The 55,981-nt window shown below is 65.5% G+C and carries 52 protein-coding genes and 5 tRNA genes (2 of these 57 running past the window's edge); 26 read left to right on the top strand and 31 right to left on the bottom strand.

Features of this window, described 5'->3' with window-relative positions; all coding sequences use genetic code 11:
• The 6 genes from tmk to ACFY5D_RS14310 form a co-directional block, all read left to right on the top strand.
• Positions 1–667, top strand: partial view of a dTMP kinase gene (tmk, locus tag ACFY5D_RS14335; RefSeq protein ID WP_387530968.1) — the 3' portion only. 14 nt of this gene lie to the left of the window's left edge; only the last 667 of its 681 coding nucleotides appear in the window; its start codon lies off the left edge, out of view; the stop codon is at positions 665–667.
• Positions 664–1,812 carry a DNA polymerase III subunit delta' gene (locus tag ACFY5D_RS14330; RefSeq protein ID WP_387530966.1) on the top strand — a complete coding sequence of 383 codons (1,149 nt, stop codon included), beginning with the start codon at positions 664–666 and terminating at the stop codon, positions 1,810–1,812. The genes tmk and ACFY5D_RS14330 overlap by 4 nt, the downstream gene beginning before the upstream one ends.
• A 35-nt stretch (positions 1,813–1,847) precedes the next feature.
• Positions 1,848–3,404 (top strand): alpha/beta hydrolase, encoded by a 1,557-nt coding sequence (locus ACFY5D_RS14325; protein ID WP_387530963.1) that lies wholly within the window; start codon positions 1,848–1,850, stop codon positions 3,402–3,404.
• 101 nt (positions 3,405–3,505) lie between these two features.
• A tRNA-Thr gene (locus ACFY5D_RS14320) sits at positions 3,506–3,578 on the top strand.
• Positions 3,579–3,679: 101 nt separating this feature from the next.
• Positions 3,680–4,183 carry a MepB family protein gene (locus ACFY5D_RS14315; protein ID WP_387530960.1) on the top strand — a complete coding sequence of 168 codons (504 nt, stop codon included), beginning with the start codon at positions 3,680–3,682 and terminating at the stop codon, positions 4,181–4,183.
• A 9-nt stretch (positions 4,184–4,192) separates the two neighbouring features.
• Complete coding sequence (locus ACFY5D_RS14310) at positions 4,193–4,762, top strand: GNAT family N-acetyltransferase (protein WP_387530957.1); 570 nt, start codon at positions 4,193–4,195, stop codon at positions 4,760–4,762.
• A 101-nt stretch (positions 4,763–4,863) separates the two neighbouring features.
• Here ACFY5D_RS14310 and ACFY5D_RS14305 read toward each other — a convergent pair whose 3' ends face one another.
• The gene (locus ACFY5D_RS14305; protein WP_387530955.1) at positions 4,864–5,709 is read right to left on the bottom strand and encodes an aldo/keto reductase; all 846 of its coding nucleotides are present in this window, start codon (positions 5,707–5,709) and stop codon (positions 4,864–4,866) included.
• A gap of 161 nt (positions 5,710–5,870) precedes the next feature.
• On the opposite strand from ACFY5D_RS14305, the gene ACFY5D_RS14300 reads away from it, so the two are divergent.
• Positions 5,871–6,407 (top strand): RNA polymerase sigma factor, encoded by a 537-nt coding sequence (locus ACFY5D_RS14300; protein WP_387530953.1) that lies wholly within the window; start codon positions 5,871–5,873, stop codon positions 6,405–6,407.
• Positions 6,404–7,627, top strand: coding sequence for a hypothetical protein (locus ACFY5D_RS14295; protein ID WP_387530950.1), 1,224 nt, complete (start codon positions 6,404–6,406; stop codon positions 7,625–7,627). Before ACFY5D_RS14300 ends, ACFY5D_RS14295 begins: the two co-directional genes overlap by 4 nt.
• A gap of 79 nt (positions 7,628–7,706) precedes the next feature.
• Here ACFY5D_RS14295 and ACFY5D_RS14290 read toward each other — a convergent pair whose 3' ends face one another.
• The 5 genes from ACFY5D_RS14290 to ACFY5D_RS14270 all read right to left on the bottom strand — a co-directional run bounded on the left by ACFY5D_RS14290 (position 7,707) and on the right by ACFY5D_RS14270 (position 12,718).
• Complete coding sequence (locus ACFY5D_RS14290; protein WP_387530947.1) at positions 7,707–8,195, bottom strand: hypothetical protein; 489 nt, start codon at positions 8,193–8,195, stop codon at positions 7,707–7,709.
• A gap of 49 nt (positions 8,196–8,244) precedes the next feature.
• Entirely contained in the window at positions 8,245–8,976 is a 732-nt protein-coding gene (locus ACFY5D_RS14285; protein ID WP_387530944.1) for a proteasome activator, read from the bottom strand.
• Between the two features lie 148 nt (positions 8,977–9,124).
• Positions 9,125–9,373 carry a YbdD/YjiX family protein gene (locus ACFY5D_RS14280; protein ID WP_387530941.1) on the bottom strand — a complete coding sequence of 83 codons (249 nt, stop codon included), beginning with the start codon at positions 9,371–9,373 and terminating at the stop codon, positions 9,125–9,127.
• 2 nt (positions 9,374–9,375) lie between these two features.
• Complete coding sequence (locus tag ACFY5D_RS14275; protein WP_387530938.1) at positions 9,376–11,622, bottom strand: carbon starvation CstA family protein; 2,247 nt, start codon at positions 11,620–11,622, stop codon at positions 9,376–9,378.
• Between the two features lie 118 nt (positions 11,623–11,740).
• A complete protein-coding gene (locus ACFY5D_RS14270) occupies positions 11,741–12,718 on the bottom strand; it encodes an NAD(P)H-quinone oxidoreductase (protein WP_387530935.1) in 978 nt (325 codons plus the stop codon).
• 149 nt (positions 12,719–12,867) lie between these two features.
• Here ACFY5D_RS14270 and ACFY5D_RS14265 point away from each other — a divergent pair.
• Positions 12,868–12,955: transfer RNA gene (locus tag ACFY5D_RS14265), tRNA-Ser, on the top strand.
• An 87-nt stretch (positions 12,956–13,042) separates the two neighbouring features.
• Here the strand turns inward: ACFY5D_RS14265 and ACFY5D_RS14260 are convergent.
• The gene (locus ACFY5D_RS14260) at positions 13,043–15,064 is read right to left on the bottom strand and encodes an FAD/NAD(P)-binding protein (RefSeq protein WP_387530933.1); all 2,022 of its coding nucleotides are present in this window, start codon (positions 15,062–15,064) and stop codon (positions 13,043–13,045) included.
• A gap of 81 nt (positions 15,065–15,145) precedes the next feature.
• On the opposite strand from ACFY5D_RS14260, the gene ACFY5D_RS14255 reads away from it, so the two are divergent.
• Together ACFY5D_RS14255 and ACFY5D_RS14250 are read left to right on the top strand one after the other, a co-directional pair.
• A complete protein-coding gene (locus ACFY5D_RS14255) occupies positions 15,146–17,359 on the top strand; it encodes a prolyl oligopeptidase family protein (protein WP_387530930.1) in 2,214 nt (737 codons plus the stop codon).
• A gap of 105 nt (positions 17,360–17,464) precedes the next feature.
• Positions 17,465–17,553, top strand: a tRNA-Ser gene (locus tag ACFY5D_RS14250).
• Positions 17,554–17,702: 149 nt separating this feature from the next.
• On the opposite strand, the gene ACFY5D_RS14245 is transcribed toward ACFY5D_RS14250, so the two are convergent.
• Positions 17,703–18,707, bottom strand: a complete 1,005-nt coding sequence (locus ACFY5D_RS14245; protein ID WP_387530929.1) for a hypothetical protein — start codon at positions 18,705–18,707, stop codon at positions 17,703–17,705.
• 137 nt (positions 18,708–18,844) lie between these two features.
• On the opposite strand from ACFY5D_RS14245, the gene ACFY5D_RS14240 reads away from it, so the two are divergent.
• A complete protein-coding gene (locus ACFY5D_RS14240) occupies positions 18,845–19,522 on the top strand; it encodes a FadR/GntR family transcriptional regulator (protein ID WP_387530927.1) in 678 nt (225 codons plus the stop codon).
• A gap of 167 nt (positions 19,523–19,689) precedes the next feature.
• Here the strand turns inward: ACFY5D_RS14240 and ACFY5D_RS14235 are convergent, their stop codons facing one another.
• From ACFY5D_RS14235 to ACFY5D_RS14205, 7 genes are all read right to left on the bottom strand, one after another.
• Complete coding sequence (locus tag ACFY5D_RS14235; protein ID WP_387530924.1) at positions 19,690–20,676, bottom strand: ABC transporter substrate-binding protein; 987 nt, start codon at positions 20,674–20,676, stop codon at positions 19,690–19,692.
• A gap of 147 nt (positions 20,677–20,823) precedes the next feature.
• Complete coding sequence (locus ACFY5D_RS14230; RefSeq protein WP_387530921.1) at positions 20,824–21,864, bottom strand: ABC transporter permease; 1,041 nt, start codon at positions 21,862–21,864, stop codon at positions 20,824–20,826.
• Positions 21,861–23,369: a sugar ABC transporter ATP-binding protein gene (locus tag ACFY5D_RS14225; protein ID WP_387530918.1), complete on the bottom strand. Its 1,509-nt coding sequence runs from the start codon at positions 23,367–23,369 to the stop codon at positions 21,861–21,863. Before ACFY5D_RS14225 ends, ACFY5D_RS14230 begins: the two co-directional genes overlap by 4 nt.
• Positions 23,370–23,491: 122 nt before the next feature.
• Positions 23,492–24,340 carry an amidohydrolase family protein gene (locus ACFY5D_RS14220; RefSeq protein ID WP_387530916.1) on the bottom strand — a complete coding sequence of 283 codons (849 nt, stop codon included), beginning with the start codon at positions 24,338–24,340 and terminating at the stop codon, positions 23,492–23,494.
• A 60-nt stretch (positions 24,341–24,400) separates the two neighbouring features.
• Positions 24,401–25,402 (bottom strand): aldo/keto reductase, encoded by a 1,002-nt coding sequence (locus ACFY5D_RS14215; RefSeq protein ID WP_387530913.1) that lies wholly within the window; start codon positions 25,400–25,402, stop codon positions 24,401–24,403.
• The gene (locus ACFY5D_RS14210; protein ID WP_387530910.1) at positions 25,402–25,737 is read right to left on the bottom strand and encodes an L-rhamnose mutarotase; all 336 of its coding nucleotides are present in this window, start codon (positions 25,735–25,737) and stop codon (positions 25,402–25,404) included. Before ACFY5D_RS14210 ends, ACFY5D_RS14215 begins: the two co-directional genes overlap by 1 nt.
• 6 nt (positions 25,738–25,743) lie before the next feature.
• Positions 25,744–27,099 (bottom strand): L-fuconate dehydratase, encoded by a 1,356-nt coding sequence (locus ACFY5D_RS14205; RefSeq protein WP_387530907.1) that lies wholly within the window; start codon positions 27,097–27,099, stop codon positions 25,744–25,746.
• 192 nt (positions 27,100–27,291) lie between these two features.
• Between ACFY5D_RS14205 and ACFY5D_RS14200 the strand changes: the two genes are divergently transcribed.
• The 4 genes from ACFY5D_RS14200 to ACFY5D_RS14185 all read left to right on the top strand — a co-directional run bounded on the left by ACFY5D_RS14200 (position 27,292) and on the right by ACFY5D_RS14185 (position 30,030).
• Positions 27,292–28,188, top strand: a complete 897-nt coding sequence (locus ACFY5D_RS14200) for a fumarylacetoacetate hydrolase family protein (RefSeq protein ID WP_387530904.1) — start codon at positions 27,292–27,294, stop codon at positions 28,186–28,188.
• The gene (locus tag ACFY5D_RS14195) at positions 28,185–28,967 is read left to right on the top strand and encodes an SDR family NAD(P)-dependent oxidoreductase (protein ID WP_387530901.1); all 783 of its coding nucleotides are present in this window, start codon (positions 28,185–28,187) and stop codon (positions 28,965–28,967) included. Before ACFY5D_RS14200 ends, ACFY5D_RS14195 begins: the two co-directional genes overlap by 4 nt.
• 245 nt (positions 28,968–29,212) lie before the next feature.
• Positions 29,213–29,722 (top strand): hypothetical protein, encoded by a 510-nt coding sequence (locus ACFY5D_RS14190; RefSeq protein ID WP_387530898.1) that lies wholly within the window; start codon positions 29,213–29,215, stop codon positions 29,720–29,722.
• A 14-nt stretch (positions 29,723–29,736) separates the two neighbouring features.
• On the top strand, positions 29,737–30,030 hold the full coding sequence (locus ACFY5D_RS14185) for a hypothetical protein (protein ID WP_387530895.1): 294 nt from the start codon (positions 29,737–29,739) through the stop codon (positions 30,028–30,030).
• Between the two features lie 95 nt (positions 30,031–30,125).
• On the opposite strand, the gene ACFY5D_RS14180 is transcribed toward ACFY5D_RS14185, so the two are convergent.
• On the bottom strand, positions 30,126–30,374 hold the full coding sequence (locus ACFY5D_RS14180) for an SCO4226 family nickel-binding protein (protein WP_387530892.1): 249 nt from the start codon (positions 30,372–30,374) through the stop codon (positions 30,126–30,128).
• A 91-nt stretch (positions 30,375–30,465) separates the two neighbouring features.
• On the bottom strand, positions 30,466–32,601 hold the full coding sequence (locus ACFY5D_RS14175) for a RecQ family ATP-dependent DNA helicase (protein ID WP_387530889.1): 2,136 nt from the start codon (positions 32,599–32,601) through the stop codon (positions 30,466–30,468).
• Between the two features lie 134 nt (positions 32,602–32,735).
• Between ACFY5D_RS14175 and ACFY5D_RS14170 the strand changes: the two genes are divergently transcribed.
• Together ACFY5D_RS14170 and ACFY5D_RS14165 are read left to right on the top strand one after the other, a co-directional pair.
• A complete protein-coding gene (locus ACFY5D_RS14170) occupies positions 32,736–34,151 on the top strand; it encodes a phosphomannomutase/phosphoglucomutase (RefSeq protein WP_387530887.1) in 1,416 nt (471 codons plus the stop codon).
• Positions 34,148–34,627 carry a hypothetical protein gene (locus ACFY5D_RS14165; RefSeq protein ID WP_387530884.1) on the top strand — a complete coding sequence of 160 codons (480 nt, stop codon included), beginning with the start codon at positions 34,148–34,150 and terminating at the stop codon, positions 34,625–34,627. The genes ACFY5D_RS14170 and ACFY5D_RS14165 overlap by 4 nt, the downstream gene beginning before the upstream one ends.
• 79 nt (positions 34,628–34,706) lie before the next feature.
• On the opposite strand, the gene ACFY5D_RS14160 is transcribed toward ACFY5D_RS14165, so the two are convergent.
• On the bottom strand, positions 34,707–36,035 hold the full coding sequence (locus ACFY5D_RS14160) for a hypothetical protein (RefSeq protein ID WP_387530881.1): 1,329 nt from the start codon (positions 36,033–36,035) through the stop codon (positions 34,707–34,709).
• Between the two features lie 182 nt (positions 36,036–36,217).
• Between ACFY5D_RS14160 and ACFY5D_RS14155 the strand changes: the two genes are divergently transcribed.
• Both ACFY5D_RS14155 and ACFY5D_RS14150 read left to right on the top strand, forming a co-directional pair.
• Entirely contained in the window at positions 36,218–36,655 is a 438-nt protein-coding gene (locus tag ACFY5D_RS14155) for an RrF2 family transcriptional regulator (RefSeq protein ID WP_387530879.1), read from the top strand.
• 176 nt (positions 36,656–36,831) lie between these two features.
• The gene (locus tag ACFY5D_RS14150; protein WP_387530876.1) at positions 36,832–38,013 is read left to right on the top strand and encodes a globin domain-containing protein; all 1,182 of its coding nucleotides are present in this window, start codon (positions 36,832–36,834) and stop codon (positions 38,011–38,013) included.
• Positions 38,014–38,156: 143 nt separating this feature from the next.
• Here ACFY5D_RS14150 and ACFY5D_RS14145 read toward each other — a convergent pair whose 3' ends face one another.
• From ACFY5D_RS14145 to ACFY5D_RS14130, 4 genes are all read right to left on the bottom strand, one after another.
• The gene (locus ACFY5D_RS14145) at positions 38,157–39,323 is read right to left on the bottom strand and encodes an alpha/beta fold hydrolase (protein ID WP_387530873.1); all 1,167 of its coding nucleotides are present in this window, start codon (positions 39,321–39,323) and stop codon (positions 38,157–38,159) included.
• The gene (locus ACFY5D_RS14140; RefSeq protein ID WP_387530870.1) at positions 39,320–39,847 is read right to left on the bottom strand and encodes a PadR family transcriptional regulator; all 528 of its coding nucleotides are present in this window, start codon (positions 39,845–39,847) and stop codon (positions 39,320–39,322) included. The genes ACFY5D_RS14145 and ACFY5D_RS14140 overlap by 4 nt, the downstream gene beginning before the upstream one ends.
• A 103-nt stretch (positions 39,848–39,950) precedes the next feature.
• Positions 39,951–41,753 (bottom strand): SLC13 family permease, encoded by a 1,803-nt coding sequence (locus ACFY5D_RS14135; protein WP_387530867.1) that lies wholly within the window; start codon positions 41,751–41,753, stop codon positions 39,951–39,953.
• A 127-nt stretch (positions 41,754–41,880) separates the two neighbouring features.
• Complete coding sequence (locus ACFY5D_RS14130; protein WP_387530865.1) at positions 41,881–43,710, bottom strand: phosphoenolpyruvate carboxykinase (GTP); 1,830 nt, start codon at positions 43,708–43,710, stop codon at positions 41,881–41,883.
• A gap of 305 nt (positions 43,711–44,015) precedes the next feature.
• On the opposite strand from ACFY5D_RS14130, the gene ACFY5D_RS14125 reads away from it, so the two are divergent.
• Positions 44,016–44,092: transfer RNA gene (locus tag ACFY5D_RS14125), tRNA-Arg, on the top strand.
• A 116-nt stretch (positions 44,093–44,208) separates the two neighbouring features.
• Here the strand turns inward: ACFY5D_RS14125 and lepB are convergent.
• From lepB to ACFY5D_RS14100, 5 genes are all read right to left on the bottom strand, one after another.
• Positions 44,209–44,736: a signal peptidase I gene (gene lepB / locus ACFY5D_RS14120; protein WP_387530862.1), complete on the bottom strand. Its 528-nt coding sequence runs from the start codon at positions 44,734–44,736 to the stop codon at positions 44,209–44,211.
• Positions 44,733–46,232, bottom strand: coding sequence for a multicopper oxidase family protein (locus ACFY5D_RS14115; protein WP_387530859.1), 1,500 nt, complete (start codon positions 46,230–46,232; stop codon positions 44,733–44,735). Before ACFY5D_RS14115 ends, lepB begins: the two co-directional genes overlap by 4 nt.
• A 172-nt stretch (positions 46,233–46,404) precedes the next feature.
• Positions 46,405–47,007 (bottom strand): hypothetical protein, encoded by a 603-nt coding sequence (locus ACFY5D_RS14110; RefSeq protein WP_387530857.1) that lies wholly within the window; start codon positions 47,005–47,007, stop codon positions 46,405–46,407.
• A gap of 264 nt (positions 47,008–47,271) precedes the next feature.
• The gene (locus tag ACFY5D_RS14105) at positions 47,272–47,889 is read right to left on the bottom strand and encodes a methyltransferase family protein (protein ID WP_387530854.1); all 618 of its coding nucleotides are present in this window, start codon (positions 47,887–47,889) and stop codon (positions 47,272–47,274) included.
• Complete coding sequence (locus tag ACFY5D_RS14100) at positions 47,886–48,182, bottom strand: hypothetical protein (protein WP_387530845.1); 297 nt, start codon at positions 48,180–48,182, stop codon at positions 47,886–47,888. The genes ACFY5D_RS14105 and ACFY5D_RS14100 overlap by 4 nt, the downstream gene beginning before the upstream one ends.
• 86 nt (positions 48,183–48,268) lie before the next feature.
• Between ACFY5D_RS14100 and ACFY5D_RS14095 the strand changes: the two genes are divergently transcribed.
• Positions 48,269–48,345 (top strand) — tRNA-Arg (locus ACFY5D_RS14095).
• A gap of 127 nt (positions 48,346–48,472) precedes the next feature.
• Here the strand turns inward: ACFY5D_RS14095 and ACFY5D_RS14090 are convergent.
• The 3 genes from ACFY5D_RS14090 to ACFY5D_RS14080 all read right to left on the bottom strand — a co-directional run bounded on the left by ACFY5D_RS14090 (position 48,473) and on the right by ACFY5D_RS14080 (position 51,102).
• Positions 48,473–49,225, bottom strand: coding sequence for an esterase/lipase family protein (locus ACFY5D_RS14090; RefSeq protein ID WP_387530842.1), 753 nt, complete (start codon positions 49,223–49,225; stop codon positions 48,473–48,475).
• On the bottom strand, positions 49,222–49,980 hold the full coding sequence (locus ACFY5D_RS14085; RefSeq protein WP_387530839.1) for an alpha/beta fold hydrolase: 759 nt from the start codon (positions 49,978–49,980) through the stop codon (positions 49,222–49,224). Before ACFY5D_RS14085 ends, ACFY5D_RS14090 begins: the two co-directional genes overlap by 4 nt.
• Before the next feature lie 93 nt (positions 49,981–50,073).
• Positions 50,074–51,102, bottom strand: coding sequence for a lactonase family protein (locus ACFY5D_RS14080; protein WP_387530836.1), 1,029 nt, complete (start codon positions 51,100–51,102; stop codon positions 50,074–50,076).
• Between the two features lie 153 nt (positions 51,103–51,255).
• Between ACFY5D_RS14080 and ACFY5D_RS14075 the strand changes: the two genes are divergently transcribed.
• From ACFY5D_RS14075 to ACFY5D_RS14065, 3 genes are read left to right on the top strand one after another with little or no spacing between them, the layout of a single operon-like run.
• Positions 51,256–52,023, top strand: a complete 768-nt coding sequence (locus ACFY5D_RS14075) for an ABC transporter ATP-binding protein (protein WP_387530834.1) — start codon at positions 51,256–51,258, stop codon at positions 52,021–52,023.
• Positions 52,020–54,338 (top strand): YhgE/Pip family protein, encoded by a 2,319-nt coding sequence (locus tag ACFY5D_RS14070; RefSeq protein WP_387530831.1) that lies wholly within the window; start codon positions 52,020–52,022, stop codon positions 54,336–54,338. The genes ACFY5D_RS14075 and ACFY5D_RS14070 overlap by 4 nt, the downstream gene beginning before the upstream one ends.
• Positions 54,335–54,943, top strand: coding sequence for a TetR/AcrR family transcriptional regulator (locus ACFY5D_RS14065; protein WP_387530828.1), 609 nt, complete (start codon positions 54,335–54,337; stop codon positions 54,941–54,943). The genes ACFY5D_RS14070 and ACFY5D_RS14065 overlap by 4 nt, the downstream gene beginning before the upstream one ends.
• Here the strand turns inward: ACFY5D_RS14065 and ACFY5D_RS14060 are convergent.
• Positions 54,924–55,856 (bottom strand): EamA family transporter, encoded by a 933-nt coding sequence (locus ACFY5D_RS14060; protein WP_387530825.1) that lies wholly within the window; start codon positions 55,854–55,856, stop codon positions 54,924–54,926. The two genes, ACFY5D_RS14065 and ACFY5D_RS14060, sit on opposite strands and share 20 nt — an antisense overlap.
• A 73-nt stretch (positions 55,857–55,929) precedes the next feature.
• Between ACFY5D_RS14060 and ACFY5D_RS14055 the strand changes: the two genes are divergently transcribed.
• Positions 55,930–55,981 carry the 5' end (the start) of a LysR family transcriptional regulator gene (locus ACFY5D_RS14055; RefSeq protein WP_387530823.1) on the top strand. 911 nt of this gene lie beyond the right edge of the window, so only the first 52 of its 963 coding nucleotides appear in the window; it begins with the start codon at positions 55,930–55,932; its stop codon lies beyond the right edge, outside the window.

Here is a 55,981-nt window from a genome sequence, read left to right as displayed (position 1 = left end):
GCAGAATCCTAGATCAGCAGGCCGCTTCATCGTCTTCGAAGGCGGGGACGGCGCCGGGAAATCGACGCAGGCTGCCCTGTTGAGCGCCGAGCTGCGCAAAAACGGCCACGCCGTCCTGCAAACCCGCGAACCCGGGGGCACCCAGATCGGCGAAAAGCTGCGTTCACTGGTGCTTGACCACGGGCAGGGCACCGTCGACGCGCGCACCGAGGCCCTGATGTACGCGGCGGCACGCGCCGCCCACGTCGAACAGGTGATCCGCCCGGCGCTGGCCGCCGGCACCATGGTGGTCTGCGACAGGTTCATCGACTCTTCCCTGGCCTACCAGGGCATCGGCCGCGCACTGGGCGAGGACGCCGTGCGTTCCATCAACGAATTCGCCACCGGCGGTCTGGCCCCGGACCTGACGGTGCTGCTGGACGTCGCACCGGCCGCCGGCCGTTCGCGCCGCACCACCGGCGTCGACGGGGCACCCGTGGCCGAGGACCGGCTGGAATCCGAACCCGACGAGTTCCATGCCCGCATCCGCGAGGCCTTCCTCCACTTTGCCGGGCGCGCCCCGCAGCGCTACCTGGTGCTCGATGCGACCAACAGCGTCGACGAGCTTGCCGCGGCCATCAGCGGCGCCGTCGCCGCCCTTCCGGAAGCCGCCGGGTACCAGTCGTGAGTGTCTGGGACGACCTGCCGGGCCAGGGGAAGACCATCACGGCGCTTTCCCGCGCCGTGGCCGAGGGCAGCCCGTCGCACGCCTGGCTGTTCACGGGCCCTCCCGGTTCCGGGCGCTCGAACGCGGCGCGGGCCTTTGCCGCCGCCCTGCAATGCACGGTCCCCGATGTGGCAAGCCGCGGTTGCGGGCAGTGCAAGGCCTGCGTGACGGTGTTGGCCGGCACCCACCCCGATGTCGCGCTGATCGCCACCGAGAAGGTCAACTACCAGATCGAGGACGTCCGCGAGCTGATCACCAAGGCCCAGGACCGTCCCTCCACCGCCCCGTGGCGCGTGATCATCGTCGAGGACGCCGACCGGATGACCGAGCGCACCACCAACGTGCTGCTCAAGTCGATCGAGGAGCCGCCCCCGCACACCATCTGGATCCTGTGCGCCCCGTCCCCCGCCGACGTGCTGGTGACGATCCGTTCGCGCTGCCGTTCGGTGTCGCTTTCGGTGCCCACCCGGGCCGCCGTTGCCGAACTGCTGGTCCGCCGCGACGGGCTTTCCGAGGCACAAGCCGACTTCGCGGCCCGCATCTCCCAATCGCACATCGGCATTGCCCGGCGCCTTGCCCGCGACGAGGAAGCCCGCCGCCGCCGGGACCGCACCGTGCGCCTGCCGCTGCGCGTTCGCGGGGTCGCCGATGCGGTAATGGCAGCCGCGGAGCTGGTGGACCTTTCCACTGCGGAGGCCACCGCCGCGGCAACCGAACGCGCGGAGGCAGAGGCCACCGCACTGCGCACGGCGCTCGGGCTGGAAGCGGACGCCCCGGTTCCGCCCCAGCAGCGCAGCCAGTTCAAGGCCCTGGAGGAAAACGCAAAGCGCCGGGCGCGCCGTTCCACGCACGATGCGCTGGATCGCTCGCTGATCGACCTGACCACGTTTTTCCGCGACGTCCTGATGCTGCAGATGAGTTCCGGCACCGAACTCGTCAACGACTACCTGTCCGATGACTTGCGGTCCTACGCCGCTGCGTCGCGACCCGAAGCCACGGTGGCCAAGATCGATGCCATCGCCGAGGCCCGTACCCGCATCGGCGCAAACGTTGCACCGCTTTTGGCCGTCGAGGCCATGATGGTCGCCCTGCGGCCCGAAAAATAACCGAATATTCCGCCCCACCAGACTTAGGAGCCAGCATGAGAGCCTTCAGACGCCCAGTGTCCGTGATTGCAGCGTTGGGCGCCGCGGCCCTGCTGCTGACGGCGTGCGGTCCAGTCACCACGGCGGACCCGACCTCGGCCGTGAAAAGCTCGACGGATTCCGCCACGTCATCGACCCTGCCGCCAGCGGGGGACGCAATCCCCGCGGGCCTTGAGAAGTTCTACAAGCAGAAGCTGGAATGGACCAAGTGCGGCGAAGGCCTCGAGTGCGCGAAAATCACCGTGCCCATGGACTATTCCAAGCCCGAGGGCGAAACCATGACTCTTGCCATGAACAGGCTCCCGGGCAAGGACGCCCAGGGATCGTTGCTGGTCAATCCCGGCGGCCCCGGCGGATCTGGCCTTGACCTCGTCAAGGATGCGGGCACCACCCTTTTCGGTCCGGATCTACAACGCAACTTCGACATCGTTGGCTTCGACCCGCGCGGCGTGGGATCCTCGACCCCGGTCAAATGCGAGACACCTGCCGAACAGGATGCCAGCCGCCAGGAAGAATTCGACACCAGCACCGACGCCGGTTTGGCGATACTGCGCAAGGCCAGCGCCAAATACGCGGAGCAGTGCGCACAGCGCACCGGCCCCTCCCTTGGCTTTGTCGACACCGTGTCTGCGGCACGGGACTTGGATGTCATGCGCGCCCTGGTCGGTGACAAGCAGCTGAACTACCTGGGCTATTCCTACGGCACCTACCTTGGTGCCCACTATGCAGAGCTTTTCCCGCACAACGTCGGCCGGTTGGTTCTTGACGGTGCGCTTGATCCAACGCTGAGCGACGAGGAAATCACCTTTGACCAGGCCGTCGGATTTGAAAACGAAATCCGGGCCTATATGCAGAACTGCCTGGACTCGGGCAACTGTCCATTCACCGGCAACCTCGAGGAAGCCTTGACACAACTCCGGGGAGTGCTCGCCGGAGTCGAGCGCACACCGATGGTGGCCAGCGATGGCCGGACCGTGCCGATCAACGACTTCATGAATGGCTTCATCCTCCCGCTATACAACAATGACAGCTGGTTTGCTCTCACCGAGGCCATGCGAGACGTCATCGCCGGGAATGTCGATAACATCCAGTTCTTTGCCGATCTTGCCGCCGGTCGCGAGGAAGACGGAAGCTACCCCAGCAACGGAAATGCTGCTTTCTCTGCAATCAATTGCCTCGACTACCCCATGAACCCAAATATCGAGGCCATGCGCGCCCAGGAACGCGCGCTGATCGCGGCCGCACCGGTCTTCGGCAAGTACGTGGCGTTCGGGGCCATAGGTTGCCAGGACTGGAAGTACCCGCCGAAGGGGAAACCCGGCGTGCTCAAGGCCGCAGGCGCAGCCCCGATCGTCGTTGTCGGCACCACCGGGGATCCCGCAACTCCCTACAAGTGGGCCGAGGCATTGTCGGAGCAGCTCGATTCCGCCGTCTTGGTGACCTTCAAGGGACACGGCCACACCGCCTACGGCCGCTCGAACAAATGCATCTCCGACGCGGTGGAATCGTACTTGATTGACGGCAAGGTTCCCGCCGACGGGCTCACCTGCTAGACCCGCGCAACCGGAGCCTTCGGGGCGTGTCGGCACGTCGTTTTGACCGCTGCCGATGCGCTCCTATAAAGTAGTCACTTGTGGCGCTAAAACGCCACGGTGCCTCCTTAGCTCAGTTGGTAGAGCGTTTCACTCGTAATGAAAAGGTCGCCAGTTCGATTCTGGCAGGAGGCTCTGATTTACCCCCGGTTTCCGGGGGTTTTTCATTTAACACCGACCTCGAATCTTGCCCGCGGGTGAAGCCACCGGGCTGAACCGGGAAGCAGGAACTTCCGATGCCTCATCGAACGCAGCCAGCGCCGCTCGTCCCACCAGAGCTGGCAAGGCTCCTTGCCCATGCACCGCTGCCGCCAGGCCACGGCATCACCGGGTATTTCCCCGATCCGAATCCCGAGGCCCGCGCCTATTCGGGCTGCGGCTTTGTGCTCAACCGCGCGCCAGCGGCTGATATCCACGTGGTGTTCCGCTCCGCGAAGGTCACGCCCACCAAGGCCGGGTTGTTTGTCACGCTGTGGCAGCGCGACGCAGAGGGTGAAACCCGGCCCTACACATCAGACGACGGCGTGGACGAGTTCTGGATCTTTGCCGAAACCAAGCACGGCTCCGGATGTTTCAAGTTTCCCGCCCGGGAACTGGCCAAGTACGGCGTTCTGACCACTGCCGAGAAACCCGGCAAGCGCGGCTTCCGGCTGTACACCCCTTGGGACACGGATCTCAACGCAGGCGCCACCAAGGCTTGGGCTTGGCAGCGCGGGTTCTTCACCGTGTTGAGCCGATAGGCTTTTTCCATGGAAAAACTTTCGCTGCAATCCGAGAATCTTGAACTCGTCCCGCCCGCAGCCGATGACATCGACGCAATCTTCGCCGCGTGCCAGGATCCCGAAACGCAGAACTGGGTGCCGATTCCGGTTCCCTATTTGCGCGAACACGCGGTCGAGTACGCAACCACGCACACCGACAAGACGTGGGACGAAGGCACCGAATTCACGTGGACCATCCGATCCGCCGGCACCCTGGCCGGGGTTGTGGGTCTGTACCGGATCGGCAACGGATCCGCCGACCTGGGCTTCTGGATGGATCCCGCATTCCGGGGCAAGGGATTGCTGACCGAGGCGTGCAACGCCGTATTGGACTTTGCCCTCGCACCGGTACCTACAGGATTGGGGCTGGCCCGCATCGGCTGGAACGCCTACGCGGGGAACTTCGGCTCGGCGCGCGTCGCCCAGAAGCTGGGTTTCCACTTCGAGGGAACCGCTCGCCTGGGCGCCGCGTTGCGTGGGGAACTGCGCAACGACTGGGCGGGCAGCCTTTTGGCGGACGATGACCGCACCGTGCAGCCGTGGTCAATCCTGGCCTAGCTCCTGCCCACCGCCGGCATTAAATTGCCGTGGGGACCCGATTCAACGGATCCCCACGGCAAGTCGCTTTCCCCTGGCGCAGCCCGGAGGAAAGCCAATGTTTAGGCGAAGTCGCTGACGGCCGGGTCGGCGCTGATGCGGCCTTCCACGCCCTTGTCCAAGGCGTTGATCGCCGCGATGTCGTCGGCGTCCAAACGGACGGCGAGACCCTCGAAGTTCTCGACAATGCGCGACGGCGTGACCGACTTCGGAATCACGACGTTGCCAAGCTCCAGGTGCCATGCGATGACAACCTGGGCGGCGCTTGCCTGGTGCTTTTCTGCGATGGCAGCCAATACCGGGTCGCTCAGAAGTTCGCTGCCCTGACCCAGCGGCGACCACGACTGGTGCTTGATGCCCTTGGAGGCCTCGAACTCGCGCAGTGCGGTCTGCGGGAAGTACGGGTGGGTTTCGACCTGGTTGATGACAGGGAGCACGCCGGTGGCTTCCTCGAGTTCGGCGAGCGCCTCGATGGTGAAGTTGCAAACGCCGATCGACTTCACGCGACCGGACTTCTGCAGCTCGATCAATGCACGCCAGGTATCCACGTACTTGCCCTGCTTGGGCTGCAGCCAGTGGATCAGGTACAGGTCAAGGTATTCCAGGCCCAGGCGTTCCATGGAGGCATCGAAGGCCGCAAGGGTTTCTTCGAAGCCCTGGTCCGCGTTCCAGACCTTGGTGGTGATGAACATGTCTTCACGCGGAACGTCGGTGGCGGCAAGTGCGCGACCGACGCCCTCCTCGTTTCCGTAGATCTTGGCGGTGTCGATGTGGCGGTAGCCGGCGTCGAAGGCCTGCTGGACCACGTCGGTTGCAACGGTGTCTTCGACCTTCCACACGCCGTAGCCAAGCTGCGGAATGCTGTTGCCGTCGTGGAATGTGAGTTCTGGGGAAACAAGGTTCGTCATGCTCTCATCCTGCCACCGCGCGTTATGGGCAAGGGCGTCTGCACACGCTGATCAGCGTTGGGCGAAATGTTAAGCAAGCGTTTCAAGGTTCCATTGAGGCATGGGAAAAATTCTTTGATGCAGTGTGTAACACTCGGGCAGCTTTCGGACATAGAGGGAGCATGGACCAAGTGATAATGCTTCCGCGGCCCGGGCCGGCACCCGAAGAACGGTTCGCCGCCGTGCATGCCGCCTGCCACGACACCGTCTACCGCTACCTGGCCAGACGGATCATTCCCGCACACCTTGCAGAAGACCTCACCGGCGAGGTGTTCGTGATCGTCTGGGAAAAGGTGTTGGGCGGCGCCCAACCCGAGACAGCCTACGTGGTGGCGATAGCCAGGAACCTCCTGCGCGGCGCATACCGGACATCGGCGAAGGCTTCCAGGCTCCGCAGCGCACTCGCCCACGAGCATATGCGCCCAAGAGTTGAGAACCCCCAGGTAGCCCGGGCACTGGCGACAATGAAGGAGCCTGCGCGGGAGCTGCTTTTGCTCACCTACTGGGATTCGTTCACCGCCGAGGAAATCGCTGTCATCCTCGGCAGCAGCCCCGGGGCCGTCAGGGTGCGCCTGCACCGGGCGCGCAAGGCATTCGCCACGGCGCTTGCATCCGATTCAGCACTGCTTAGTTCTCTGGGAAAGGTGGCACGGTCATGACTACGCATTCAACCCCACGCTCAAACGGCGAACTCGATCCGCATACGGAGCTCCTCTTGCGCGCATCGGATCCGTTTGCCGACGACCAGGCCCGGGCCATGGAACACAGCCGGGCAACCAGCGCCGCCATACCTTCCGGCACCTATGTTCCATCGATTTCTCAACAGGTCGTTCCCCTGACACGGGGCACGAAGGGCGAAGCCCTGATGCCCGGGCCATCGGCACATCGAACCTCGACGGGACGTCGATGGGGCGTTTACCTGGCCGTTGCCGCCTCCACCGCAATCGTTGCAGGCCTCGCAGTCCTCGGCCCGTGGGGCAATGCCCCGCAACCGGCCGCTCCCGCGCCTTCGACGGCGTCTTCCCCGTCCAGCAGCGAATTCGATGCCAACGATCTGGCCCAACGGGAGGCGTTCCGGGAAGCCGGCGGAAAGCGCATCACCGGCTGGTTGCGCCCCGCACTTCCAACGGATCCGAAAGAGCTGCGGCGCACCGGATGGCTGCTGAACACCTACACCGTTGCGGGCACCGGCGAGACCGTGAACCACGCCGACGGCCAGTGGACGCCGATCGATCTCGGCGGCCGCGACACTTCCCTGCTGGGCAAGAACCAGCAGGCAGGCGACTTGGTGGTCGTCTCCACCAAACAAACCGACCTGAGTCTCGTTACCCCGCTTCCGGGTCCCTACGGCATCATGGTCTCGGACCCGAAGAAACTGGCTGCAGGGTCCTTGGACGGAACCACAAGCCTCATGACCCTGGACGGAACCTACCTGCAGATTCCGGACGGCCATTTCAACGGCACGCGACTGTCCCAGTTCGCGACCTTCAAGACGGCCCATTCCTACACCGGAACACCCAAGGGCGCACCAACGTGGTTCAAGGCATCGGAGTTCCACTCGTACACCGATCCCGATGCCCGCTCATGCATCACCGCCGTCACGAAGTCCGGAAACAAGATCCTGGCCTTCCCCGCCGGCTCCACCGCGTCGGGATCGATCGAAGGCGACGAGTTGCTTCTCGACGACCGGATGGCGGAACACCCGCTGCGAGTCATGCCACGGGGCGGCTGGCTCTCCGACGAGGGCAACGACTCCACGTTCATCCTTGACACCGGGGCCACCCCGACGCCGACGTTCACGGCATGGCCGACCACCGAGGTCGGCACCTGCGGCGGTGACACCGGGGAGATCGTGAAGTTCGCGGGCGACGGGAAGTAATTTCAGACCCAACGAACGAGGGGCTGTCGGCCCGAATCATCCGGCCGACAGCCCCTCGTTCGTTTGCAGTGCGCGGCGTCTAGCGGTGCTTGGCCATTTCGGCCTCGGCCGCGCTGATCCCCTCGGCGACCAGGTCGGCGCGCATGGCGACGTTTTCCAGCCCTGCCGAGGCGTAGCCCCAGCGTTCGCCGTCCAGGCGCGACATCGCGGCGACCTGCGCGGTGGTCGCCAGGTCGTTGGCGGCCTTGGACAGCATGCGGTGCACCGCATAGAGCTCGTGCGGAACGTTCTCGCCGGTACTGGGGTTCTTGGCCTGGGCCTCGACGCAGATCACGCGGACCCTGGATTGCAGCTCCGCCAGGTGGTTGGCGATCAGGATCAGCGCGTTGTGCAGGTCGTCGTCCTCGATGCCCTCGAGAACCTGGTGCACCCGGTCCAAGGAGCGCCCGAAGCGGTCGTAGGCGCGTCGCCATACTCCGTCGCCGAGCTCCTTGGCGTCACGGCGCGCATTGCGCGCGGTGGAGAACAGCCCCATCTGCGTTTGTACCCTTGCCTCTGCTGGTTTCAAGGCCGTGCGCCTTGGCGGCTCGCGGGCCGCATTCGTCTGAAATACCAGTCTAGAGGTACTGGCCGTACCCGCTGTTTCCTTCCTGGTGCTTCTTGTCCCCGGATTCCTCGGGGCCTTCCGCGCGGCGCGGGCCGGCGGGGCCCATGCGTTCGGGTTCGCCCTGCTCGTTGATGATGATGCCCGGGGCAACCTGGGTGCCCGGTGGCAGTTGGCGCAGGGCCATGCGCTGGGCCAGCTGCTGGTTGGCCAGCTGTTGTGCCGCCATGGCGGCCTGCAACCCGTGGAAAACCCCCTCGAGCCAGCCCACCAGCTGGGCCTGGGCCACGCGCAGCTCCGCGGTGGTGGGTGTTTCTCCCTCGCCGAAGGGCAGCCGGATCCGGTGCAGTTCGGCGGCCAGTTCCGGGGACAGCCCGGTCTCGAGTTCGTGCACGGAGCGCTCGTGGATGTCCGCCATCCGGGCGCGGGCCTGCTCGTCCAGGGGCGCGGAACGGACCTCGTCCAGAAGCTGCTTGATCATGCCGCCGATGCGCATGAGCTTCGCGGGTTCACCCACCCCCATGATCTGCTGGCCGTCGTGTTCCGGCTCCGGCGCGGGAACCGGCCGGGCTCCCGGCGCCGGACCGTCCACCGGCCCGCGCCCCATGGGTGCCGGCCTGACTTCCTGCGGAACGCTGTGCTGCCCCGTGGCAAAGCCGGGCACCGATGGCCATGGAGTGGCGCCCGGCGATGGCGGGTTTGTTGCCTGCTGGTCTTCCGGGATCTGCGCGCTTTGCTCACTCATGCCACCATCTTGCCACGGGCGGCCTAGGGTCGGGAGGGAGATCCCCGAGGGTTTTGGGAACCCGGCCGGCGGGCGCCCCTCCGGGCAGCGAAACGGCGGGAGGCCGAACGTGGTTCGACGGCCCGCCGTTTCCCGATGCGCATTGTGCCTAGCAGCAGCGTCCCTGCGGGTTCTTTTCCTGCCAGTCGGTGTAGTCGCGCCAGAACTCGCGCTCGCTCATGGGCGGCACGCCGGGATGGGTGCGTGCCTGGTGTTCGAGGTACACGCGGTACTTGTCGGCACCCAGCACGCCCTCGAAGTAGCGCACGAACGACCGGGCACCCTGCCATGTCGCGGAGCATGCCCGCGCCACCGCCGAGCGCTGTGCGCCCGAAACCTGGTCCTGCCCCGGGCCCATGGTCAGTGACCGCCCCGGATGACCTGGTGCTCGGCCGGAACCAGCTTCCAAGCGGCCTCGAGTTCCTTCTCGGCCGGCGAGGAGATGATGCCGCTCGGCGCGAAGAACCGCGAGGGGAACTCCGGATCCTCGGTGTGGATGCCACCGCCGTTCGGGTAGGCCCTGATAGTGGCGATGATGGCCGCGACGATCACGATCAGCGAAAGCACCAGGAAGATCACCGAGAGCCAGCCCTGGACACCGGTGTTGCGCACCACCGCCTCCATGGCCTCGACGTTCTTCGCGGACCCGAAGTGGGTTTCCCCGCGTTCCAGCGCGCCCTTGAACGCATTGTGCTGTGCAAAGTAACCGACGGCCGGGACCGGCGAGAAGATCTTCAGGATCGACGCGGACACCGTGACAACGGTGGCGAACGCCATCGGCAGCACCACAATCCACAGGTATTTGAAGTTGCCGCGCTTGGCCACGATCGTCATGACAACGGCCAGCGCAATGGCCGCCAGCAGCTGGTTGGAGATGCCGAAGAGCGGGAAGAAGGTGTTGATGCCGCCCAGCGGGTCGGTCACGCCCAGGATCAGGATGTACCCCCAGCCGGCGACCATGATCGCGGTGCAGGCCCAGGCCCCCGGACGCCACGAGGTGTCCTTGAACCTCGGGAAGACGTTGCCGATGGTGTCCTGCAGCATGAAGCGGGCCACGCGGGTGCCGGCATCCACTGCGGTGAGGATGAACAGCGCCTCGAACATGATGGCGAAGTGGTACCAGAAGCTCATCATTGCGGCCCCGCCGAACCACTGCTGCATGATGTGCGCGATGCCCACGGCCAGGGTCGGGGCGCCACCGGTGCGCGAGACGACGCTTTCCTCGCCCACGCCCGCCGCCAGGTCGGTCAGCATGCCCGGGGTCAGGTTCACGCCGGTCAGTCCCAGCGAGTTCACGAACGCCACCGCGCCCTCGACGGTTCCGCCCGTTGCCGCGGAGGAGGAGTTCATCGCGAAGTAGATGCCGCGGTCGATCGAGATCGCCGCGACCAGCGCCATGATCGCCACGAAGGACTCCATGAGCATGCCGCCGTAGCCCAGGAAGCGGGTCTGGCGCTCCTTCTCGACCAGCTTCGGGGTGGTGCCGGAGGAGATCAGCGCGTGGAAGCCGGACAGGGCGCCGCAGGCGATCGTGACGAAGAGGAACGGGAACAAGTGCCCGGCAACAACGGGGCCCTTGTCCGTGTTCGCGAACTCGGAGATCGCCGGGACCGTGATTTCCGGGCGCACCACGATGATGGCGACGGCCAGCAGGCCGATCACACCGATCTTCATGAAGGTCGAGAGGTAGTCGCGCGGAGCCAGCAGCAGCCACACCGGAAGCACCGCGGCGATGAAGCCGTAGACGATGATGAACCACGCCAGCGTGGTCCGGTCCAGGTGGAAGAATTCGGCACCCCACGCCGATTCTGCGACCCAGCGGCCGGAAATGATCGCGAACATCAGCAGCGCAAAGCCGATCACGGAGATTTCCATGACCTTGCCCGGGCGGATGAACCGCAGGTAGACGCCCATGAACAGGGCGATCGGGATCGTCAGGCCCACCGAGTACACGCCCCAGGCGGATTCGCCCAGCGCGTTGACCACCACGAGGGCCAAGATCGCCACGATGATGACCATGATGGCTAGGGTCGCGATCAGGGCTGCGGTGCCGCCGATGACGCCGAGCTCCTCGCGGGCCATCTGGCCCAGCGAGCGCCCGCCGCGGCGCATCGAGAAGAACATGACCAGGTAGTCCTGGACGGCCCCGGCCAGCACCACGCCGATGATGATCCAGAGGGTGCCCGGCAGGTAGCCCATCTGGGCTGCGAGGATCGGGCCGACCAGCGGGCCGGCGCCGGCGATCGCCGCGAAGTGGTGCCCGAAGAGCACCCGGCGGTCGGTCGGCATGAAGTCCTTGCCGTTGTTGTTGTACTCGGCTGGGGTGGCCCTGAAGTCGTTGGGCTTGGCGATCTTGCGCTCAATGAACTTGGCGTAGAAGCGGTAGGCGATCAGGTAGGTGCAAACTGCCGCGAAGACGAACCAGATGGCGTTGATGGTCTCGCCGCGGGAGAACGCCAGCACCGACCAGGCGACGCCGCCCAGCAGTGCGATGGCAACCCAGATCCCGATCTTGACCGGCGTCCATTTCCTTGCTTCCGCCTCGATCGTCTCCGGGGCTACACCTGCCGGGGGCAAATCCGGCGCCGTGCTGCGATGCTGACTCATTGTTTTCCTCTCACGGGGTACAGATGGGTGGGGCGCGAGTTGTGGGCGCAGGTTTTGTCCCCTGTGTCGCAAGACACCCTGCACTCACCACCCACCGTAGACCTTGGGGAAAACGCGGTCAGGCCCTGACGACGATTTTTCCGGTGTGATTCCCCGAATCGAAGTATTCGTGCGCCGAACGGACGTCATCGAACGTAAACCGGCGGTCGATCGCCAGGTCCAGCCGCCCGGATTCGAGCAACGGAAGCACCCGCCGGCGCACCTCCTCCACGATTTCGGCCTTCTGTTCGGTCGGTCTGGCGCGCAACGTGGTGCCGACGATGCGGGCCCGCTTGGACATCAGCAGGCCCAGGTTCAGCTCCGCCTTGGCCCCGCCGATCAACCCGATGACCACCAGGGTCCCGTCCACGGCGAGCGCCCGCACGTTCGAGGCGAGGTACTTGGCGCCCACCACGTCCAGGATGACGTCGATGCCGGACCCGCCGGTGAGTTCGGCGGTGCGCTGGACGAAGTCCTCGTCGCGGTAGTTGATCCCGTGGTGTGCCCCCAGCGCCAGGCAATGGGCGATCTTCTCTTCGCTGGATGCCGTGACGAACACCGTGGCCCCCGCAGCCGCGCAGAGCTGGATGGCCATCGAGCCGATCCCGCCGGCTCCGCCGTGGATCAGCACGTTCTGGCCCTCCCGCAGGTTCGCCTCGAGGAAGAGGTTGGAGACAACCGTCGCTGCGACCTCCATGAACCCCGCGGCATCCACCAGGTCGACCGAGTCCGGAAGCTCCAGCACGTGGCCCGCGGGCACCGCGACATACTGCGCGTACCCTCCCCCGGCCAGCAGCGCACAGACGCGCCTGCCGACCAGCGCTGCGTCGGCTTCCGGGCCGACGGCCTCCACGATGCCCGAGACCTCGAGGCCCGGGATGTCGCTGGCGCCCGGGGGCGGCGGGTAGACCCCGATCCGTTGCTGCACATCGGCCCTGTTCAGCCCGAAGGCGGCCACCTTGAGAAGCACCTCGCCGACCCCCGGGACGGGAACCGGGCGTTCGGTTTCCGCCATGACTTCCGTTCCCCCTGCACCCCGATATTCAATGGCACGCATCGTCGCCCGCTTTCCTTGGATCGTTTCCGCTTTCCCCCATGATCGCACCCGCCGGGGGCTGGACCGGGCTCACGTTTTCGACACGCCTGGACGGTTACGCCGCAGGTGGTCCGTGGGCAGCCCTTGGCTGGCGTATACTTTTTTGGTCTGGATGGTTGTCCGAGCGGCCTAAGGAGCTGGTCTTGAAAACCAGTGTGCGGTAACCCCGTACCAAGAGTTCAAATCTCTTACCATCCGCTCAAAAAAGAGAGGCAGTTCCCGTATCAAGGGGACTGCCTCTCTTGCGTTTCCGAACCGGCCACGGCCCGGCCTGGCGGTTTGCGCCTACAGGGCGTGGTTGTTGCTCAGCCGCACCAACTCGTGGGCGATGTCCCGGGCGTCGCCCAGGGTGCGGGCCGCCCCGTCGAGCGGCGCCCCAGCCTGTGCGGCGATGGCGGTGCCCCACTGCACCGAGGACAGCTGCAGGCCCAGCACGAAGATGGCGCGGTGTGCCAGCCCGTGGGCGTCGACCAGCCGGTACGGCTCCCCCACCACGTCGAGGCCCTGCCCCGGGATGGGTTCGCCGGCGGCGTTGCGCATGGTCAGCGGCGCGGCTAGCCCGTCGTCGAGCAATTGGCGCAGGAGCGGCGAGGCGGTCTGCAGCACCCTGTTGGCGGGCATCATCGCCTCGACCAGGACCGGGGCGGTGTAGCTGGGCGAATCAACCCACGGGGAAGAGGCAATGAACGCGGACGAGACGGGGTCGATCCCGAATTCCGGGTCCGGGCCGATGAACTCGACGACGGAGGCGCGCGCGAGCGCCGCCAGCTCCTCGATGCGCTGCACCGGCGGCCCGGAGGAGAGCCCCTCCACCAGGGGTTCGAACCAGCCCTGGACCTCGTTCAGGCGCGAGTCGTCGGAGATCAGGCCCTCGGCGATCATGTTCTTGAGCTCCATGCGCCCGGCGTTCAATGTCCCGATGGCCATCTTCAGCGGGTCCTTCTCCCCGCCGGCGGAGGAGAGCGCGTCCTCTTCCAGGTATTTCAGCACGGCGTTCTGGTATTCCTTCGCCGAGCCGAACCCGCGCTCTGCGAAGGGGTGCCCGAGCCCCGGGACATCCAGGAAGCCCAGTGCCGGGGCGTGTTCGGCCACCAGCTGCTGCGCCTCCGAGAGCCACACCTTGGCCCCGGCCTGGTGCTCGGCATCCAGCACCGAAACTAGCCGGCTCAGGAATTCGTCGGGGTCGAGCGTGAAGCGCCCGGGGGTCCTGGCGGCGGCCGTGCGGTAGTAGGCCAGCAGCACGTCGCGGTGCAGCAGCGGCCACACGTGGGCCCCGAACTCGGCGGTGGCCTCAGGGTTGGTCACCCGTTGCTCGGCGATCCGCTGGACGATCACCTCGCTGTCGAAGTACTCCAGGCGGACCGACGGCGGAATGAAGTCCTCGATGCAGGCCTTGGCCCGGTACGGTGTGCCGCGGCGCGAGGCCGCCACGATCTTGGGTTCGAATCCGGAGGCCCAGTACTCAAGCGCCTGTCCCGGGCCGCCGTTGACCGCACGGAATTCGCCGCCGCGGCCCACCGTCAATTCGACCATCACGTCGAAGAAGTTCAGGCCCAGGCCGCGGACGAGCGCGGTGTGCCCGGCCGGGATCTTTTCCCACGGCACGTCGCTTGGCACGTTCGGGCCCTGGTAGGTCAGGGCAATCTCGTCGGCTTCCTCTGACATCGCCGCCTGGGCGGGGTTCAGGTGCGCCGGGACGTGACCGAGCGCCAGCACCACCGCGTCCGCGGTGAATTCCACGGGTGCGCCCTGGGCTCGCGGATGCGGGTAGGAATCGTCCACGGGTTGCGCGGCCAGCAGGTAGCGGGCGTCGGCGCGCACCAGGCTGCGGACCTCGGAGCGCACAAAGCGGACCTCGACGACCCGTTCCAGGTTGCGCAGGGCCGTGGCGACCGACTCGAAGACGTGTCGCAGGTAGCGCCCGTACAGGGCACGCGGCGGGTAGGACCCGCGTTCAAGTTCCGCGAGTTCCTGCGCCTCGACCGTGCTCAGGAGCGCGCCGTCGCCGCCGGAAGCCCGCCACTGCTCAAAGCTCAACCCGGGCTCGTCCGGGTGCGTGCGCTCGGGTGCGACGGTGGGGAAGACCGAAGGCGTGTTCATCAGGAACAGCCGCGACTGCGCCGTGGACCAGACGCGTCCGGCACCGGGTTCGAACTGGTCAAAGACCAGGACCCGGATCCGCCGGCCGCGGCCTTCCGCATGACGCAGTTGGGCCAATAGCCGTTCCAATACCGATGTGCCACGCGGACCGGCACCGACTACGGCAATGGTGTACGGTTCTGGTCCGGAATTCTGCTGCTCACTCACGGGTTTCAGCCTAGTCCCCCGCGGGTGTCCGGGTCACTTGGGCGCACCCGGCAAGATCGCCCCGCATGAGAGACTTTGGCCATGAGTTCTTCTTCGCCCAGCAATGCCCCGGATGCCTCTCCGGCAGACGCATCGACCCTGGTTCTTCACGACGGCACAGGGAGCGGCCCGACTCCCCCGTCCGCGTCAAACCCCGGCGTGACGACGGACGAGCCGGCCGATCCGCTGCAGTGGCTCGAGGAATTGGACTCGCCGCGGGCCATGGAGTGGGTGCTGGCACAGAATGCCCGCACCGAATCTGAGCTCTTCGACACGGGCTTCGACGCGTGCCGGGACGCCATCCTGAGTGTTCTCGACGCCACCGACCGCATTCCCACGGTGACCAAGCGCGGCGAGCACTACTACAACTTCTGGCGCGATGCCGAGCATCCCAAGGGACTCTGGCAGCGCACCACCTGGGATTCCTACCAGGGCGAGGACCCGCTGTGGGAGGTGCTGCTCGATGTCGACGCGCTTGCCGCCGACGACAACGTCGACTGGGTCTTCTCCGGCGCGCAGATGCTGCGCCCCAAACCTGGCAACCCCTATGCCCGTGCCCTGATCAAGCTCTCCCCCGACGGCGGCGACCAGGTCCGGGTGCGCGAGTTCGACATCGCCACCCGCACCTTCGTGCCCGGGGGCTTTGACCTTCCGGTGGCGAAGACCAGCGTTTCGTGGATCGACGAGGACACGCTGTACGTGGCCACCGAGGTGGGCGAGGGGTCGCTGACGCGCTCCTCCTACGCCCGCACCGTCCGCAGGCTGTCCCGCTCCCAGCAGCTGGAACAGGCACCCGAGGTCTTCGCCATCGACGAGTCCCACGTGCTTGCCTTCGTGTCGCACGACCCCACCCCCGGGTTCGAACGCGACGTGGCACACGACGTGATCGACTTCTACAACTCCAAGACCTACCTGCGTCGAGGGGATTCGTGGGTCCAGATCGAGGTGCCCACGGACGTCGGGGTGTCACTTCACCGGAACTGGGTGCTGTTTTCCCCGCAAACCGCCTGGACCCGCCACGGCAAAACCCACGTGCCGGGATCGCTCCTGCTGGCCGAGCTGGACGAGTTCATGGCCGGGACCGCGTCCCTGCGCGAGATCTTTGTGCCCACGGACAGCACCTCGCTGCAGTCGATCGATTTCACCGCAAACTACGTGCTGCTCAATGTCCTGCAGGATGTTTCCTCGCAGATCCTGGTCTGCGACCCGTCACTTGATTTTGCCCTGAGCCCGCTCGAGGCGGGCGCCCCGCTGCACAGCTTCAGCGTCTCGGCCGTCGACGACCTGGACCCGGAGTGCGCGGACGACTACTGGCTCACCATCACCGGTTTCCTGACCCCGACGACGCTGGCCCGCGGCACCATCGGTTCCGCATCGGCGCCGACGTCGCCGCCGCGGGTCGTCAAGGCAGCCCCGGCACGCTTTGATGCCTCGGAGTTCGAGGTGTCGCAGCATTTTGCGGTGTCCGATGACGGGACGCGCGTTCCGTACTTCCAGGTTTCCCCGGCGGATTTGCCGCTCGACAGCCTGAACCCGGTCCTGATGAACGGCTATGGCGGATTCCAGGCAAGCATGACCCCCGGATACGTGGGCACGCTGGGGCCGGGCTGGCTGACCCGCAGCACCTCCGAGGGGCGACGCGGCAGCTACGTGGTGGCGAACATCCGCGGCGGCGGGGAATACGGGCCGCGCTGGCACCGCGCCGCGCTTCGCGAAAACCGCCATCGCGCCTACGAGGACTTCGCCGCCGTCGCCCGCGACCTGGTGGCCCGCGGGGTGACCTCACCGAAGCACCTTGCCGCAACAGGGCGTTCGAACGGCGGGCTGCTCATGGGCAACATGATCACCGGTTACCCCGAACTCTTCGGAGCGGTTTCCTGCGGCGTCCCGCTGCTTGATATGCGCCGTTACACCCGGTTGGCCGCGGGGCATTCGTGGATCGCCGAATACGGGGACCCGGACGTGCCCGGCGATTGGGAGTTCATCCGGACGTTCTCCCCCTACCACCGGCTTGATGACGCATTGCCGGCCGGGACCGAGTACCCCGCCTCACTCATCTGGAGCGCCACGAGTGATGACCGCGTGGGTCCGGTCCAGGCACGGAAAATGGCCGCCAAGATGATGGACATGGGTGTTCCAAACGTCCGGTATCACGAGTCCCTCGATGGCGGGCATGCCGGGGCCTCCGACAATGCCGCTTCGGCCACCATGTTGGCCACCAGTTACGAGTTCCTGTGGCGAATTATCGGGTCCTGATCCGTCATTAATCCGCAGGAAACCGACGTTTTCATTCCCTGGCCGATTCTCGTTTTGTAAGCAGGGCCAGCTTTGGGTAGTCTAGGGGAGCTGGAAACAGTAAAAGGACACGTGCCAGAGCGGCCGAATGGGCTTCACTGCTAATGAAGTGTCGGGGTTAAACTCGACCGGGGGTTCAAATCCCCCCGTGTCCGCCGAATGGCCCCCTACCTAGGTAGGGGGCTTTTTTGCGTCTGGGGCGATTCCGGAGAAAGGCCCCCAGGAACAAGAAAACCGCGCGGTTCCGGCCAAATCATGGACCGGAAACGCGCGGTTCCTGCTGTTGACGGACTATGTGGAGAAGCTACTTGTCTCCGTCGCCGAACGCGTTGAGCAAGGTCCGAACCATCTCATCGGGAAGTCCGGTACAACGGGCGACGATCACGGTGGCCTCGTCAAGTTCGCCCAGGCGAAGGTGATCAAGGAACTCGGTACGCTCGGGCTCGGCCAGGTCGTTGACGCTGAAGTGGACGGCCCCGTCCGGTCCCTGTCCCTCAAAACTAAAGTCTGCAATGTTTGCCGATGACGAGCTCCCGCCGCCCAGCGGCGAGGAAACAAGCATGCGCAGTATTTCGCCTTGGTCCAGCCCCGAATGCTTGGCAATCAGCGTTGCGGCGCCGGGCAAGTCGTGGTCGCGCACGAGGGACATGAACTGGTCGTATTCAGCCGGCGGCAGGTCTTCGCTGGCGAACTCCTGGGGTTCCCCGTCAACCAGGTAGGAGACCTTGAACTGCGTTGAGGTTTTTTCGGCTTCGCTTCCGAACTCCTGCGCCCAATCGCTGGGCACAACCCATGCATCGTCGTCCCCGATCGCGGGGGCGCTGGGAATCGACAGCGCTTCCTGGGGCGAAACTTCACTCACCGGGGAGGTAGCCGAATTATCGAGTGAAGGAATCGAGGCAGCGACGCTCGGGCTTGTTTCGTCCTTGACCGGCTCGGGGCCGCCGTTGGCTGCGAGTTCGGCTTGGCGTTCGTTCTCAAGCTGCTTGGAAATGGTCAAGCCGTCGACAGGTTCCTTGCGAATTTGCGGGTATCGCTCCAGACTACGCACCGCGATGATGCTGGCCTTGTACCCGTCTCCGGTCATGGCCTTGTAATTCTGCACCGCTGCCATGAAATCGCCCTGCGCCAGAGACCTGTAGACGGCCCGGTGCCCCTCGCCCGTGAGTTTCAAGGCTGCAGATTCGGCAGTTTCCGGCGTGATCGCGGCTGAAACCTCGGCCGAATTCTTGGCGCGCAGCCGCGTCAGCCAAAGCCATCCAAGACCGAGGATGAGCAGCGGAACGACGACCCAGAGCAGAGTTTCCATACCTCTAGACTACGGCCCTGCGGGGTCGAGGGCGAAGCCAGCGACCCCGCAAAGTTCAGGGTTTCAACACAGCCAGCAGAGCGACCAATTCGTTCATCTTGGTTTCGATCCAGACATCCGATGTCTAGACTGGGAACATGGCAGTCACAGACGCAGCGATCACGCGCATCAAAGAAATGATTCTTAGCGGAGAACTTTCGCCCGGAGACCGGCTTCCCCCGGAAAAAGAACTTTCGGAGCGTCTCGGCCTTTCCCGCTCGTCGCTTCGCGAGGCAGTCAAGGCACTGGAACTCATCCGAGTCCTGGATGTGCGGCGTGGAGACGGAACCTACGTCACCAGCCTTGAACCGCACCTGCTCACCGAGGCCATGTCGTTCGTTGTCGAGCTGCATCAAGATTCGTCGATCCTTGAACTGCTCGAGGTCCGGCGGATCCTCGAGCCGTCTGCGGCGGGCTTGGCGGCCCAGCGACGCAGCGACGAGCATCTTGCGCGGCTCGAAGAATCCGTGCATGCGGTTACCGCGGATACGGACATCCAGGAGCTGGTCACCCATGACCTGCTTTTCCACTCGATCATTGCCGAAGCGGCGGGAAACGCCTACCTCGGAACCCTCCTGGAAGCACTCTCCAGCAACACAGTGCGCGCGCGTATCTGGCGCGGGCTGACCCAGGACCACGCGGTTCAACGCACGCTGGACGAGCACCAGGCGATCCTTTCGGCGATTCGCTCCGGCGACACCGACCTGGCCAAGGCACTTGTCACAGCCCACGTTTCCGGTGTGGAGACCTGGCTCAAGCAATCCACGGCCGGCTGACGCCAACGTTTCGCAGGGGCTCGGACTTCCACTTCGTGGATGTCCGAGCCCTCTTTTTTGACAGGAAAAAGCCCGGTTTCACCATCGCCCGCCCTTCTCTGGGCTGGGATGGTGAAACCGGGCTTTTCAGCGTGCGTCTTCCTCGAGGAAGCGCAGGGGGCACGGGCCTACTCGTAGAGGTTGGCCTTGATCTTCGCGTCATCGATGTTCTTGGCGTCGTACCAGTAGAAGCCGGTGTCGATGACCTTTTCAACGGTCTCGCCCTTGATGGCCGCCGCGGCCGCCTTGACGGTCTCGTAGCCGATGCCGACAGGGTTCTGGGTGACGGCGCCGGCCATCAGGCCCGAGCGGATGGCGTCCATCTGGGCCTTGCCGGAGTCGAAGCCGACGACCGTGAGCTTGCCCTTCAGGCCGAGCTCCTCGACAGCCTTGACCACGCCGATGGCGGAGCCTTCGTTGGTGCCGTAGATGCCCTTGAGGTTCGGGTTGCCGTTGATGATGGTCTTGGCCAGGTTGGCCGATTCCAGCTGGTCGCCGCCGCCGTACTGGACGGTGACGATCTTGATGTCCGGGTTGTTGGCCGCCATGTACTCGGTGAAGCCGTCGCGGCGGTCCTTGCCGGAGGTGGAGGTCTGGTCGTGTGCGACCACGGCGATCTCGCCCTTGCCGCCGATGAGTTCGGCCATGTGCTTTGCGGCCTCGGCCGCTGCCGCCTTGTTGTCGGTTGACGCGGTGGCCACCGGAATCGTCGAATCGACGCCGGAGTCGAAGGCGATCACCGGAATGTTCTTGGCCTTGGCTTCATCCAGGATCGGGGTGGCTGCCTGCGAGTCGAGCGCGGCGATGCCCAGGGCTGCCGGACTCTTGGACATCGCGGTGGTCAGCATCTCGATCTGCTGTGCCACGTCCTTCTCCGTGTTCGGGCCCTCGAAGGTGACCTCCACGCCGTATTCGGTGGCTGCCTGTTCGGCGCCGGCCTTGACCGACTGCCAGAACTGGTGCTGGAAGCCCTTGGAAACGATTGCCACGTACGGCTTCTTGCCGTCGCTGCTGCTTGCCGCGCCGGCATCCGGCGTGGTGCCCGAATCGCATGCGGACAGGGCTAGGGCCAGCATCGACACTGCTGCCAGACCAATGAGCTTCTTGCGGAACATGACATGTACTCCATTTCGTAACGGGAAATTGCGGGCGTACTGCGAGTGGTGATGATTCATGGGTTACGGCCCCGGACATGGTGCTGGTAGGGCAACGGGGTCCGGGATGGTGAAAATCCTTGGTGCGGCCGGGCGAAAAGGCTGCGTCTAGCCGCCGCTCTTGTCCTTGCGGCGCAGCATGTCCAGGTACACGGCGAGCAGGATGACGCTGCCGATGGCGACGGACTGCCATTCCTGCGGGACGTTGATGATGCGCAGGCCGCTGGTGAGCACGGACATGATCAGCGCGCCGATCACGGTGCCGACGATCGAGCCCTTGCCACCCTGGAGCGAGGTTCCCCCGATGACGACGGCCGCGATGGCCTGAAGCTCGTAACCCGCGCCCTGGCCCGGCTGCGCCGAGTTCAGTCGGGAGGCGATGACCACGCCGGCCAGGCCCGTGAAGGTGCCGGCGAGGGTGTAGATCCACATCTTCCAGCGGCGGACGTTGATGCCCGACAGCGCCGTTGCCTGCTCGTTGGAGCCGATCGAGTAGGTGTAGCGCCCGATCAACGTCTTGGACAGCACGACCCCGGCAATGACGGCCGCGATGAAGAAGATGAAGACCGCGTTGGGGATGATCAGGCCCGGGATCGACTTGCCCAGCGCCAGCTGGCTGAATCCGGGGGTGTCGTTGAAGTAGATCGGCTTGGTGCCGGAGATGACCAGGGCAAGGCCCTGGGCGACCATCATCATGGCCAGCGTGGCGATGAACGGCGGGATCCGCAGGTAGGAGATGAGCACGCCGTTGATCAGGCCGATCACGGCCCCGGCCAGGACGCCGGCGATCACGCCGAAGGCGAGCGGAAGGCCCATGTAGGTCAACGTCACGCCGACCATGACCGAGGTCAGCGACATGCCGGTTCCCACCGAGAGGTCGATGCCGCCGGTGATGATCACGAAGGTGGCGCCGAGGGCCAGCAGCCCGATGACCACCGTGGAGAGCAGGATGTCGGAGAGGTTCGACGGGGTCAGGAACAGCGGGTTCAGGATGCCGAAGAGGATGACCAAGACAATCAGTGAACCGAAGGCCATCAGCTGCTGCATGCTGGCGCGGGCCCGGACCATGAGGTCCGATTCCTTGCGTTTCAGGGGTGGCTTGACCGACGGCGAGCGGCTGCCGTTCTCAACCGAGGTGGTGGTGCTCATGTTGTTTTTACTCCTCGTTCACTCTGCGTGGCAAGTTCCATGATTCGTTCCTGGGTGGCCTCGGCGTTTTCGAGGAAACCGGTGATCCGTCCCTCCGACATCACCGCGATGCGATGCGACATGCGCAAGACTTCCGGCAGTTCGGAGGAGATCATGATGATCGACTTGCCGCTGGCGGCAAGTTCGTTGAGCAGGCGGTAGATCTCGTCCTTCGCGCCCACGTCGATGCCGCGGGTTGGCTCGTCGAAGATCAGCACGTCGCAGTCCTTGACCAGCCACTTGGCGATCACGATCTTTTGCTGGTTGCCGCCGGAGAGGTTCTTGGCACTCTGGTGGATCGACGGCGTCTTGATCCGCAAGCGCTCGACCTGTTCCCCGGAGATGTACTTGAGCATGCGTCCGTTGATGAAACCGAACTTGCTGATCTCCTTCAGGGAGGAAAGCATGATGTTCTGCGCGACGTCGGCTTCCAGCATGAGCCCCAGGTGCTTGCGGTCCTCGGAGAGGTAACCGATGCGCAGCTCGGCGGCCTTGGCGGGATTCGGGATGCTCACGGTCTGCCCGTTGAGGATGATCGAGCCGGAGCTGATCTTGTCCGCCCCGACGATCGCCCGGGCGACTTCGGTGCGGCCGGCGCCCATGAGCCCGGCGAAGCCCAGAATCTCGCCCTTGGCAATGTTGAACGAGACGTCCTTCAGCAGCTCCTTGGTGGAGAGGTTCCGAACTTCCAGCCGGGTTTCCCCGCCCGCGGGAATGTTGGCCGGGCGGGCGGTTCCGGAGACCTCGCGTCCGACCATCAGCGAGATGACTTCCGGCATGGTGGTGGTCTCGGTGTCGAGGGTGTCCACGTATTCGCCGTCGCGGATCACGGTGATGCGGTCGGAGATGACCTTGAGCTCGTCCATGCGGTGCGAGATGTAGATGGCGCCGGTTTCCGGGGTGATGAACCGGCGGATGATCCGGTGCAGGGTCTCGACCTCGGCATCGTTGAGCGCTGCGGTGGGCTCGTCGAGGATCAGCAGCTTCGCATCGAAGCTCAGTGCCTTGGCGATCTCGACCATCTGCTGCTTGGCGACGGTCAGTTCGGCAACCTGCTGGACCGGGTTGAGGTCCACGCCGATCCGCTCGAAAAGTTCGCGGGCCTGGCGGTTGAGCGCCGAGTCGTTGATGAACGGCCCCCGCATGGGTTCGCGTCCCAGGAAGATGTTCTGGGCGACGGTCAGGTCGCGCATCAGGTTGAATTCCTGGTGGATGATGCTGACGCCGAGCTCCTGTGCGTGCTTCGGGCCGCTGATGTCCACCGTGTTGCCGCCGATGCGGAAGGTTCCCGCATCCGGAACGTAGATCCCGGACAGCAGCTTCATCAGCGTTGATTTTCCGGCGCCGTTCTCGCCGACCAACGCCAACACTTCACCGGGGCGGACGTTGAGTTGCATATTCGCCAGGGCGCGAACGCCGGGGAAGCTCTTGTCGACCCCGTCGATCTCCAGCAAGTACTCGCTCATATCCATACCCTCCTAACATCGGATGTTTAGTAAAAAACTACTCGTGAATCAGATCACACGCAACCCAAAAGCTGCAAACAATCGCATTTTCAATCAATTTCGAACTTGATTCATCCGATCTTTCATCGGAGGTTTGGGTAAACCCGTCGCGCGGTCCCGGCCCAGACCGACTCCTGTTCGGCGACGGAGAGCGTGCCCACCAGGGCTTCCAGCACCTCCAGGGTCGGCGCATAGCCGCCGGCAGGGACCGTCATCGGCCAGTCGCCGCCGTACATCATGCGGTTCGGGCCGAAGGCCTCGAGCGCCACGTCGAAGGCCGGCCGCAGCGTCGCAACGTCGTAGCCCGCATGCGGGATGCGCAAACCCGAGAGCTTCGTGAAAACCCGGGGCAGCTGCGCCAGCCGCGTGAGGGAATCCCGCCACGCGGCGAACGCCTCCGCACCGGAACCCAGCGGCGGTTTCGCCAGGTGGTCGATCACGATCCGCAGGTCCGGGTGCTCCACGGCCACGCGGAGCGCCTGGTCCAGGTGCCGGGGGAAGGCGTCGGGGACATCCAGCGGGATATCGTGCTTGGCCAGCAATTCAAGGGACGCCGAAACGTCGGGGCGTTCAAGGAAGTCCGCCCGCGGATCGTCGTGCACCAGGTGGCGCACCCCGCACAGCGGGCCCGACTCCCGCCACGACTCGAGCTGGTCCTCGAGCGATTGCGGCGAACAGAGATCCACCCAGCCAACGACGCCGAGCACCCAGTCGTGCCGATCCGCGACGCTGAGCATGAACTCGGTGTCGGCCAGGGTGTCGGCGGCCTGCACCAGGATCGCGCCATCGACGGCGCTGTTCCGCAGCTCCGCCTCCGCCATGGCCGGGGTGAAGTCCGCATGCAGCTCCCCCAGGTCCGGGGTGAGCCACGGGTAGGCGCCGGGGTCGCCAAGCTGCCACAGATGCAGGTGCGCATCCAACCGCTCCATCATTTTCCCCCTCGGGAGGATCGGGAGGAGCACCCAAGGGGGCCCTCCTCATTCGGAATCCGGCTACCGGATGGCCAGTGCGCCATCGAGCAACCCCCGTTTGACCAGTGCATCCCACAAACCCTCGTCAACCGGGGCATGGGCACGGGCCGCGTTCACCCGCGCCTGCTCCGGGGTGGAGGCCCCGAGCATCACCGAGACGATGCTCGGGTGCCGCATCGCGAAATGCACGGCTGCGGTGGGCAGGTCAGTGCCGAACTCCCCGGCCACCGCGGCCAGCGCCCGTGCGCGGTCAAGGATGTGCGCGGGGGCAGGTTTATAGTTGTAGTTCGCGTTCGCGGGAACCACCGGGGAAGCCAACAACCCGGAGTTGTACACGCCCACGTTGACGATGCCCACCGACCGTTCCATGCACAGGGGCAGCAGTTCGGCCGCGGCCGGCTGCTCCAGCAGCGTGTACCGCCCCGCAAGCATCACCAGGTCGAGGTCGGCCCGCCGCACGCATTCCGCCGCGGCGTCGGTGGAGTTCGTGCCCGCGCCGATGGCCTGGATGAGGCCCTCCGCACGGAGCTTTTCGAGCACGGGCAGGCCCCGGGCGATGCCCTCTTCGAGGTCGTAGGCATCGGGGTCGTGCAGGAAGACGATGTCCAGGTAGTCGGTGCCCAGGCGCAGGAGCGTGGACTCGATGCTTGCCCGGATGCCCTCCTCCGAGGGGTCCCAGCGCCTGCGCGTGGTGGCGGGAACCGCGAATCCCTCGCCATCAAGTTCCCCGGCAAAGCCGGCGTTGGGTTCAAGGACCCGCCCGACCTTGCTGGAGATCACGAGGTCCTCGCGGACGACGTCGCCGCCGAGCCATTCGCCGAGGCGGGACTCGGAAAGCCCGAGCCCGTAGTGCGGTGCCGTGTCGAAGTAGCGGGCGCCGGAATCGTAGGCCGCCTGCAGTGTCGCCTGCGCGGTGGCATCTTCCATCGGCCGGTAGAGGTTGCCCAGGCCCGCGGCACCGAATCCGAGGTTTCGCCCGGAATCCGGGTCGCCGAACCCGAGGCCGATCAGGGACTCGCGCATCACTGCTGCTCCCCCGCCGGATCCTGGGCGAACGACCAGACCATCGGGATCCCGCTGTCGTCCCCGGAGTAGTCGTCGCTGACCTCGAGCAGTTCCGCCATCCGGGCCTGCCAGGCGATGTTGACCGGGTGCTCGGCGAGCTCAAGGCGCATGGCCCGGTAGTCCTCGACCTGGACCAGGTGGAACAGTTCGCGGCCATTGCGCCAGATGTGCCAGTCCTGCACCCCGGCGGTCTTGAGCGCCGCGTGCAGTTGGGGTGCCAGCGAGGCGTGGATCCGGTCGTAGTCGGCTTCCCTGCCGGGCTTGAGCCGGGTGTTCAGTGCGATGGTTTCCATCGGGCCTCAGGCCTCCGTTGTCGCGGTGTTGCCATTCATCGACGGGGCACCACTGAGTGCCAAGTCACTTGCCCATTCAACACCATTGGGAAACTCGAAGTCGGCAAGCGTTTGGGCAATCATCTGTGTTCCGGCTCCGGGCACCTTTGGCGGCCAATAGGCGCCGGAGTGGACGTTGATCGGCTCGACAAAGTGTTCGTGCAGGTGGTCAACGAATTCGATGTAGCGGTCCTCGGCGGTTCCGGACACGGCAATGAAGTCGAACATGGACAGGTGCTGAACCGCCTCGCACAGTCCCACGCCTCCCGCGTGCGGGCAGACCCGGACGCCGAACTTTGCCGCAAGCAGCAGGATCGCGATGTTTTCATTGACCCCAGCCACGCGGGCGGCGTCGATCTGCAGCACCTGCAACGCGTCGGCCTGGAGGAATTGCTTGAAGAGCACCCGGTTCTGGCAGTGCTCGCCGGTGGCCACGGGGATCGGGTGGACGCCGCGGGCGATGGCCGCGTGCCCGAGGATGTCATCGGGGCTGGTGGGCTCCTCGATCCAGGCGATGTCGAATTCGGCCAGGTGGCTTATCCACTCGATGGCCTCGGCGACATCCCAGCGCTGGTTGGCGTCGACCGCGATCTTGATGTCGGGGCCGACCACGGAGCGCGCCGTGCGCAGGCGCCGGATGTCGTCGTCCAGGTCGGCTCCGACCTTCAGCTTGATTTGGGTAAAACCGTCCCGGACGGCCTCGGCGGCCAGACGGGACAGCTTTTCATCGGAGTATCCGAGCCATCCCGGGGTGGTGGTGTATGCGGGGTATCCCTTGGCCAGCAACTCCTCGGTGCGCGCCGCGCGTCCCGGGAGGGCCCTGCCGAGGATTTCCAGCGCGTCCTCGCGGGTCAGCGCGTCGGAAAGGTACCGGAAATCAACAAGGTCAACGAGTTCCTCGGGGCTCATCGCCGCAAGCAGCGCCCAAAGCGGCTTGCCTTCGCGCTTGGCCTTGAGGTCCCAGAGGGCGTTGACGACCGCTCCGATCGCCATGTGCATGACGCCCTTTTCCGGGCCGAGCCAGCGCAGCTGCGAGTCGTGGACCAACCAACGCCAAGTCGCGCCCATGTCGCCCAACAATTCCTCGACATTGCGACCAACGAGGAATGGTGCCAGGGCCTGGATCGCGGTGGCCTGCACGTCGTTGCCGCGGCCGATGGTGAACACGAAGCCGTGTCCTTCCAGTCCGTCACCGGCATCGGTTTCCAGCACCACATAGGCCGCCGAGTAGTCGGGGTCCGTGTTCATGGCGTCGGAGCCGTCAAGATCCCGAGAGGTGGGGAATCGGACATCAGTGGTGCTCAAGGCCGTAATCGTGCTCATGTGTCCTCCAGGTGGTGGTTCCCGCGGTTTCGTGGGGGGGGTTGCCGCTTTCGCCCGGGCCAGCTGGGCCGGCGGGCGAGATCACTTTCGTCTACCCCGAGAGTAGACATCGGATGTTTATGTTGTCAAAGGTTCATTTTGAGCTAAAGTTGTGAATCAGCACACGCGAATCATCCGATGCTTGGAGTCAGAATGAAGTTTGCACGAATCGGCGAACCCGGAGCGGAACGCCCCATCGCGCTGGACAACGAGGGACGAGCCTTCGATATTTCCAGCACCACACCCGACATCGACGGGGATTTCCTCGCGGGAGACGGCATCGCCGCGGTCCGCGCGGGACTCGCCGCCGGAAGCTACCCGGAACTGGGCTGGAGCCTGGCCGAGGGCGACGCGTTCAGCGCCGCACCCACGGGCGAACGCATCGGCTCGCCCGTCGCACGCCCCGGAAACGTCATCTGCATTGGCATGAACTACGCGGCCCATGCCCGTGAATCGGGCGCCGAACCGCCGACGATTCCCGTGGTGTTCCTCAAGCCGGCCAACACCGTCGCGGGCCCGTTCGACCCGGCCCCGATCCCGCCGTCGGCCCAGAAGTACGACTGGGAAGTCGAACTCGGAATCGTCATTGGCGCCCATGCCAAGTACCTGCCTTCCCCGGAGGCGGCCAAGGACGTCATTGCCGGCTTGCTGATCGCCAACGACCTCTCCGAACGCGAGTACCAGATCCCCGGGGCGGCCGGACAGTGGACCAAGGGCAAGTCACTGCCGCAGTCCACCCCGCTTGGCCCGTTCCTGGTCCCGGCCGATGAAATCGACGGACACAACCTGGGCTGCCGCTCATGGATCAACGGGGAAATCCGCCAAGACTCGAGCACCGCGGACTTCATCTTCGACCTGCCCACCGTGGTCCACCACCTGAGCCAGTACATGGCTCTGGAACCGGGCGACGTCATCCTCACCGGCACCCCGGAGGGCGTCGCCCTGTCGGGACGCTTCCCGTATCTCGCCGAGGGAGACGTCGGGGAATTCGAAATCCAGCACCTTGGCCGCCAACGCCAGGTCTTCTTCCGAGAGCAGGTCAACGCATGAGCGAATCAACTTCCACCCCCCTGACCCAGGACATGGCCGGCCTGCGTGCAATTGTCACCGGCGGGGCCTCGGGTATCGGCGCGGCGATTGCGGCGACCCTTGCCGACCGCGGAGCATCCGTTGCTGTCCTGGACATCAACACCGCAGCCGCCGATGCTCGCCACCTCCCCTTCACCTGCGATGTCGCGAACTCCGACTCCGTGAACGAGGCCGTCTCCGGGGCCGCCCTTGCCCTTGGCGGGATCGACATTGTCATCAACAACGCCGGAATCGGCGCCCAGGGCACCGTCGCCGACAATGACGACGACGAGTGGCTGCGCGTGCTGAACATCAACGTGGTCGGCATGGCCAGGGTTTCCCGCGCCGCCCTGCCGCACCTGCGTGAATCAAAGGCCGCGGCCATCGTCAACACCTGTTCGATTGCCGCAACCGCGGGCCTGCCGCAGCGGGCCCTTTACTCGGCATCCAAGGGCGCCGTGTACTCGCTGACTCTGGCTATGGCCGCCGATCACGTGCGCGAGGGAATCCGCGTCAATGCGGTGAACCCCGGAACGGCCGACACCCCTTGGATCGGCCGGCTCATGGACGCGGCGGAGGACCCGGTTGCCGAGCGGGCCGCGTTGAACGCGCGGCAGCCCCACGGCCGGATGGTTGCCGCCGATGAGGTTGCCGGCGCCGTCGCTTACCTGGCCAGCCCGCTCTCGGGTTCGACCAACGGCGTGGCACTGGCAGTTGACGGCGGCATGCAGGGCCTTCGCCTGCGCCCGATCGGCAGCTAGCACCACCACCGAACGCAATCGGCCCGCACTCCTTGATCCGCCGTTGTGGCCGGAACAAGGGGTGCGGGCTGATTCCATGTAGCGGTTCGAGCCTGTTCAAGCGCTGGCTACGGGATCCGGCTCAGACCACAAGCGGGACCGCATGGAACTCATCGACCAAATGGCCGGCGCGCTTATGGAACGCTATCGTCGTTGCATCGGAGCAATCACGTGTTCCCGGGCAACAAGTACAAAGTGAGGGTGTCATGAGCGAACGTTTTGCTGTGCTGAGCGCGAGTGAGGTCGATTCGATCATGCTCCAGTCCCTCCAGCCATACTTCACCAAGGAACTTCAGTGGGTTGGCGGAACTGTATGGGGTTATTCCGATCAGCCGGAGGCCTGGATTCAGCTCGGGTCCCAGAGAGGCGTTGACGGGACGGTGTTGGTGGCTGGCCAGTATCTTCCTGCTGCTCCGCCACTACCGGACGCGGAGTGGGAGGACATCGTCGAGTTCAGTGCCCGGGCCGGAACGGATTTCCCAGGCATTGTCACCGATGGGTTACTGGATCAAGACTCTCCGCGTGCCCCTCGTCGGCTCACTTCGGGACCAGGTGACTATCGTTTGCGCGTGCACGTGAGCGGGCGGGATAATCCGGGTGGGACCGGTCAGCGTGTGCTGGTGCAGTCTTGGAAGCAAGCACCGAGCGCGCCGGAAACGCTGCGTCTGACGAGCGATTTCGGCAAGCTGACCGATTTTGACCACCAATGGGACTGAAACGAGAGGACGACATGTCCAAGAATTCTCGCCTGGCCGTTGGCAACGCAGTGGCCCTTGCAGCCCTGGGGTTGCCGCCCTGGGGTTGCCGCCCTGGGGTTGCCGCCGTCGCTATTGCAGCTTCGAACGTGCAGGCAGCTCAAACGCCGTCACCGGACAAAGGAAACTATAGCTACAACGGGCGACCCCAGACCCCGGAAGAAGTGACGCAAGAAGAATTCGAGCAGCGCACGAAGATCCTCGATGAGGCAGCACAACGTGAGCAGCCAGACTTCGGTATTGAACACTTAGACGAGTTCACCGAGTAAACAAACGCCACTGTGCCCACATGAGCAATCAGGCTTCGTGTGGGCGCAGCGTTTAGGCGGTTCGGGCCGACTCAACCGCCCGGACGGGATCCGGGTCAGACCACGAGCGGGACCGCGTGGATCTCATCGGCCAGATGGCCTGCGCGCTCGTGGATCCTCTGCACGGCCTCCGCGGACGGGGCTTCGGACAGGCAGAAGACCGTTCCGCTGTCCGGGTCGGCCCAAGCCTGCTTGAACTGCACGTTTTCCTCAGCCTGGATCGCAAGATCGGCCTCGTGAGCGGCCTTGAGATCGGCAGCGGACAAGCCCTTCATATTGTGGTGGACGTCCATGAACTCAGCCATGACAACACTTCCTTATTGAAGACGAACGCAACAAATCGCTTGACGTTCGGCTCATTTTAAGCCCGTCCAGGACCCAGTTCCAGAGCTGGAGCTACCCGGCCTGGGCCAGCACGAACGGCAACACGCCCGGTGCCCCCGCCGCGCGCAAGACGCGTGCCGCCTCGGTCAACGACCAGCGGCTGTCGGCCAGGTCGTCGATGAGCAGGATGGGGCCCGGGGCGCCGGCCAGACGCTCGGCCATCTCGGCAGGAACCACAAACTGGTCCCAGACCGCCGCGAGTCTGAATGCGGAGTTGCCGCCCGAGTCACCGCGCGGTCCCCCGCCCCGGTACTCGAGCTGGCCCAGGTACGGCAGGCGGCCGATCTCCGAGATCCCTTGCGCAAAGGAACCCACCAGTTGGGGCCGCTTCCGCGACGGCATCGACACCACGGCAACCGGGCGGGTTTCCCACTTCCACTCGCTCAGGACCTTGACGCACGCATCAAGCATGGGCTTGGCGATGGGTGCATCGGGTTCGTCGCTGTTTTCCAACAGCGCGCGCAGGCGACCACCCCAGCCGAGGTCCGTGAGGCGCGCCAGGGCCCGTCCGTCATCGGCCTGGAGTTCGGGCTTGATCTTTCCCTTGAGCGGGACCCCAAGCTTCTCCATGCCGCCGGGATACATGCGCCGGGCTTCGAGCAGGGCACCGACCCGGCCCAGGGCCGTCTGCGCCGAGTCCTTGGCCGATTCCTGGATCTCGTCGCTGAACCACACGCCGGCGCAGGTGTCGCACTTGCCGCACGGGGCGGCCGCGGGGTCGTCGAGTGCCTTGGCCAGGAACTCCATGCGGCAGCCGCGTGAATTTTCGTAGTCGATCATGGCGTTTTGCTCGGCAACCCGGGCCGCGGCCACGCGCGTGTAGCGTTCGGCGTCGTAGTACCACTGGTTTCCGGTGCGCATCCAGCCGCCGGACACCCGCTCCACGGCGCCGTCCACGGCGAGGACCTTGAGCAGCAGCTCCAGCGGGGTCCTGCGGATGTTGACCCGCGATTCCAGCGCCGGAACCGACAGCGGGCCCGCGGCCGCGCCGAGTTCCTGCAGGACGGCGTGGGCGCGTTCCTCGTCGGGCATGGAGCTTGTGGCGAAGTAGCGCCAGATTTCGCGGTCCTCGGTGCCGGGCAGCAGCAACACGTCGGCATTGATGCTGCCACGGCCGGCGCGGCCCACCTGCTGGTAGTACGCCACGGGCGAGCTGGGCGCCCCGACGTGGACAACGAAGCCCAGGTCCGGCTTGTCAAAGCCCATGCCCAGCGCGCTGGTGGCGACCAGTGCCTTGACCTCGTTGTTCTTCAGCGCCGTTTCCGCGCGGTGGCGCTCCTCGGTGTCGGTGCGCCCGGAGTAGGCCAGCACCTTGTGCCCGGCCTCGGAGAGCAACCGGGTGATGTCCTCCGCCGCGGAGACGGTCAGCGTGTAGATGATGCCCGAACCGTGGAAGTCGTTCAGGTGGGTCAGCAACCACGCGAATTGGGTGCGCGGCGAGGGAAGCCGCAGCACGCCCAGGCGCAGCGATTCGCGCGCGAGGGATCCGCGCAGGGTGAAGACGTCGGCCCCGCCCACGGCCAGCTGTTCCTGGATGTCGTGGACCACGCGTTCGTTTGCCGTGGCGGTCGTGGCCAGCACCGGAACGGAGTTTGGAAGTGCGGTGATCAGGTCCTTGATGCGCCGGTAGTCCGGGCGGAAGTCGTGCCCCCAGTCGGAAATGCAGTGGGCTTCATCGATCACCAGCAGGCCCATGCGCTCCACGAGCGCGGGGAGCTGGGTGTCGCGGAACACCGGGTTGTTCAGGCGTTCGGGAGACACCAGCAGCACATCCAGCTCGTCGTTGGCCAGCTTCTGCGCGATTTGCTCCCAGTCAAGGGCGTTGGCGGAGTTGATCGCCTCGGCTCGTACCCCCGCCCGCGACGCGGCGGCCACCTGGTCGCGCATCAGGGCCAGCAGGGGCGAAACGATGAGCGTGGGTCCGGCGCCACGGGCGCGCAACAACAGCGAGGCCACGAAGTACACGGCCGACTTGCCCCAACCGGTGCGCTGCACCACCAAGGCCCGGTGGCCGCCGGCGACGAGCGCCTCGATGGCCTCAAACTGGCCCTCGTGGAAGTCGGCGTCGTCCCGGCCGACCAGGGACCGCAAGATGGCGGTTGCCTGGACCCGCAGATCCGTTTCAATGCTGGGTGAGTAAGCGTCCATGCTCCCCAGTATCCCAGTGTCCGGAGACAGTTCGGGGCGCGCTTCCCCGCACAGCCACCCTAGTCCTATGGTGCTACTCACCTTCACTACGCAGAATCCCCGCTTGCAGGACCCAAACCGCTAAGCTCTTGACTGTGAGTGTGGAAATCGATCTTTCAGAGTCCTTCAAGGCCTACGACGTGCGCGGCATTGTCGGGGCCTCCATTACTGCCGAAGCGGTCGAGGCCATCGGCGCCGCCTTTGTCGACGTGCTGGGCCTGTCCGGCCAGGACGTCCTGGTCGGCGGCGACATGCGTCCCTCCTCCCCGGAATTCGCCGCGGCCTTTGCCCGCGGAGCCGCCTACCGCGGCGCCAACCCGAAGATGCTCGGGTTGATTTCCACCGACGAGCTGTACTTCGCCGCGGGGTCCCTGGACTGCGCCGGCGTGGTCTTCACCGCCAGCCACAACCCCGCCGCCTACAACGGCATCAAGATGGCCAAGGCCGGCGCCGTTCCGGTGTCCTCCGACACCGGTCTCTTTGACATCCGCGACCTGGCCCAGACCTACCTGGACGAGGGCCTGCCGGTATCCACCGAGGCCCCCGAGGGTACCGTCTCCGAGGTCGACGTGCTCGCCGACTACGCCGAGTACCTGCGCTCGCTGGTCGATCTCTCCGGTATCCGCCCGCTGAAGGTCGTTGTCGATGCGGGCAACGGCATGGGCGGGCTCACCACCCCGGCCGTCCTCGGCGACGCCATCCTGCCGGGACTCCCGCTGGAAATCATCGACCTCTACTTTGAGCTCGACGGAACCTTCCCGAACCACCCGGCCAACCCGCTGGAACCGGAAAACCTCCGCGACCTGCAGGCGGCCGTCGTCAAGCACGGCGCCGACATCGGCCTGGCCTTCGACGGCGACGCCGACCGCTGCTTCGTGATCGACGAAAAGGGCGACCCGGTGTCCCCGTCGGCCATCACCGCGTTGGTGGCCGTGCGCGAGATCGCGCGCGCCAAGGCGGCCGGTGAGGAAACCCCGGTCATCATCCACAACCTGATCACCTCCCGCGCCGTGCCGGAAGCGGTCACCGCTGCCGGCGGACGCCCGGTGGTCACCCGCGTGGGACACTCCTTCATCAAGGCCGTCATGGCCGAGGAAGGCGCGGTCTTCGGCGGCGAGCACTCCGCGCACTACTACTTCCGCGACTTCTACAACGCCGACACCGGCATGCTCGCGGCCATGCACGTGCTCGCGGCGCTGGGCCAGCAGGACACCCCGCTGAGCGAATTCGCCGCCGAGTACGAGCCGTACGTGGCATCGGGCGAGATCAACTCCGAGGTCGAGGACAAGGCCGGGGCCGTGGCACGCGTGCTCGCCGCCTACGCGTCCGAGCCCGTCGAGGTCACCCGCATGGACGGCACCACCGTTGCCGCCACCGACGGATCGTTCTGGTTCAACCTGCGCCCGTCCAACACCGAACCCTTCCTCCGTTTCAACGGCGAGGCAGTAGACCGCAAGACCATGGAACTCGTCCGTGACGGAGTTCTGGAAATCGTAAGGAACAACGCATGAGCACCCCCGAAAACAAGATCGCCGAACTCGACGCAGCGGCGCAGCTCGAACTGAACAAGGTGATGGGCACCGCCCTGGGCGTGGCCCGCGAACAGCTCGAGGAACAGGGCGTATTCCTGCCCTTCGCCATCGCCATCGAGCCCGCGGCGGAAGGCTCCGAGCAGGAACTGCGCCTGCTGGCCGTCCAGCCCACCGAGGATCCGGAAGATCCCGAGGCTGACATCGACGCCGAGGTCATGATGGCCGACCTCGTGCAGCTGCTCAACGACCAGCGCGATTCGTTCAACGCCGTCGCCTTCGTCTCCGACGTGACCCTGCTCGAAGAGGGCAAGGACGCGGTCCACGTGGTGGCCGAGCACCGCGACGGCGGCGCCGTTGCCATCGTGCAGCCGTACACCTCGCCGGACCCGGAAACCGGCGACTGGGACTTCTCCGAGCCAAGCGCCGAAAGCGGCGAGCTCCAGGTGTGGATCTAACTCCACCCAGCCAAGACGGTAGCCCGGGCAGGATCCTTGCGATTCTCCCGGGCTACCGTTTTCTGTCCTCGGCCCTTCCCTAGGAAATGACGACCTTTTCCCGTCCGCGCTCAGCCTTGATCACCGGCAGCGCCAGCCGGTCGGCGTTTTGTGCGCTGAGCCGGATGCCGTCCGCGCCGGCCCCGAGCGCCTCGATCTGCCCGCTGACATCCATGAAATCGACGCCGCCCTCGAGTTCAACGGCAACGACCCCGACACCCTCGGTGCTGATGTCCCCGCCGATGCTGATCCTCCCCACATGACCCGTCGGCTTCACGCTGAGCGCGATCGCCGAAAGATCCATCATCACGCCCTTGACCAGCGACCGGCCGGTGCCGCCCTTGGTCATGATCCCCTGGGCGATCGTCAGCTCGGGCAGCTCCCTGCTGACCTGGACGCCCACGGAGCCGTCGCCGTAGGTCGCGATGGACTTGAAGGATGCGCTCTGCAGCGACCCGTCGTACACGTTGAATCCGCGGGCGCCGAGCCCGTGGGTTTCGATGGCGGCACTGACGTTCAGCCTGCCGATGTCCCCGAAGTTCACGAACCCGATGCCGCTGGGGCCGTGCGAGGTCACCGGGGCCGTCGCGTTCCACCGCCGGACGCTCCCCCAGTTGTCCAGGACCATGTCGTTTTGTCCGTAGGTGGTGGTGCTTCCCAGATTCTGGACCTCATCGACCTCGGCCCCGGAGATGACGAAAACCCCGCCGCTGATCAGGTCCGGGGTTCCCGGTGCGATCCCGCCGTCCGAGTGGACGTCCCCGGTGCTGAGCAACTCCACGGTGACGGTTCCGCCGTCGGTCTTGCCCGCCGCATCCATGTGGCCGCCCACGAACACCCCGCTTCCTCGGACCGGCTCCCCGCGGCTTCCCGCCGAGATGTTCTCCAGGCGGGCGTGCAGCACCACAGCCGGGTCGGACTGCCTGTTCCAGAGCGTGAAGGCTCCCTGCAGGGCTTCCACACCGAAGCCCGTGGGCCTGTCGAAGCGGCCGCGGGTGTCCGCGGAGGCCACGTGGACGTCCTTGGCATGCACGATTCCGGAACGTACGTTGTTGCTGGCCTGCAGGTAGATCTGGCCGCGCACGGTGATGCCGCGCAGGGTGAGGGTTCCCAGGTCCTTGACCGATACGTCGTTGTAGATCGCGATCTCGTGGTCCGGAACGGTCACCGAGAGGTTCTCGATGGTGTTGTTGCTGCTCAGCCTCAATCCCTTCGCCCCGAATTCCAGACCCCCACCGCGCAGCGAAACCCCCGGCGGCAACATGAGCGATCCCATGCCGGAGAGCGTGGTGGTCAGCTCGATTTTTCGCTCTCCATCGCGGAGCGCTCCGAGTAATTCTTCAACGGTTCCCACAGTGCGCCAAACCATCGCTCGCCACTTCCTTAGTGAACATCTTGCTGATTCTCCGTTGCCGGCCAAGACACACTTTAGGCCTGGAAACGGCGCATTTCCAGAAGTCGGCCATGGTTTCAAAGCCGACCCACGGCCATGGACCCCGGCCGCTCCCAGCATTCAGTTCCCATGGAAAAACACCTGCGAGAATGGAAGGCGTGAAACTCAGCGCCTTTGCCGACGTGTGCCTACGCACCCTCATGCTGCTCGGCTCCCAGCGTGGCCACCAGGTCACCACTCGGGAGATCGCCGAGCAGATCGGTGTGCCCTACAACCACGTGGCCAAGGCAGTGCTCGAATTACGCAACCGGCAGGCCCTCGATGTTGCCCGCGGACGCTACGGCGGATCGCAAATCACCGAAACAGGCCTGCAGCTGAGCGTTGGCGGGCTGATGCGCGATTTGGACGACCGCGACGACGTGGTCGACTGCGTGTCCGAGGCCGGGGTTCCCTGCCCGCTGATCGCCCACTGCAGGTTGCGTTCGGCCTTGCGGCGGGCGCGCGAAGCCTTTTACGCGGAACTTGATTCGCTGCTCGTTGCGGACCTGACCACAATGTCGGCGAAGACCCTGTTGCCTTTCCCCTTGGTCCCCTAAGGGTTTTCGAACGCCCGCCGACTCCCCGCCATGCGGTGGCACCCCGGGAAACTGGCCAGGAAGCCGCGTCTCCCCTCCCGATTTGCATCCAACTTCTACGAGGTGTAGAACTTAATTATCAATCTTGCATATCAGATACAAGATAAGAACCAACGCCTTCGCCAAGGAGCCACACCATGCTTTCCGAGAAGTCCCGCCCGGTCATTGAAGCCACCCTGCCGATCATCGGCGAACGGATCTCGCACATCACCCCGAAGTTCTACTCCCGGCTGTTTGCGGCACACCCGGAGCTCCTTGACGGGCTCTTCTCCCGAGCCAACCAGAACAACGGCACGCAGCAGCAGGCCCTCGCAGGCTCCATCGCCGCCTTCGCCAGCCACCTGGTCAACAACCCGGGCACCCTGCCGGAGGCGGTTCTGGCCCGCATCGCCCACAAGCACACCTCGCTGGGCATCGTCGAGGAGCAGTACGGAATCGTCTACGAGCACCTCTTCGCTGCCATCGCCGAAGACCTGGGCGACGCAGTAACCACGGAGGTCGCCGAAGCCTGGACCGAGGTCTACTGGCTGATGGCCGACGCGCTGATCAAGATCGAAAAGGGCCTCTACGCCAAGCAGGCCAACAACAAGATCTGGACCGACTGGAAGCTCGTTTCCAAGGAAGAAGCCGGCACGGGTTCGATCACCTTCCGCTTTGTCCCGGCCGACGACACCCCGGTGACCGTGGCCGAGCCCGGCCAGTTCGTCTCGGTTCGCGTAGCGCTGTCCGACGGCATTCGCCAGTGCCGCCAGTACACGCTGAGCGACTCGGCCACCTCCACCACGGAGCGCGTCATCACCACCAAGTTCGACGAGGGCGGCGAGGTCTCCCCGTTCATGCACCGGAACCTGTCCGTCGGAGACGTCATCGAGCTCTCCAACCCCTACGGCGACCTGACCATCGACACCACCGGCGCACCGATCGTGCTGGCCACCGCGGGCATCGGCTGCACCCCGAGCGCCTCCGCACTGGCAACGCTGGCCGCCGCCGGCTCCGACCGGCGGGTGCTGGTCCTCCACGCAGAGGCCACCGAGGATGCCTGGGCGCTGAAGGAGCAGATGCGCGAATCCGTCGATGCGCTGCCCAATGCCGAGCTGAGGCTATGGCTCGAGGACATCAACGCCAAGGCGGAGGACACCGAGGCGACCGAGGGCTACATGTCCCTGAAGGGCCTCGACCTGCCGGCCGACGCCCGGCTGTACCTGTGCGGCCCACTGCCGTTCATGCGTGCGGTCCGTTCGCAGGCCATCGATGCGGGCATCCCCGCCACGCACATCCACTACGAGGTGTTCGGTCCGGACCTCTGGCTCGCAGCCTAAGCGACACCCCGAATTCTGCCCGGCCGGCGCGGGCAGGCGAACTTGGCACGATCGCATGACGCGAAGGGCCGCCACCGAAAAATCGGTGGCGGCCCTTCGCGCGTTGCCGGTCCAAGTCGCGCGGCCGGTCCCTAACAGCGCCGCTAGGCGTTTGGCGCCTGCAGCCGCGGGTGGGCGATGCCCTTTTCAACCCAGGATCGGACGGTTGCGTTGAACAGGATCGGATCCTCGATGTTCCACTGGTGGTGCCTGCCGGCGGCCGTCCTGAACTGCGCCTGCGGCAGCGCCCGTTCCAGCACCGGAAAGGACTTGGCAACGAGCTTGGGTTCCTTGCTTCCCGCGATGACCAGCGCCGGGCCCTTGTAGTCGCCCAGCTTCTCCGGCAGCCCGCCGGGATCGACCTCGTCCATGATGGCGCGCATGTTGTCGGTGCGCAGCTTGGTGCCGTGGTCGGCGAACAATTCCTTTTCATCGGCAACCATGCCGTAGGCGCCGGCCTGGAAACGCCAGTACCATTCGCTGCTGAAGAGCTTGAGCTGCATCCGGCTCATCGCACGCATCGACGCGGAGACGCCGGCCGCGGGAACGCCCGAAATCATCAGCGACTCGACAAGCTCGGGGTGCCGGGCAGCGACGCGCAGGGCGATGGCGCCCCCCAGGGACAGCCCCACCAGGTGCGCACCGCCGTTGGAGACCTCGTCCGCGATGATCGCGGCGACGTCGTCGGCCGCGCTGTCCAGCCCGGCCCAGTCCTCGTCCGCGCGGGCTCCGAAGCCCGGCAGGTGCGGGGTCAGCACCTCGTAGTCGCTGAAGGCCCGCACCTGCGGGTCCCAGCTCCAGTTCGCGACGTTGCCGCCGTGCAGGAAAACGATGGTTTGCGCGACCTTGCCGTCGCGCCTGGCGCGCGTGGGGGCGTGGAACTCCGGGTATCCGCCCGGATCGCGCGGCAGATTCTCCGCCGGGGCCGCAGGCTCGACGACCGTGGCGGCGGCCGCTTCGGCCTTGGGAGCGGCCGGTGCAGCGGCAGGCTTGGTGGGAGGCTTGGAAGGCTTCGGCGCCTTGGGCAGGCGGACCGGCTTTTCCCTTGCGACGCCCTTGGCGGCCGCGGCAGTCTCGGTTGCCGCTTTCGCGGGTGCAGACTCTTCGGGCGCCGACGGCCCAGCCGGCTTCTTCTCACCGGGGGCCTTTGCCTTGCCGCCCTGTTCCGACGCGACCCCGCCGTCGACCGGGGCCCGGGGCTCCGGGGCCGGGTCGATGAATTCCTCGTCGGCTCCCGCGCCGCCGGTGGCTGGTTCGTGGTGCCGATTCATGGCAGGTGCTCCGCTACGGCTTCAAGCCATTCGAGTTCGGCCGCGGCATGGCGGATGCCGTTGTCGAGTGTTGCGGCCATCAGGAAACTTCGTCGGTCCGCCGCTGCACGCATGTCGATGTCCTCACGTTGAGAAAGGTATTCGTCGAGCAAATCCTGGGTGGCCCGGCGCCTGGCCTCGATCAATTCCACCACGCCGTCACGCTCGAGTTCGGCGGCAAAAAAGACCCTCGCCAGGAACGGTTCGCGCGGTGCATGCGCCGTGACGTCCGCCTCCAGCCACTGCACGAGCGTCTCGCGGCCAAGCTCCGTGATGTGGTGGACCTGCCGGTCGGGGTAGTTCGCCTGCCTGACCGTCAGGACCGTGGCGTGGCCGTCGTTGACCAATTGGGCCAGGGTCCGGTAGATCTGCGCCTTGTCCGCGTTCCAGAAATGGTTGATCGAGGAATCAAAGTGCTTCTTCAGCTCGTACCCGGTCATGGGTGCCAAACTCAGGAGCCCGAGGATCAAACGCGCGAGAATCATGCTTTCATCCTGACACATCCTGCCGGTGATTCAACACGAAGCCACGCATTTCATACCTTACTGCCCCTTGTCAGTTCGTCTTATTGGGGGTATACGCGAGGGACTACGCAACGCCCAGCGGCCAGATCACCGGGACCAGGAACAACGCAACCACCGCGTACAGCGCCATGACGGCAAGACCGAACTTCCAGTAGTCCCCGAAGCGGTATCCGGCCGGCTGCATGATCATCATGTTGGCCGGGGTCGCCACCGGGGTCAGCAGGGCCGCCGACGAAGCCACGGAGATGCACATGAGGATCGTGATGGGGTTGACGCCCGATTCCCCCGCGATCGACAGGCCAATGGGGATGATGATCAACGCGGTGGCGGTGTTGCTGATCAACTGGCCGAGCACGGCCGTGACCGCGAAGATCGCGGCAAGCAAGAACAGCGGACCGGAATCCCCGACGGCCGAGACCATGCCCTCGGCGATCATCGTCGCGGTGCCGGTGGAGGTGATGGCCAGGGAGAGCGGGATCATGCCCGCGACGAGGATCAGCGTCTGCCAGGCCATCGAGCGGTGCGCCTGCCCGAGGGTGATGACGCGCAGCAGCACCATGGCGATGGCGGCGAGCATCGCGGCCATCGGGGCGGGGACTATGTTGGTGGTCAGCATCAGGACCATGGCCCCGAGCACGACCAGTGCCGGCACCGCCCCGGGGCCCAGCGGAACGGCCTGGCGCCGCACGGCATCGGGGGAATCCACGAGAATGACCTGGTGGTCGGCGGTGTGTTTGTCCAGGGCAGACCAGGCTCCCTGCAGCAGCAGGGTGTCCCCCGCGTTGACGCGGGCGCGGCCGAGGGTCGACGGGTGCCCGGGCCGCTGGTGGGAAAGCACCACCAGGGCGCCGCTCTCCGTGATCATGCCCGGGTACGCCTCGGTGCCCACCAGGTCCGAGCGCGGCGGCACCACCACCTCGGCAACGCCGAAGGAGCTGCTGATCAGCCCGCAGGTGGAATCCGCGGCCTGCACCAGGCCGTGGCGGGCCGCAAAGGCGTCGATGATGCCCTGCTCGCCGCGGACGATGATCTGGTCGCCCTCGGCCAGCAGCGGCTCCCTGCCGGGCTTCCCGGAGCGGTCCTGCACGCCGATCAGGAAGAGCCCCTCCGGGTGGTCGGCCAGCGGGTCGACGCTGGGCTGGCCGATGAGGTCGGATCCGGCCGGGACCTCCAGGCGGCTGAGACCGTCGTCCCCCAGGTGGTGGCGCATCAGCGTTTCCCCGTGGGAGCTGAGGTCGCGCGGAAGGGTGTCCGGGTCGCGCCGCGGGATCAGCTTCGGGCCCAGCCAGAGCGCCAGGCCGATGGTGCCGACGAGCAGCGGCAGGCCAACCAGCCCGAATTCGAAGAACCCGATGCCGCTGCCCGTGGAGTCCAGGGCCGCCTCGAGGATCAGGATGTTCACGGGCGACCCGGTGAGCACCAACAGCGAACCGGCATGCGCGGCAAAGGCCATGGGCATCAGCAGCTGGGCGGGTTCGCGCCCCAGCCGCACGGCCAGCACCACGACCATCGGCAGCAGCGCCGCCACCGCGCCGTTGACGCTGATGAAGGCGGTGAGCACCGCGGTGATGCCCATGGTCAGCACCAGCAGGCGGGTGCGGCTGGTTCCGGAGAAGCGGATCAGCAACCCGCCCAGCCAGGTGGTGATGCCGGCTGCGTCGATGGCCTCGGCGACGACAAAGAGCGAGGCGATCAGCACCACGGTCCCGCTGCCGAAGCCCGAGTAGGCGTCTTCGGCGCTGACGATGCCGGTGCCGAAAAGCGCCAGCGCCACGCCGAGCGCGACGATCTCCACCGGCAGCTTGTTCCAGATGAACGCGGCAACCGCCAAAGCAAGGATGATCAGGGTGGTTGTGCTGTCACTCATGGGGCAAACCCTAGTGCACGCCCGCCGGATCGCGGAGCCCTGCACGCACCCGGGCACAAAAACGGCGGGCCGGGGCGCGGAAACAAATCCGCGCCCCGGCCCGCCGGGTGATGCCTGTATGCCGGGACTATGCGCCCAGGCGTTCCTTCAGTCCGTCAAGTTCGGCCTGCAGGGACTCCGGAAGGGCGGCACCGAAGTTGGCGTACCATTCCTCGATGCTGGCCAGCTCGGTGATCCACTCGTCCTTGTCGACGGCGACAGCGGCCTCGACCTCGGCCGGGGTCATGTCCAGGCCGGTGAGGTCAATGGAGTCGCCGGTCGGAACGTAGCCGATCGGGGTCTCGCGGGCGTCCGCCTTGCCCTCGATGCGGTCGATGGCCCACTTCAGCACGCGGGAGTTGTCCCCGAAGCCGGGCCAGGCGAAGCCGCCCTCGGCGTTGCGGCGGAACCAGTTGACCAAGAAGATCTTGGGCAGGCGCGCCGGGTTGGCCTTGGACTCGATGGAATCCCAGTGGTTCAGGTAGTCGCCGGCGTTGTAGCCGATGAACGGAAGCATGGCCATCGGGTCGCGGCGGACGACGCCCACGGCGCCAGCTGCGGCTGCAGTGGTTTCCGAGGACAGGGTCGAACCCATGAAGATGCCGTTGGTCCAGCTGCGCGCCTCGGTGACCAGCGGGATGGTGGTCTTGCGGCGGCCGCCGAAGAGGATGGCGTGGATTTCCACGCCTTCCGGGCTGTAGTACTCCGGGGAAAGCATGTCGATCTGGTCGATCGGCGTGCAGAAGCGGGAGTTCGGGTGTGCCGCAACGCGACCGGAATCCGGGGTCCAGTCGTTGCCCAGCCAGTCGGTCAGGTGCGCAGGAGCCTCGTCGGTCATACCCTCCCACCAGACGCCACCGTCATCGGTGAGCGCAACGTTGGTGAAGATGGAGTTGCCCTTGGTGATGGCGCGCATGGCGTTGGGGTTGGTGGACCAGCCGGTACCCGGGGCAACGCCGAACAGGCCGTACTCCGGGTTGATGCCGCGAAGCTCGCCTTCCTTGCCGATGCGCATCCAGTTGATGTCATCGCCAAGGGTCTCGGCCTTCCAGCCCTCGATGGTCGGATCCAGCAGGGCCAGGTTGGTCTTGCCGCAGGCGGACGGGAAGGCGGCAGCCACGTTGTAGCTCTTGCCTTCCGGGTTGGTCAGCTTGAGGATGAGCATGTGCTCGGCCAGCCATCCCTCGTCGCGAGCCATCACCGAGGCGATGCGCAGCGCGTAGCACTTCTTGCCCAGCAGGGCGTTTCCGCCGTAGCCCGAGCCGTAGGACCAGATGGAGCGTTCCTCGGGGAAGTGCACGATCCACTTGTCCTCGTTGCACGGCCAGGCGACATCCTCGTCGCCCGGGGCCAGCGGGGCACCCACGGTGTGCAGTGCCGGAACAAAGAAGGCGTCTTCGGCTTCCATCTTCCGCAGCACGTCGTTGCCGATGCGGGCCATGATGCGCATGGAGGTAACGACGTAGGCCGAGTCCGAAAGCTCAACACCGTACTGTGGCTGCTCGGCGTCGAGCGGGCCCATCACGAACGGGATGACGTACATGGTGCGGCCACGCATGGAGCCTTCGAAAAGCCCGTTGAGCTTTTCCTTCATGACCGCCGGGGCCATCCAGTTGTTGGTGAAGCCGGCATCGTGCTCGTTTTCCGAGCAGATGAAGGTGCGTTCCTCAACGCGTGCAACGTCCTTGGGATCGGAGAATGCGGCGAAGGAATTCGGGAACGATTCGTGCGTGAGCTTCTTCAGGGTGCCTGCTGCAACGAGTTCGGCGGTCAGTCGATCGTTTTCTTCCTGCGTGCCATCTACCCAATAGACATGGTCAGGCTGCGTCAGTTCCGCGACTTCCTGCACCCAAGCTGCCAGCTTTGAATGCGTAGTCGGTGCTGCATCGATGACCTTCTGGTCCGAGCTCTCGCTCATGTCCATTCCCTCCATTGGGCTGAATTTGCAATAAGTCGATGCTAGGTTGCCAACCAAAACGAATCATGTGACTCAAGTCGCTAAAACTCGCGGAACAGGGTTAGGCTCAAGCTAAAACCGCTATTTTTCGCGACTTCAACCCCAACAGGTCCACATTTTAAGTGACGAAGGTCACGTAGACCGGTATACCTCAATATTTGAGACACTGCGCAATCATCGGTCCGGGCCTTTCGATTTTGCGTGAGTCGAATTCGTCTGTATAGTTGTTCGAGGTCGAGCCGCAAGGCAAGGACCGAATTGAATATGCGCCCATAGCTCAGCTGGATAGAGCGTCTGTCTACGGAACAGAAGGTCAGGGGTTCGAATCCCTTTGGGCGCACCAACAAGAAAAGCCACGAGAAATCGTGGCTTTTCTGTTTTTGGTTTCCATTCGCCCGCTTCGCAGTCACCTCACCGGGACAATTGCCGCCAGTCCCGGGCAAATGTCCCGGCCCCGCGTCAAGGCCTCATCCCGAGGACCAGTCCGTCGATGTTTTCCATCGGAACAGGGCCGTAGTCTCGAGAGTCGATGGACCGTTCCCGGTTGTCGCCCATGACAAAAACAGTCCCGGCGGGAACCTCGGTGCGCGGATAGTGGGTGCCGTCGATCGTGGCCAGGTCGACGAACGGCTCGGCCACGGGGGACGAGTCGACATACAGCACGGCATCATGGACCTCGATTTGCTGTCCTCCGACAGCCACTACGCGTTTGATCACGGGCGTGCCGTCCGCCGGGGACGGGAAGACCACCAGATCGCCGGAATGCACGCCGAAGAGTTCGGGCCCCGGCTTGAAGACAAAAACCAGACTGCCGGCCCGGACCGTGGGTTGCATGCTGTCCGAATCCACGGCGACCGGCTCCATGACCCAGAGCCGGCATGCCAGCGCCAGAAGCACCGCGATGATGACGGCGATGAAAACGCCCCTTCCCCGGCGCTGCCGGGGAAGGGGCAGCGCGCCGGGGCTGTCCGTCCTGGGCGCACTCATTCCGGCCCCGTTTCCGGGTCGAGCTTGGCCGGCGCGGCAAGGATCGGATCATTGGGGTCGGGGTCATTCACGCCCAGGCCCACCCGGAACTGGAACATCATGGAGTGGTCCTCGTGGACGAGGTTGTGGCAGTGCACCATGTAACGACCCTTGTGCGGACCGAATTGCATAATGACCTGGATTTTCTCGTTTTCACCGACGTACATCACGTCCTTCGGCCCCCGTTCCCAGGCCGCTGCCGGCTTCCCGTTGCGGCTCAGGATCTGGAAATCAACCAGATGGATGTGGATGGGATGGAACCAGCCTCCGGACTTGTTCTCGATTTCCCAGATTTCCACGCCGTTTAGCTTGGGATCCGCACCGGCGAGCTTGAAGTTGCTCGCTATGACGTCTTCCCAGGTCATGCCGCTGACGTTCCACGGCCCGTCCGGATCGCCCCGCTGCACCCTGAATTGGCGCTTTTTCTCCGCGTCATTCCTGGTCAGCCCCATCACATGGCTGTCCACCAGCGTGGTGGGGATGAAGTTCCACTTGGGGTCCAGCTTCATCTCCCGCTCGCTCGGCGGCGCGACGACATCGAATGCCATGATCTTGTTCGTATGGTCGAAGTCCCGGTTGTTCTCGTTGGACAGGTTCCGCAATTCGATCCGCTGGCCCGGCTTGTACTTGCCGAAGTCGATCAGTACCTCGTACCGTTCGGCCGATCCATGGCGCCAGTATTTGACGGCCTGGGTCCTCGGTATCAGCCCTCCGTCGGTGGCAACCACATGGACCGGGTCCCCCGTGCTCAGCGTCGGCCGGTATGAGCGCGAGACCGAGGCGTTGAGGATCCGGAAACGGTAAACCCGGGGCTGGACCTGCATCACCGGCCAGGGCCTGCCGTTGACGAGGACCACGTCTCCCCAGAGGCCGGAACGGTCCCGGTCGTCATAGCCAAGGCTGCCGTCCGCCGCGAACATCGCGTCGCTGATGACCAGCGGCACGTCGAAGGACCCCTGCGGCAGTAGCTCCCGTTCTTCCTTGTCATGCATGATGTACAGCGCGGCAAGGCCGGAATAGACGTTCTGGGCCGTGAAGTGGACGCCGTGGTCGTGGTACCAGAGCGTGCGTGCTGCTTGGAAGTTCGGGTAGAAATAATCCTTGTAGAACCCGGACAACGTCACGTCGCTCGCATAGCCGTCATACTGCGGCAGGGACGCCGAGCCGTGCAGGTGCGTGGAGGTCGCGAGCAGGTGGCCCAGCGTCGGGTGGTTTTTCGGCAGCTGGTTGCGCATATGCACCATTGAGCGCGTTCCTTGCTCCAGCTCGATGGTGGGGCCGGGAAAGATGCCGTTGAAGCCAAGGATGTTCGTCGTTTTGCGGGGCAGGATCTGCGCGGCCGCCTGGCTCATGGTGATCCGGTAATGGTTCACCTTGGCGCCGTCGGAGTCCGTCGAGATGGACTGCGGAGTCAGGACCGGCGGCCGGACGAACGCGGCCGCATATGGTCTGGGCATGTCACTGGACTTCAACTGGCTCGCAGACTTCGCGGAGACCGTGGAAATCGGCACCGTCACCAGACCGGCACCGATAATTCCAAGACCTCCAATTTTGATCAGGTCTCGCCTTGATACTGACATTTCGAGTCACCTCCCAATTGATGACTGATGTTTCGTGAAATGCAGACGATCAGTCACCGGAATGGTGCTCTTTACCGAGTGAGAGCCGGCTGCCGGTTGAGTCTTCGAGGACGAGGGCAATCGCCTTGTTCGGCAGCTCGAAAACCATCGTGGCACTGACGGATTCACCCTCGTCCACGAGCGTGGCTTCGGGTGATGACCACAGCGGGCCGGGCCGACCGGAACCGAGTCCGTCGACGATGAACCCAGCCGGGTCCAACCGCAGTCCACCGGGGTCCATGGCCGTGAACTGCACCTCGATACGCACCCTGTGGGCCCCCTCCTGGACATCTTGCCGAAGGCCGTCCACAGGAGAGGGGGGCTGCCATCCATCCAATTCCACCGGGACAATGCCGGTGATCATGGCTATGCCGCCGGGAACCTCCGCCGGAGCGCCCAATTGGACGCTCGGCTTGGCCTTGGCCGTGGTTACCAAGTAGCCGAATCCAATGGCGAGTATGGACAAAAACGCAAGGGGAATGACGATGAAGCGCCTCCGCCGGATCTTTCCCGGCCGGGTCTTGTGTTCCACACCAGTTCCCATGCCCGTGATGTTCCCAATACGACCTTGGGAAAACCCTGTTCTTCTTGTCCAAGGGTTTTCCTCGGGCACGTCCGTTACACGCCGCCGGAAATATTCCCTCCCCAGCCTCCCAGCCGCAGGTTGAAAATGAGCCCCTGGTTCAGCTGGATAGAACGCCTGTCTACGGAACAGAAGGTCAACGGCTTGGGTCCCTCATGGGAACGCCAACGAGAAAAGCCACGAGAAACCGTGGCTTTTCCGCTTTCGGACGCCGCCCGATCCGCTCGTTCACGACCTATCCTCGGGCCGGCTCCGCAGCCTTTGGGGAACAGATCCCGGCTGTTCGTTGTGCCGCTACCAGATGCCCGGCAGCAATCGCTTCGTGTATGACATGTACTGCCGATAGGGGTCGCCCAGCCTGGCGAGCAGGGCCGCTTCCTCGACGTGGATGCGGAAGATCAAGCCAATCGACGGCAGGGCCACGAGCACGAGCAGCGAAAGCCAATTTCCCAGCGACAGCCCCATGCCGGCGAATGCAAGCAGCAGGCCGGTGTAGCTCGGGTGGCGAACAAGCCTGTATGGGCCGGAGGTTACGACGTGCTGGCCCGAAACCACTCGGACATCCGCGGTAAAGAAGCGTCCCAGCGTCCGGATCGCCCACAGCCTGAACAGCGAGCCGGCAACAATGACGACGATCCCCAGGACGAACACGGACCACCTGGTGACGGGACTGGCAGGGGCGATCGTGGCTGCCAGCACCTGGTTGGAAACAGGAAAACCAATGCCGAACCCCAAGGCTGTCGTTAGTGCGACGACCAGCAACGATCCTCGGTCCAGCGAGGGCTCTCGGGGAGTGCTGTCTCCGCTCCACCACCCCGCGCCTCCCATCTGGAGATTGACCAAGACAAAGACGGCGAACGCCGCCACGAAGACCATTGCGGCAGGAAACGATTCGAACGGTAGCGGTTTCATTGGTTTTTCCCTCCACTGTGGTGGGCAGCCGCTCCATGGTTGCGGTCATTTTCCAGTGTGGCACGCACGCTTCGGAATCGGGATCTGGCGAAGTAGTTGTCAGGCGGCATGGAGAAACCGGCAACGAACAAGGTGACCTCCGACGACGCAATCTCGCTGCTGGCCACCGCCGCGGAGAAACCAGTCGCCGGAAAGACCTCGGCGACGCTGGCCCCGAAATGCCCCCCTCGTGCGGCAACGCCGAACGAGGCCAAATCCGGGATATCCACCCGCCCCGACGTGACGTCGCGCACTGTTTGCCATTTTGGATCGACCAGCGGGCCAAAGCTATGTATAGTTGTTCGAGGTCGAGCCGCAAGGCAAGAACCGAATTGAATATGCGCCCATAGCTCAGCTGGATAGAGCGTCTGTCTACGGAACAGAAGGTCAGGGGTTCGAATCCCTTTGGGCGCACCAACAAGAAAAGCCACGAGAAATCGTGGCTTTTCTGTTTTCCCACGGTCGGGTCCGGGGAAGGTTCAGGCCGCCATTCCCCCGGCGGCCCGCCGGACACGGGACAGGTGCGTTTGTGGCGCCCTGCCCTTCAGGCGCATCCCGCAGGCGGCCCGCAGGCGCCCGACAGGTGCTCCACCGCCTCATCGACCGCATCCAGCACCGCTCCGGAACGCAACGTTCGGAAGTGCCCGGACACCGGCAACTCAATGTTCAGGGCGCCGGCGAGCGCACTGCCGCCGGGAATATGCGGATCGAATTCCGGAAAGACGGACACCACCCGATCGTTGACGGCCTCCTGGTTCTTCAACGAGAGCAGGACCGCATCGGTGGGGGAAAAATGGCGGATGGTGCGCGAGAGCGTGTACCGGGCATAAATCGATCCGGAGAACGGAGTCCCGATGGCAACCAGCCCCATGATCTCCACCGGGTGGTGGCCGCCGGCATCGCCTTCGAGGGCGGCAGCGGCGTCGAGCATCAGGTACTTGCCGATCAGGCCGCCCTTGCTGTGCGCCAGCAGGATGCAGCGCTCGATGCCGTGTTCGGTGGACAGTGCGGCAAGCCTTTGCCTGACGATTTCGGCGGATTCCGGGATCGGACGCCTGTTGGTCCCCAGGCCGGGAACCGTGAAGACCCCGTGCCCCGCAGCGTTGAGCCGCTGCGCCGAGGGCTCCAGGAACAGCCACGTTTCATAGACCCCGGGCAGCAGGACGATGGCCGGAAGCGCCGGGTCCCCGTCCGCATAAGAGCTCGGGGCTTCGCGCCTGAAGACCGCGATCAGTTGCCGCCACCCGGCGTACAAGTAGTCCAACAGCCACCACCATGGGCGAAGCACCCGCTTCACGGCTGCCCCTGGTATTCCAGGTGCTCCACGATGTACCGGGCGACGCAGGCGCCGTCCTTGACCATGGTTTCGTGGCCGCGGCCGTCGACCTCCACCATCCGGGCGTCGGGAATCAACGCGGTGACCTCCTCGACCCAGCCGTGCGGGCAGACCGGGTCGCGGTTCCCGCGGACCACCAGCGTGTGGGCCTTGATCCGCGGCAGGGTTTCCTCCACGTCGTGGTCCATCATGCTTTTGAGTTTCTTGATGAACCAGCGCGGGCCGGTCTTTGCGTAGTTCTTCATCCCGATCACCCACACACGCGGGTTTTCCCCGAACAGGTCCTGGAGCATGCGCCACGTCTGTTTGGGGATCGACCGTTCATGCTGGTTGACCGTCGGCGCCACCAGCACCACCTCGGGGAACAGGTCCGGGCGTTGCGCCGCGGCCTCGGCGGCGACCTGGGTGCCCATGGAATGCCCCACCAGCACGGGCTTGCCCAGACCCTCGACCTCGACGAAGTCGATGAGGACCGCTCCCATTTCGGCCATGGTCAACGAGTGCTCCGGCTCCGGCGCATCCCCGAACCCGGGCAGGTCTATCGCGACCACCCGGCCATGTGCTTCCAGCGCGGTGCTCAGCTCGGCGAAGTACGAGATCCCCATGCCGATGCCGTGCACCAGCAGGAACGTGCGCCCCGCCGCGTCGTCCGCGTCCGTGTCCGTGTCCGTGGTGACCACCGTGTATCCGCCCGCTTGGACTTTTCGCACCGTCATCGTCCCAGTATTGCCGAGATCCCCCGGAATCCATCCGAACGCGGGTCCTGACGACGTCGAGCCGCCGGACTCGAACCGGACGGCGGCATGGCCCTAGGGAAGCGCCTGGGCCGCCAGACAGGTCGGGCTCTCCAGCTTCAGGCAGCTCAGCCGGCGGTCGGGCCTTCCGTCCTCGGCATTGAGCCCGAACGCCACGATGGTGTTGGAGAGCTGGTTTGCGACGAGCAGCGCCTGCCCCGACTGCACGTGGTGGCGCGGCCAATCGCCGGCGCACGATTCCTTGCCGATCGGCAGGGGCACGCCGTCGGCGCCGATCCCCATCACCGCGATCGATCCCGCGCCGCGCACCCCCACGTAGAGCCGGTTGGTCCGCGAATCCAGGGAGATCTCCGAGGGGTAGTGCTCGCCGGGGACGAAGTCGTCGCCCAGCGCGGTGCGCGAGCGAACTTCGTAGCCGCCCTCCGTGGTCAGGGCCAGCGTGATGATTTCGACGCTGTGTTCCGTGACCACGTAGATCAGGCCGGAGGGATGTTCAACCAGGTGGCGGGGGCCGTCGCCCTTGTTCAGGATGATGCGTTGGCGCAACGCCAGCTGCCCGGCCACCAGGTCCCAAACGCGCAGGCAATCGTGGCCCAGATCGGTGGTGATGATGCGGCCGTTGCGCAGCGTGGTGCTCTGGTGGGAACGCGATGCCCGCGGCGAGTGGCCATCCCTGGCATAGGGATCTTCCGAGGCGACGGCAAGGTGCGGGGTCCCCAACGAGCCGTCGGCGGCAATCGGGTATGCCAGGACCCGCCCGTCCCCGTAGCAGCTGCCGATCAGCGTGCCGCCCAAGGCGTCGAGCGTGAGGTGGCACAGCAGGGCGCCGGCGGCCACGGGTTTGCCCAGTGACTCGACCCGGTTGGAGGAAACGACCCGGTAGGTGGCTATTTCCCCGCGGTGCTCGAGCGCCGCATAGATGACGGGAAGCCCCGGGTGCGCGGTGATCCATGAAGGGGAATCGGCCGGGTGGGCCAACCCAAGGTCATGAAGCGACCCGTTGCGATACTCGATCGCACGTATTCCTTGGCTGGTTCCGCCTCCATCGGGCGAATAGGCGCCGACCCAATACTGGATACCCATCTAATAATCTTCCCGCGGCGGAACACTCCCGGTGCCATCGGTTGCCAATCGATACGTGATTGTGTCGCCCCGGGCCGCCGAATCACAGGAGAGTGTCAAAACAGACACTGACACTATTTGAACTGACCGGTCAGTTTGATTTACGCTGGTCTTGTGCTTATCGCTAATTCGCTGGCCATCGCCGGACGCCACCAACCACTGCTGGAACCAACCAGCCTCGCCGTTGCCCGCGGACAGCTCCTGTTGGTGCAGGCCGAACCGCAGCCGACCCGCACCGCACTGGCTCTGGGCCTGAGCGCGCGCATGCGCCCCACCTCGGGCAGCGTCGGATGGTCGGGCAACACCGCGCTGCGTTCGGTGCGACGGATCAGCGCCCTGGTCGACTCCCCGGAAATCAACGAACCCGAGGCACACCTCAAGGTCCGGGACCTGGTGGCGGAGGACTTGGCCCTGCAGCCCGGCCCGCGCTGGCGACGCAGCAGCATCGACTCCTGGATGGAACGCCACCGGATGGACCACCTGGCCGACTCGTGGCTCGACGTGATCGACCCGCTGGACCGGCTGGCCCTGCTGACGCACCTGGCGCTCGAAGACCACCGCGTTGAGCTTGCCGTCTTCGACTCCCCCGACCGGCACGGCATCCCCGAGGAAGCCTGGATCGACTACCTGCAAACGGTGGCCGGCGGCCGACGCTCCCCCGCAGTGGTTGCCATCGCGACCCGCATCCCGCTCTGGTGGGAGGGCGCCGTCGCCTACGCAGGGACGACCCAACAGCATCCCGCGTTCGAACCGCCGGCGGCCACCGACGCGGAAGGGACCGGCTCGGAAGCCGCGACCGCGGATCCCGAGCCGGACATGGAAGAAGTTCCGGCCGCACCGGAAACCACAGTCTTTTCAACAGCATCGAAGGAATCCCGATGACCACGCTGCGCCTGGCGCTCTCCGAACTCAAGCGCATGACCTCCGGCCGCCTGCCGCGGCTGGCGATCATCGCCATGTGCTTGGTCCCGCTGCTCTACGGCGCGCTGTACCTCTACGCCAACTGGGACCCCTACGCGCACCTGCACAACGTCAAGGCCGCGATCGTGAACCTCGACAGCGGCTCCGAGCAGGACGGCAAGAAGCTGCAGGTCGGCGACGACGTCACCCAGGAACTTCTCGATGACGGCACCTTCGGCTGGACCGTGGTGAACTCCGAGGCCGAGGCCGAAGCCGGCGTCGCCAGCGGCGACTTCGCCTTCGCGATGACCATCCCCAAGGACTTCTCCGCGAACCTCGCCTCCCCCGGCGACTTCGAGAAGGCCAAGCAGGCCATCCTGAAGATCACCACCAACGACGCGAACAACTACATGGTCGGCACCTTCGCCGACAAGCTCGCCGGCCAGGTCCACAACACCGTGGCCAAGGAGGTCGGCACCCAAACGGCCGACGCCCTGCTCACCGGCTTCTCCGACATCCACACCAACATGGTCACGGCCGCCGACGGCGCCGGAAAACTCCACACCGGAACCGTGAAGCTCTCCGACGGCGTGGGCACCCTGGCCGACGGCGTGGGTTCCCTCGACGAAGGCGCCACCAAGCTGGACACCGGCGCCGGGGACCTGGGCAACGGCGCCAACACCCTGCACGAGGGCACCTCGTCGCTGGTTTCCGGCCAGCAGAAGCTGGCCAAGGGAGCAGGCGACCTCGCCGACGGCACCGGCACGCTGGCCGACGGCACCAAGGAACTCAACGCCGGATTGGGCGAGCTCAAGTCCAAGACCAAGGAGCTCCCCGCCAAGACCGGCCAGCTGGCCGACGGCGCGGACTCCGCGGCCAAGGCCTCCGAGAAGCTCGCGGCCGGCGCGGCGCAGGTCGCCGCGGGCAACAAGGCCCTGAATGACAAGGTCGCCCAGGCCGCGGACACCATCACCGCCCTGGAAAAGGACGCCGAAACTCGCCTCGACGCGGCCAAGGCCGCGCTCGATGCCCGCACCGCCGAACTCATCAAGACGGGCGTCATCACCCAGGCCCAGGCCGACGAGCTCGAGGCCGCGCTCAGGCAGGCCGCCGGCTCCAGCGACATCGAATCCCAGGTGGCCGACACCAAGAAGCAGCTGGCCACCGCCCAGTCACAGATCTCCGCCCTCGCCGACGGCTCGGCGCAGGTCGCCGACGGCGCCAAGCAGCTTTCCGGCGGCCTCTCCACCCTGGCCGACGGGACGGACCAACTCGCCGGGGCCATGCCCGCACTCAAGACCGGCATTTCCGACGCCGCGGCCGGGGCATCCAAGCTCAACGACGGCGCGCAGGCCCTGGCATCCGGGGCCGGCACGCTGGCCGGAGGCCAGAAAGACGCCCTGGCCGGGGCCAAGAAGCTCGACACCGGGGCCGGTTCCCTGGCCGCCGGCGCCAACACCCTGCACGAGGGCACCGGCACGCTGGTGGCAGGCGTGAAGGACCTCGGCGACGGCGTGGGCGAACTGGGCTCGGGCGCCACCGAGCTCAAGGACGGGTCCGGGGAACTGAGCACCAAGCTGGCCGACGGCAGCGGCGAGGTGCCCCACCCCGACGCCGCGACGCGCGAACAGATCTCCTCCGTCATGGGCGATCCCGTGGACATCGCGCGCACCGACCAGGCCAAGGCCAGCGTGTACGGCGAGGGCCTGGCCCCGTTCTTCATGACCCTGGCCATCTGGATCGGCGCCTTCATCCTGGTGCAGATCATGCGCCCGATCACCAAGCGCGCGCTGGCCTCCAACGCCTCAGACTGGAAGATCGCCATCGGCGGCTGGCTGCCGTTCCTGGGCATCTCGATGATCCAGGGCACGATCCTCTACGTGGTGGTGCTCTTCGGCCTCGGCCTGAACACCGCGCACCCGTGGATGACCTGGGGACTGTTCATGCTGGCGTCCATGGCGTTCACGGCGATGATCCAGGGCATCTGCGCGCTGCTGGGCACCCCCGGCAAGCTCGTGGTGCTGGTGCTCATGGTGCTGCAGCTGGTTTCCTCCGGCGGCACGTTCCCGTGGGAAACCACCCCGGAGGCCCTGCACGTGGCGCACCGCTGGCTGCCCATGGGGCACGTCGTCACCGGCCTGCGCCACCTGATGTACGGCGCGGACCTGTCCGTGCTCGGGCCCATCGTCGCGGGCCTGGTCGGCTACACGATCCTGGGCCTGGTTGCCAGCACGATCGCAGTACGGTTGCATAAGACGTGGACACTGAAAACACTTCACCCGGAGCTGAGCGCATGACCGAGACCTCCTCCCCACGCACCCGCGTGCGGGTCACCGATTCGAAGCACCGGCTCTTCAGCGCCTCGATGGAGCTGATCGGCACCCGCGGGCACCGGGAGGTGAGCGTCGACGAGATCGCCAAGGCCGCCGGGGTCTCCAAGGGCACCGTGTATTACAACTTCGGTTCCAAGGGCGAACTGATCGGCGAGCTGCTGAACTACGGCGCGGCGATCCTCTTCGAGCGGCTCGAGGACGGGGCCCGGGACGCCGATGCCGACCGCGGGCTGCGGCTGATGGTCGCCAGCGCGCTGGAGTTCATCGCCGAGTACCCATCGTTCGCGCAGCTGTGGAATTCCGAGCAGTGGCAGGCCCAGAGCGAATGGGCCGAGTCGCTGGCCCAGATGCGCCACGAGGTCATCTCACTGGTGCGCACGGCGCTGGAGCGGATGGCCGCCGACGGGCCACCGGCCCCGGGCTCGCCCGGGGTGGACCTCGACGTCCTGGCCACCGCCGTCTTCGGCGCCGCGTTGATCCTGGGCAGGGACCGGAACGTCTTCCACCCCGAGCGCAGCGTCGGGTCCTGCGTGGAGGCCGTCATGGCATTCACGGCGCCACTGCGCTAGGTTTCGCCTCCCCCGCCGCCAGCGGCTTTGCACGCGGCCCGAAGCGCAGCGTCCCGACGGCAACGCCCAGGACCAGCACCGCGGCCCCGGCGATTTCCAGGGCGTTCGGGTATTCGCGGAGCACCAGCGCGGCGCTTCCCATGCCGATCGCGGGGATCAGCAGGGTGAAGGGCACCACCTTGGCGGTTGGGTACCTGCCCAGCAGGGTGTTCCAGATGCTGTACCCGACCAGCGATGCCACCAGCGCCGTGAAGGCCACTCCCCACCAGGTTTCCGGCCCCATGGTGGTCAGCGCGTCGCCCACGGCCACCGGCCCGTCGAGCAGCAGCGAAAGCCCCAGCATCGGGATCGGCACCCAGAGCGCCGAATGCACCACCAGCCCCAGCCCGGAGGCACCCGCGGCGGAACGCGAGATGACGTTGCCGACGCCCCAGCTGAACCCCGCGGCGATGCAGATCAGCAACGGAAGCAGCACGCCGGCCAGCGCGGCGCCCTCGGGCAGCGAGGCAACCCGACCAAAGCCGACGACCACCAGCCCGGCGATGCCCAGGGCGGAACCCAGGATTTGCTTCCGGGTGGGGTACTCGCGCAGGAAGAGCGCACCGAGCCCGATGGTGAAGAACATCTGGGCCTGCAGGACCACCGGCGCGAGGCCCGCGGGCAGTCCCAGGTGCATGGCCGTGAAGAGCAGCCCGAACTGGCCCGCGCTCATGGTCAGCCCGATGCCTGCGACAACCTTCCAGCTGACATTGGGTTTCGGCACGAAGAACACCAACGGGAAGGCGACCGCGGCGAAGCGCAGCGCCACAAACACCAGAGGCAGGGTGTCGCGCAGCCCCAGGTCGATGAACAGGAAGTTCAGTCCCCAGAGCAGGGCGACGAGCAGGGCAAGGAGGGTATCGCGTGGTTTCACATGCCCACCTTCCCACCGAATGACCATGTAGCACCAGCTTCGAATCCTTCATGGTTTCTTGTAGCATCGCTTCATGATCGATTTGCAGGCACTGCGTTCGCTCGTGACTATCGAGCGGTACGGGT

Origin of the sequence: Paeniglutamicibacter sp. NPDC012692 (assembly GCF_042901625.1) — a bacterium.
Classification (GTDB): domain Bacteria; phylum Actinomycetota; class Actinomycetes; order Actinomycetales; family Micrococcaceae; genus Paeniglutamicibacter.
This window is presented reverse-complemented; position numbering and strand designations above follow the sequence as displayed.

Bases quoted from the DNA above. Each gene is read 5' to 3' on its own strand.
- ACFY5D_RS14325 (WP_387530963.1), top strand. From the start codon at position 1,848: ATGAGAGCCTTCAGACGCCCAGTGTCCGTGATTGCAGCGTTGGGCGCC.
- ACFY5D_RS14315 (WP_387530960.1), top strand. From the start codon at position 3,680: ATGCCTCATCGAACGCAGCCAGCGCCGCTCGTCCCACCAGAGCTGGCA.
- ACFY5D_RS14310 (WP_387530957.1), top strand. From the start codon at position 4,193: ATGGAAAAACTTTCGCTGCAATCCGAGAATCTTGAACTCGTCCCGCCC.
- ACFY5D_RS14305 (WP_387530955.1), bottom strand. From the start codon at position 5,709: ATGACGAACCTTGTTTCCCCAGAACTCACATTCCACGACGGCAACAGC.
- ACFY5D_RS14300 (WP_387530953.1), top strand. From the start codon at position 5,871: ATGGACCAAGTGATAATGCTTCCGCGGCCCGGGCCGGCACCCGAAGAA.
- ACFY5D_RS14295 (WP_387530950.1), top strand. From the start codon at position 6,404: ATGACTACGCATTCAACCCCACGCTCAAACGGCGAACTCGATCCGCAT.
- ACFY5D_RS14285 (WP_387530944.1), bottom strand. From the start codon at position 8,976: ATGAGTGAGCAAAGCGCGCAGATCCCGGAAGACCAGCAGGCAACAAAC.
- ACFY5D_RS14280 (WP_387530941.1), bottom strand. From the start codon at position 9,373: ATGGGCCCGGGGCAGGACCAGGTTTCGGGCGCACAGCGCTCGGCGGTG.
- ACFY5D_RS14275 (WP_387530938.1), bottom strand. From the start codon at position 11,622: ATGAGTCAGCATCGCAGCACGGCGCCGGATTTGCCCCCGGCAGGTGTA.
- ACFY5D_RS14270 (WP_387530935.1), bottom strand. From the start codon at position 12,718: ATGCGTGCCATTGAATATCGGGGTGCAGGGGGAACGGAAGTCATGGCG.
- ACFY5D_RS14255 (WP_387530930.1), top strand. From the start codon at position 15,146: ATGAGTTCTTCTTCGCCCAGCAATGCCCCGGATGCCTCTCCGGCAGAC.
- ACFY5D_RS14245 (WP_387530929.1), bottom strand. From the start codon at position 18,707: ATGGAAACTCTGCTCTGGGTCGTCGTTCCGCTGCTCATCCTCGGTCTT.
- ACFY5D_RS14240 (WP_387530927.1), top strand. From the start codon at position 18,845: ATGGCAGTCACAGACGCAGCGATCACGCGCATCAAAGAAATGATTCTT.
- ACFY5D_RS14235 (WP_387530924.1), bottom strand. From the start codon at position 20,676: ATGTTCCGCAAGAAGCTCATTGGTCTGGCAGCAGTGTCGATGCTGGCC.
- ACFY5D_RS14230 (WP_387530921.1), bottom strand. From the start codon at position 21,864: ATGAGCACCACCACCTCGGTTGAGAACGGCAGCCGCTCGCCGTCGGTC.
- ACFY5D_RS14225 (WP_387530918.1), bottom strand. From the start codon at position 23,369: ATGAGCGAGTACTTGCTGGAGATCGACGGGGTCGACAAGAGCTTCCCC.
- ACFY5D_RS14220 (WP_387530916.1), bottom strand. From the start codon at position 24,340: ATGATGGAGCGGTTGGATGCGCACCTGCATCTGTGGCAGCTTGGCGAC.
- ACFY5D_RS14215 (WP_387530913.1), bottom strand. From the start codon at position 25,402: ATGCGCGAGTCCCTGATCGGCCTCGGGTTCGGCGACCCGGATTCCGGG.
- ACFY5D_RS14210 (WP_387530910.1), bottom strand. From the start codon at position 25,737: ATGGAAACCATCGCACTGAACACCCGGCTCAAGCCCGGCAGGGAAGCC.
- ACFY5D_RS14205 (WP_387530907.1), bottom strand. From the start codon at position 27,099: ATGAGCACGATTACGGCCTTGAGCACCACTGATGTCCGATTCCCCACC.
- ACFY5D_RS14200 (WP_387530904.1), top strand. From the start codon at position 27,292: ATGAAGTTTGCACGAATCGGCGAACCCGGAGCGGAACGCCCCATCGCG.
- ACFY5D_RS14195 (WP_387530901.1), top strand. From the start codon at position 28,185: ATGAGCGAATCAACTTCCACCCCCCTGACCCAGGACATGGCCGGCCTG.
- ACFY5D_RS14190 (WP_387530898.1), top strand. From the start codon at position 29,213: ATGAGCGAACGTTTTGCTGTGCTGAGCGCGAGTGAGGTCGATTCGATC.
- ACFY5D_RS14185 (WP_387530895.1), top strand. From the start codon at position 29,737: ATGTCCAAGAATTCTCGCCTGGCCGTTGGCAACGCAGTGGCCCTTGCA.
- ACFY5D_RS14180 (WP_387530892.1), bottom strand. From the start codon at position 30,374: ATGGCTGAGTTCATGGACGTCCACCACAATATGAAGGGCTTGTCCGCT.
- ACFY5D_RS14175 (WP_387530889.1), bottom strand. From the start codon at position 32,601: ATGGACGCTTACTCACCCAGCATTGAAACGGATCTGCGGGTCCAGGCA.
- ACFY5D_RS14165 (WP_387530884.1), top strand. From the start codon at position 34,148: ATGAGCACCCCCGAAAACAAGATCGCCGAACTCGACGCAGCGGCGCAG.
- ACFY5D_RS14160 (WP_387530881.1), bottom strand. From the start codon at position 36,035: ATGGTTTGGCGCACTGTGGGAACCGTTGAAGAATTACTCGGAGCGCTC.
- ACFY5D_RS14150 (WP_387530876.1), top strand. From the start codon at position 36,832: ATGCTTTCCGAGAAGTCCCGCCCGGTCATTGAAGCCACCCTGCCGATC.
- ACFY5D_RS14145 (WP_387530873.1), bottom strand. From the start codon at position 39,323: ATGAATCGGCACCACGAACCAGCCACCGGCGGCGCGGGAGCCGACGAG.
- ACFY5D_RS14140 (WP_387530870.1), bottom strand. From the start codon at position 39,847: ATGATTCTCGCGCGTTTGATCCTCGGGCTCCTGAGTTTGGCACCCATG.
- ACFY5D_RS14135 (WP_387530867.1), bottom strand. From the start codon at position 41,753: ATGAGTGACAGCACAACCACCCTGATCATCCTTGCTTTGGCGGTTGCC.
- ACFY5D_RS14130 (WP_387530865.1), bottom strand. From the start codon at position 43,710: ATGAGCGAGAGCTCGGACCAGAAGGTCATCGATGCAGCACCGACTACG.
- lepB (WP_387530862.1), bottom strand. From the start codon at position 44,736: ATGAGTGCGCCCAGGACGGACAGCCCCGGCGCGCTGCCCCTTCCCCGG.
- ACFY5D_RS14115 (WP_387530859.1), bottom strand. From the start codon at position 46,232: ATGCCCAGACCATATGCGGCCGCGTTCGTCCGGCCGCCGGTCCTGACT.
- ACFY5D_RS14105 (WP_387530854.1), bottom strand. From the start codon at position 47,889: ATGAAACCGCTACCGTTCGAATCGTTTCCTGCCGCAATGGTCTTCGTG.
- ACFY5D_RS14085 (WP_387530839.1), bottom strand. From the start codon at position 49,980: ATGACGGTGCGAAAAGTCCAAGCGGGCGGATACACGGTGGTCACCACG.
- ACFY5D_RS14080 (WP_387530836.1), bottom strand. From the start codon at position 51,102: ATGGGTATCCAGTATTGGGTCGGCGCCTATTCGCCCGATGGAGGCGGA.
- ACFY5D_RS14070 (WP_387530831.1), top strand. From the start codon at position 52,020: ATGACCACGCTGCGCCTGGCGCTCTCCGAACTCAAGCGCATGACCTCC.
- ACFY5D_RS14065 (WP_387530828.1), top strand. From the start codon at position 54,335: ATGACCGAGACCTCCTCCCCACGCACCCGCGTGCGGGTCACCGATTCG.